The organism is Falsiroseomonas sp. E2-1-a4, assembly GCF_051433165.1.
Taxonomy (GTDB): Bacteria; Pseudomonadota; Alphaproteobacteria; order Acetobacterales; family Acetobacteraceae; genus Falsiroseomonas.
The window spans coordinates 53851-108123 of the sequence record NZ_JBHMFS010000017.1 but is presented as its reverse complement, the minus strand read 5'-3'; the positions used below and the strand labels follow the sequence as shown (position 1 = coordinate 108123).

Below are 54273 nucleotides of genomic sequence, written 5' to 3'. Positions count from 1 at the left end.
CCGGCCGATCTGGATGGGCAGTTCGATTTCTGCTGGTCGGCCTCCGCCGTGGACCGGCTGGGCTCGCTCGCCGCCGCCAGCGCCTTCCTGGAGGAAAGCCTGCGGGTGCTGAAGCCGGGCGGCATTGCGGCGCATACCTTCACGATCAACATCACCTCCGACATCGCGACGGTGGACCACCCGACCCTGGCCGTGCTGCGCCGGCGGGACCTGGAGGCGCTGGCGGCGCAGATCCAGGCGCAGGGGCATGAGATGCTGCCGGTGAACCTGCACCCCGGGCTGGAGCCGCAGGATGCGGAGGTCGCCACCAAGCCGGATGGCCCGCCGCGGCCGAAGCAGCGGCATGGTGCGCTGGTTGTCACCTCCTTCGGCCTCGCGTTGCGAAAGGCGGCGTGAAACCCCGCCAACTTCTTTTTTGCCGGGGCGTCGGCTAAACGGCAGGACCCGGCAGTATGCCGGGCCTCGGGCGCGACTGGCCCGATTTGTCATCCTGCCATGCCCATCCATTGCTTCCGGGGCGGAAGCCGGGCCTGCCGCGCCCGCCGCCCTGCTGTTGCGCCCGATCGGAGGCTGTCTGCCGCATGTTGCGTGATCTGCTGTCGTTGCCCAGCCGGGTCCTGCAAGTGCAGCGCCGGCTGGAAGCTGCCATCGCCTATTTCGCCGCCCGCACGCATCCGGTGCGCTACACGCCCACCGCCTATCTGGGCGACCACACGGCGCTGACGGTGCTGCAGGGCCGGCTCAAGATGTTCGTCGATACCCGCGGCAACGACCTCGCCCCGCATCTGCTGATCGAGGGCACGTGGGAGACCAACTACACCAGCCTGTTCGAGAAGCTGATCCGGCCGGGTGATACCGTGCTCGATCTCGGCGCCCATCTCGGCGTCTATGCGCTGCTCGGCGCGCTCGCCACCGGGCCGACCGGGCGGGTCGAGGCGTTCGAGCCCAATCCGCGCTATGCGGCCCTGCTGCGACGGTCGCTCGCGGTGAATGGCCTGTCCGGGTACGCCACGGTGAACACCATGGCGGTGGGGGCGGAGGAAGGTATCGCGGAGCTGCTGTTTTCCTGGGAATGGGGCGGCGGCGGGCATCTTTCCGTCCATCCCGGCCATGTGCCGGAAGATGGTGTGACCCATGCCTGCCGCGTCGTCGCGCTGGATGCGCTGTTCCCCGACCCGGCCTTCCAGGTTGATATGGTGAAGATGGATGTGGAGGGCACCGAATCGCGCGCGGTGCATGGCATGTGGAACCTGCTGGCCCGCTCGCCTCGGGCCAAGGTGATGTTCGAATTCGCCCCCGGCATGCTGGCGGCGCAGGGCAGCAGCGCGGCGGAACTGGTTCAGCTTTTCGATCGGCTGGGCTTTCGTTTCTGGAACATCGGCGAGCGCTCCGAACTGGAAGCCGTGGATGCGGCGACGCTGGGCGCCATGACCGATGGCGTACGGAACATCCTGGCGGCGCGGGAACTGCCCGCGCTGGCCTGAGACTTGAGGGAGGCTGGCCGCATGACATCCCGCCCCGCTGTCACTGCCGCCGTGCTGATCACCTGCGGGGTGCTGTGCGCCGCGCTCGCCATGGGACTGCGGAATTCCTTCGGCCTGTTCCTGGCGCCGATGACGGAGGCCAATGTCTGGACCGCCTCCGGCTTCTCCTTCGCCATCGCGCTGCAGGTACTGCTGAACGGCATCAGCCAGCCGATTTGCGGCCAGGTGGCGGATCGCTATGGCGGGCGGGCGGTGGTGATGGGCGGCGCGGTGCTCTACGCAATCGGCATCCTCGGCATGCTGATGGCGGTGCATCTCGGCTTGTTCACCTTCTTCGCCGGTGTGGTGATGGGCATTGCGGTCTCCGCCGCCGGCATGCCGGTGATCATCGCGACGCTGACGCGGCTGCTGCCGGAAAGCCAGCGCGGGCGCGCGGTGGGGCTGGGCACGGCCGGATCCTCCTTCGGGCAGTTCCTGGTGGTGCCGCTGGCCGGGATCGGCATCAGCACGCTGGGGTGGGAGACGACGCTGGCGCTGATGGCGGCCGCCGCCCTGCTGATCATCCCCCTCGCCTTGCCGCTGGGCGAGCCGCCGCGCGCCAAGGTGGCGCCGAAGGATGAGGAAACCGCGCGCCAGGCGCTGGGCCGCGCGCTGCGCACGCCGACCTTCTGGTTCCTGTTCTTCGGCTTCTTCGTCTGCGGCCTGCATATCTCCTTCCTGACCACGCATCTGCCCGGCTTCGTGCATTACTGCGGGCTGCCGGTGGCGGTGGGCGCGGGCGCGATCGGGCTGATCGGGTTGTTCAACATCGGCGGGTCGCTGGTGTCCGGGGAGCTGACGCAGCGCTGGAAGCGGCGGGAGCTGCTGGTGATCATCTATGCCGCGCGTGGCGTGCTGATCACCGGCTTCATGCTGCTGCCGAAGACCACGACCACGGTGATGATTTTTTCCGCGCTGATGGGGCTGCTGTACCTGTCCACCGTGCCGCCAACGGTGGCGCTGGTGGCGCGCAATTTCGGCACGCGGTGGCTGGCGACCATCTTCGGCCTGGTATTCCTGGGGCACCAGTTGGGCGGCTTCACCGGCGCCTATATGGGGGGCGTGGTGCTGGATAGGACGGGGTCCTACGATCTGATGTGGTGGATTGGCGTTGGTGCCTCTGCCTTCGCGGCGCTGGTGCATCTGCCGGTGAAGGACCCACCGGTGGGGCGCCCGGCGGGGGCGGCGGCTTAGAGGTCAGCAGGGGCGGCGGCTTTGGAGCGATCCCTCGAAGCGCGCAGAACGTCTGCTATGGCCAGTTAGCGGCCGCTCGTCAGAACACGGTGAAGCCGATTTCGGGGGCGTAGATGTGGCCGCTTTCGTAAGGTCCGAGCTCCGACATCACCGCCAAAGTGGAGCCGTTTCCAAATCGGAAAGTGAGGCGGAGCTCTTCTCGCTCAATGGCCACGATGCGCAGATTGAGCAACCGCTGGAGGACGACCGGCGCACGTTCCGTAGCCTGACAATCATAGGCCCATATGGTCCCGTCTGGATCAGCGTGCTCGATACGATGCTCGACAACTAATCGCCGCATGCCCTCAAAGCTGAACTGGAGCGAAAAAGGGTCCAGTCGTACCTGCGCGATGGCGTCACCGACGAAGAACTGGAGCGCGTCACTCGGAGGAAACTGGTGCACCGGCGGAGGCTAACACGGCCACCACGCATTTCAGCTATGGGTCGAGGGAGACACCTCCGCCCCTCCCCTGGAACAGCCCTCCTCCCCCGCCCGAACAACACCACGCCAGACCGCGGTGGGCAGCGATAGCCGCACCCCCCCTGCCCGCGCTATGCTGCCCCCAATGATGAAGGAGCGCGGGATGCGACGGTGGATGCTGGTGGCGGCAGCGGCGGCAATGGCCCTTGGCAGCAGCGCCGGGGCGCAGCAGCAGGTGGAGCTGCCGCATGCCTGGGTGTTCGGGTCCTGGACCGGGGGCATCTTCCCGCCCGGCTCGACCAGCGGGCCGAGCTGCACCGGCCAGCCCTCGGTGATCTTCACCAAGGATGTGGTGCTGCGCGCCTCCGTCTTCGATGTGGCCTATCGCCAGCGGATCATCGAGACGGTCCAGGCCAGCCCGGATGTGCTGGAGTTCCGCTTCGTCCCCGCAGCCGCGCCGGGCGGGCCGCTTGCCTCTCGCCTGCCGGCCGATCTCGGCTTCGGCTGCCCCACCGGGCCCAATACGCTGCGGGTGGAACGGCGCGGGCCGGATGAGATCGCCTTCCCGAACTGCACCGACTTCCCCTCCCCCTTGCAGCGCTGCGTCGGCAACTGAAGCCGTGCGTATCGCGCTGATCCACGCCCTGCGGCATTCCCCGCCGCCGATCGAGGCTGCCTTCGCCGAAGCCTGGCCCGAGGCCCGGCTGATGAACCTGCTGGATGACAGCCTCTCGGCCGACCTGGCGCGGGATGGCGCGCTGACGCCGGCGATGACGGAGCGGTTCCTGACCCTCGGCCGCTACGCGCGCGGCACCGGGGCGGATGGGGTGCTGTTCTCCTGCTCCGCCTTCGGCCCCTGTATCGAGGCGGTGGCGGCGGACCTCGCGCCGATTCCGGTCCTGAAGCCGAATGCGGCGGCGATCGAGGAAGCGGTCGCGATCGGCAAGCGCATCGGCCTGCTGGCGACCTTCCCCGGCACGCTTGCCTCCATGCCACCGGAATTCCCCGCGGGCGTGCAGGTGGTGCCCTGCCTGGCGGAAGGCGCGCTGGCGGCGCTGGATGCGGGCGATGTGGAGACGCATGACCGGCTGGCGGCAGAGGCGGCGCGGCGGCTTGCGGGCTGCAACGTGATCCTGCTCGGCCAGTTCAGCCTGGCCCGGGCGGCCCGGGCCGTATCCGCCACCACGGGATTGCCGGTGGTGACGACGCCGGGGAGTGCGGTGCGCCAGTTGAGGGCGCTACTGGGCGGGTGACCAGGGTGGCATCCGGGTCGGGTGCCACGATCTCTGGCATTCCACTCTCCGGCGGGTCGCGCGCACCGGCATAGCGTTGCAGCACCTCGATCCGCTTCTCGATCGGCGGATGGGTGGCGAACCAGGCGGGGCCGAGGCTGTTGGCGCCATCATGCAGCAGCAGGGCGCGCATCTGGCTGGGCATGCCCTCCATCGCCTCCTGCCCCACCAGTTTCCGCAGCGCGCTGGCCATGGCATCCGGGTCCGCCGTCATCTCCACCGCGCCGGCGTCCGCCAGGTATTCCCGGTTGCGCGACAGCGCCATGCGCAGCGCGATGGACAGCACCCAGGCCAGCGCCGCGATGGCCAATGCCAGCAGCACCAGCAACATGGCGCCACCCTTGCCTTTGCCGTTGCCGCTGCCACCGGTGCGCGGCAGGCGGCGCATCCGGCCGAAGCGCAGGCCGCGCCACATCACCTCCCCCACCATGGTGATCACGCCGGCAAACACCGCGGCAACCACGCCCAACCGCGCGTCGCCGTTGCGGATATGCGTCAGTTCATGCGCCACCACGGCGCGCAATTCGCGCGGACCCAGCGCCTGCATCAGCCCGCGCGTCACCGTCACCGCGCCCTTGTCGCGCGTCAGGCCGGAGGCGAAGGCGTTGCGCGCCTCGGTCTCGATCACCGCAAGGCGCGGCATCCGCATGCCGCGGCTGATCGCCAATTCCTCCGTCATGTTCCAGAGCGCCGGTTCCTGGTCCCGCGTCACCGGCCGGGCGCCGGAGATCATGTCGATTATCCACTGGTTGGAGAACCAGGCGATGGCGAACCAGATGGCGGAAATCAGCAGCGCCACGGGAATCGCGGCCGGCAGCAGGGCCACCGAATCCCGCAGCCCCTGCTGGAAATCAACCGCCTCGGTGGCGGCGAACAGCAGCGCGACGGCCCAGGTGATCATCGCCAGCAGCACCGGGAAGCCGGCCAGCAGCAGCACGGACCGCAGGCCGGTGTTCCAGATATGCGTCCGCAGCCCATGGGTCGGCAGCATTGCGCTGGCCCCGGTTCAGAACTTCACCTGCGGCGCGTTCTTCGTCGCCGCCCGTTCCCCCTCATCCAGCTCGAAGAAGCCGCGCGGGCCGAAGCCGAGGGAGCCGGCGAAGAACACCGCCGGGATGGATTGGATGGAGGCGTTGTATTCCGCGACGCTGTTGTTGAAGAAGCGCCGCGCGGCGGCCAGCGTGTTCTCCACGTTGGACAGCTCACTTTGCAGCGCCAGGAAGTTGGTGTTGGCCTTGAGGTCTGGATAGGCCTCGGACAGGGCGAACAACCGGCCAAGCACGGCGCCAAGCTGGCCCTCGGCGGCGGAGGCCTGTTCCGGCCCCTTGGCCTGCACTGCGGCATTACGCGCGGCGATCACCGCCTCCAGCGTGCTGCTTTCATGCGCGGCGTAGCCCTTCACCGTCTCCACCAGATTGGGGATCAGATCGTGGCGCTGCTTGAGCTGCACCTCGATATCCGCCCAGGCCTGCGACACCATTTGCCGCAGCGAGACCAGGCGGTTGTAGATGACGACCAGCCACAGCAGCAGCAGGACGACGAGACCAAGCAGCACCCATTCCACGGGCAGAATCCCCTACGCCAAGGTCAGTGTTAGTGTTATGCGGCCGAAGCGCGCTCCGACAGAATCGTGTTCGCGTGACGGAAGGCATCCGCCATGCGGGTGGCTGGCATGGCGCCGCTGAACAGAAGGTGGCGGTCCATGAGGAAGGACGGCACGCCGTTGATGCCGCCCTGGCGCGCCGCGCCATCCTCGGCCAGCACTTCCGCCCTGTGGTCCTCGCCGGCCAGCATGGCGGCAACCGCATCGGCCGCCAGCCCGGCGGTGCCGGCCAGCTCCGCCAGCGCGACGGGGTCGCCGATATCGCGGCCGTCCCGGAAGTAGCCCTGGAACAGCGCCTCCACCACCGCATGCTGCACCCCCTCGGCTTCCGCCATGCGGATCACGCGATGGGCGGCGACGGTGTTGGGGGTGCGCAGCATCAGATCGTGCCGGAAGCCGAGGCCGACGCCGCGGCCGGCCTCGGCGACATTCGCATCCAGCTCCCGCCCCCGCGCCTCGGAGCCGAATTTCTGGGCGCGATAGGCCGCCCGCGCCACGCCTTCCGCCGGCATGTCCGGGTTGAGCTGGAAGGGGCGCCAGCGGAGGGCGAAATGCAGCCCCTCCTCCGCCAATGTCTCCAGCGCCGTATCCAGGTTGCGCTTGCCGATCCAGCACCAGGGGCAGATGGCGTCGGAGATGATGTCGAGCGTTCGCATGGCGGCCTCCGAACTTGAGGCCTGACCTCGCACCCTGCGCGTCGAACGGTCAAGCCGGCGGGCAACCTCGGAAACACTTAGGTGTTCAGTCCCGGCATTTGGTGGATCGGGTCGATGGTGAATCGCTCTGGCGCTGAGGTTCAGGCTTTGCCGATGTATTCGTAGGGAGTGAGACCGCCGAGCGTCTTGAGCCTGCGGGAAAAATTGTAGGCTGCCATCAAGTCTGCGATATGCGTGCACAGTTGATTGTGGCTGTTGCAGTGGAAGCGCTTGACGGTTGTGTCTTTGCTTGTGGCGGTTCATCCGCTCAACCTGGCCGTTGGTCCAGGGGTAGTTGGGCTTGTTTAGCCGGTGATCTACCTGATGGGGTTGATGCTCAGTTGGCGGCTCAGCTGCGAGAGCGAAGCCTGCGATCGCTGTATTGCTGCTCTGACGGCGTGCGTGGTCGTGGCGCTGCCGTGACGAACCTGGCCCATAGTGCCTCCTTCCACTCGTTCGAAAGGATCGCACCATCAAACCGTGGGACCAAACACCCTAGGTCGGGACGATGCAGCGCTGCTACTTTGCCTGTGAGGCTCCCCAATGACCAAACACTGGGAGCTTGCTGGCTGGCCGCCGCACGCCTATTTTCACTCCTAGTTGATCCTTGCGAAGGTCGTACCGGCCGCAATCCTGAAAGCTCTGCCAGTGACGCTCGATGAGGATGAACGCAAGCCGCTCACCGAAATGCTGGGAGACCCGGACCTCGCCGTGTCGCTCGACAGCGACAGGTTTAAGCAGTTCCTCGACCAGATGCCCTTCGCCATCGCCGTGGCGGAGTTGCAGCCGCGCGAACGCATCACCTACGCCAATTCTGAGTTCGAACGATTATCCTGCCAGCCGGCGGCAGGGTTGCTGGGTCGCCCCTGGAGCGATCTAAAGGCCATTGCCACCGCTAAAGGTGATGACCGCCACCTCAGTGACGCCATTCCGGCAGGCGAGGACTATATCGGTAGCTTTCGCATGGCGCCTAATGGATGCAACGACGGGACCATTGTCGACGTACGGGCAAACGTCATTCAAGACGAGGATGGCACCGCCCTTTTTCGGCTGGTGGCGCTTGTCGAGATTGACCCAGGAAGCCGATCCGAACTGGAGGAAACCGAAAAACGGGTCCAGGAAAAGGATACGCTGCTGCGCGAATTGCAGCACCGCGTGAAAAATAACCTCCAGATGATCACCGCACTGATTCGGCTGGAAAGTCGAAACGTACCGAATGGCGAGGCGGGCGAGTCCTTCAGCCGCCTGGCGGGACGTGTTGGCGCGCTGGCCCTGCTCTATCGCTCGCTTACAGACCAGGAGCCTGGCGAAAGCGTCGATTTGGGAGTTTATCTCAGCGAAATCGCCTCAGCTGTCATGCGGGCTCACGCGGTAGAGGGTATCCGACTTGACCTCAAGGTCGACACCTGGCCGGTCTCCATCAACGTTGCCATGCCCACGGGACTGGTTGTGAACGAGGTTCTGACCAACGCGCTGAAGCACGCCTTCGTCGGCCGCGCCGGAGGCACCATAACGCTCCATAGCCTTGTTGATTTCACTGGCTGTCAGGTCTCCATCGCCGATGATGGCGTCGGCCTGCCACCAGGCGTCAAGTGGCCCACTTCCGGCCGCTTGGGAGCGCTGATTGTGAAATCGCTGCTGCAGAATGCAGGGGCGACCCTGGATGTTACCTCCACACCCGAGAACGGCTTGCGGATCCTGATACGCTTCGCGCGCGAGAATGCGGTGCCCGAACTGCACAGTGAGCGGTCTGCGCTGGCAGGAGCCCTGTGAAGCTGGCAGCGATAGACCACGCCAGCATTTTGATGCTGCGGTGTCCTAACCAAGCGACGCGGATGCCGCAACATTGACAATTTGGGTGCATTGACCACGGTCAGGCCTTGGATGTTACTGAAGGATACCGGCGAGGGGTTCATTTCAGATGACGCGCTGACACGTGGTGCAGACATCGCCTATTTCATGCTGTTCGCGAGGCGCCGCCGTTGGTAGCGGCTCTCCAGTGGGTCTCGTAACCGCCACGATACCAGCGTTGCGCCAGTGGTATTCACCGGTTCAGGATCAGAAGTGGTGAAGCAGCGGGACATCCCAGGGCCAGAAGCGCCCAAGGCAAGCCAGCGCGGCAGACGCAGATGAGCCGCAAGTGCAGCAACGAGGCCGCTGGCGCGATGGCTTGACGGTTCGGGACAAGCGATTACTGGGTCCTGAGTCTAGCCAGGATGGCTCGCCCATCGCTCCAGCCGCCCCGGCACCTGCGCCAGCACCTCCGCCCCCGCATTGGCGAAGGCGAGCCGCAAATGACGCTGCTGGCCGGGGCCGAAGAAGGGGCCGGGCAGCGTCATCAGCCCCTGCTCGGCGGCGAGCGACGCCGCCGCTTCCTCGGCATCCGGTGCACCTTCCGGCAGGCGCAGATAGGCGAAGTAGGTGCCGATGGCGTCCAGCCGCCAGCCGGGCAACTGCCCGACCTCCGCGCGGAACAGCCGGGCGCGGTCGGCCATCAGCGCGCGATTGCCGGCGCGCCAGGCGGCCAGCGCCGGGATGGCCCAGGTCAGCGCCGACTGGGCCGGGCGGGCGGGGCAGATCTGCCAGGTGTCCAGCGCCTTCGCCAATTGCGCCCGGAACGCCGGCCCGGCCGCCACCGCGCCGACCCGGTGGCCGGGCACGCAATAGGCCTTGGAGAAGGAGTACAGATGCACCAGCCCATCCCGCCAGGCCGGGTCATCGAACAGGGCGTGCGGCGGGGATTGCGCGTCGGTCAGGAAATCCCGGTAGGTCTCGTCCAGGACCAGCCAGACGCCGCGCGCGCGGCACAGTTCGGCGAAGGCCTGGATGACCCCGGGCGGATAGACCGCGCCGGTCGGGTTGTTGGGCGTGACCAGAACCAGGGCGCGCACCGGGTTGGCATCCATCAGCGCGGCGGCCTCGGCCGGGTCGGGCACGAATCCGGCTTCCGCGCGGGCGGGCAACGGCACGGCGCGCACGCCGCGCATGGTCAGCGCCATCTGGTGGTTGAAGTACCAGGGCGCGGGCAGCATCACCGCCTCTCCCGGCGCGGCCAGCACCGCCATGGTCATGGCGAAGGCCAGGTTGCAGCCGGCGGTGATGGCGATGTCCGCGGCCGAGACCTCCGCCCCGTAGAAGCCGCTGATGTCGGCGGCGAGCGCTTCCCGCAGCGGCGCGTCGCCGTCGATCGGGCCATAGCCGGCGCAGGCGATGCTGCCCGCGGCCTCCGCCAGTCGGGCGAGCAGTTCGGGCGGTGGCGGGTAGCCCGGCACCGCCTGGGTCAGGTCCAGCGCCGGGCCGGCGCCGCCGGCATAGCGGGCGGCCCAGGTGCGGGCGGCGGGAATCGGTGGCTCGGCGGTGGCGCGCAGCGGGGCGGAGAGAATCATCCCGCCAAAGTGGCGCCAGGAGCGTCCGGCGTCCATGCATCCTCGATCAGCGGACGCCCCGTGATGTGCCGCCAATGATGCCAGAACAGCCGCGCCGCCAGGCCGCGCCAGGGCTGCCAGGCGCGGGCGATTTCCGCCAATTGCTTCGGCGTCGGCCGGGCTGGCAGCCGCTTCAGATGCGCGACGCTGGCGGCGAGCGCGATATCGCCACTCGGGAAGATATCCGGCCGGTCATGCGCGAACAGCATGTGCACCTCCGCCGTCCAGCGGCCGAGGCCGCGAATGGTGCACAAATGCGCCACGGCGTCCTCATCCAGCATGGCGTCCAGCGCCTCCAGCCGCAGCGTGCCGTCCAGGCAGGCGGCGGCCAGCGCGCGGGCATGCGCGGCCTTGGGGCGGGACAGGCCGCCGATGCCGCACAGCACCGCATCCTCCAGCCCCACCAGCACTGTGGGGTCCAGCGCGCCCGGAATCGCCGAAAGCCGCCGCCAGATGGCGCCCGCCGCCTGGTTCGAGATCTGTTGGCCGCAGATGGTCCGCAGCAATCCAGGCAGGCCGGCCGGGCGACTGCGCCAGGGCAAGGGGCCGGCCGCCACCTCGATGCCGGCGAGGTCCGGATCGGCCTGCGCCAGCGCTGCCACCGCAGCCGGCACCCAGGGCGGCGGTTCCGGGAAATATGGCGGCGGGGACGCAGGAGAGGGGGTCATCCCCGCCGCCAGTACAACACGCCACCTCGGACCGGGAGGGGGGGAATCCCGCGGCGAAGTCAGGGCCGAAGCCGGGATGACGCCTTGTCCTTCGTTACATGCGCCCTGCGGGTTACCATGGAAGGGCCGAAAGCATGAGAAAGTGCAACACCCGGTAACCGGGACCCCCGGAGTCACATGCCGCAACACTGGGTGGGGTTTCGCCCTAGGGGTGCGCGCGCGGCGCGCTATGTTGCAGCCATGGACGCAACAGCCCCGCATATCCTCGTGGTCGATGATGACCGCGAGATCCGTGAACTCCTCGGCAAGTTCCTGGAGAAGCAGTCCTTCCGCGTAACCGCCGCCCGCGATGCGCGGGAGGCCCGCAAGCTCTGGCCGCTCGGCCGCTATCATCTGGTGGTGCTGGACCTGATGATGCCGGGCGAATCCGGCCTGGACCTGGCACGCTGGCTGCGCACCCAATCAGAGGTGCCGATCGTGATGCTGACGGCGATGGGGGAGGAGACGGACCGCATCGTCGGCCTGGAACTCGGCGCCGATGATTATGTGGCCAAACCCTTCAACCCGCGCGAATTGCTGGCGCGCATCCGCGCCGTGCTGCGCCGCGCAACGGCGGACAGCAGCACCGGCCCGTCCCAGGAACCGCCGGCCAAGGTTCTCCGTTTTGCCGGCTGGGTGCTGGAGCCGACGCGGCGCCGCCTGCTGAACCCGCAGGGTGCCGAAGTGCCGCTGACCGGTGGCGAGTACGAGCTGCTGATGGTGCTGGTGGAGCGGCCGAACCGGGTGCTGACGCGGGACATGCTGATGGATCTGCTGCGCGGCCGCCAGGCCGGGCCGTTCGATCGCGCCATCGATGTCGCCGTCTCCCGCCTCCGCCGCAAGCTGGAGGATGACGGCCGCAATCCGCAGGTCATCAAGACCGTGCGCGGTGGCGGCTATGTACTGTCCGCGACCGTCGAGCGCGCCTGATGCGGCGCTTGCTGGCCTGGCTGTGGCCGCGCAGCCTGGCCGGGCGCACCGCGCTGGTGCTGATCGGCGGGCTGATCCTGGTGCAGGTGGCCGGGCTGACCATCCATGCGCTGGATCGGGTGGATCTGCAGCGCTACCAGCATGCGCGGGAGATTTCCCAGCGTTCCTTCGGCGCCTGGCGCAGCCTGCTGCCCCTGCCGCCCGACCGCCGCAAATCGGTGCTGGAGGATCTGGACATGCCGCCCGGCATGCGGATCACGCTGGATGAGGTGGCGCTGGCCCAGCCCAACTCTCCACCGCCGCCGCCCGGCCTGATCCGCCTGCTGCGCCTCGATGGGCTGCACCGCGCGCCGCCGCGCCTGCGACCGCGGGAGGTGCTGATCGGCACGCATGGGAATCCGGGCCGGCTGATGGTCAGCCTGCGCTTTCCGGATCAGGGCTGGCTGAACCTGCGGCTGGAGATTCCGCCGCCGCGGCCGTGGCATTCCATGACCTTCCTCATCGCCTTCGCCCTGATGACGCTGGCTGCCGTGGCGCTGACCTTGTGGGCGGTGCGGCGGCTGACCCGGCCGGTGACGGCACTGGCGCAGGCGGCGGACCGGCTCGGCCGCGATGTGAACGCGCCGCCACTGCCCGAGACCGGCCCCGCCGAGGTCGCTACCGCGGCGCGCGCCTTCAACACCATGGCCGAGCGCATCCGCCGCTTCGTCGGCGACCGCACCCAGATGCTGGCGGCCATCGGCCACGACCTGAAGACGCCGATCACCCGCCTGAAGCTGCGCGCCGAATTCCTCGATGATGACGAGCAGCGGCGGAAGATGCTGGCCGACCTGGATGAGATGGAGGCGATGATCGCCGCCACCCTGGCCTTCGCGCGCGATGATTCGACGCGCGAGCCCTCCGTGGCGGTGGACCTCGCCTCGCTCTGCCGCACGGTGATGGACGAGGCGGCGGATGCCAGCCCGGACTACGCCGAGCTGATTACCTATATGGGGCCGGAGCATCTGACCGTGGCGGCGCGGCCCGGATCGCTGAAGCGGGCGCTGGCCAATCTGGTCAGCAATGCGGTGGCCTATGGCGGCTCCGCCACGCTGCGGCTGCAACCCCCCTTGGGCGGGGTGGTGCGGATTGCGGTGGAGGATGACGGGCCGGGCGTGCCGGAGCACGACCTGGAGACCGTGTTCCAGCCCTTCCACCGGCTGGAGGAAAGCCGCAACCGGGAAACCGGCGGCACCGGCCTCGGCCTGCCGATCGCGCGCAACATCTTCCGGGCGCATGGCGGCGATGTGGTGCTGCGGAACCGGGCGGGCGGCGGGCTTTCCGCCATGGCGACCCTGCCCGTTTGAGGCGGCCTATGGCCCGAACAGGGCCAGCGCGACCTCCCCGGCCGCCAGGCTGGCGGTGAGGGCCAGCAGTGACCAGCGCATCGCCTCCCGCCACGCCGGTTCCCGCGTCACGGAAGCGGGCCAGGCGTGCCGCGGGCGCGGGCGCGGTGGGATGCTAAGGTGGACGGGAATTTCGGCCGCGATATCGGCCTGGAGGGTCGTGCCAAGGGCGATGGTGCTCATGGGATGATAGGAACATATCAGGAACATAAATGCAAGCGGCTTCGTTTCACTCCGCCCGCATCGTGCCGCTTGTGAAAAACCCGCCGCATCGCGAACATGAACCGAGCAAAGGAGGACCGCATGTCCACATCTGACGGGTCGGCGCCTGGCCGGCGCCTGCTGATCCTGCGGGTCAGCACGCTGGGCCTCACGGCAGTGCCGCTGGCGTCCCAGGCGCAGGAGCCGAAATCCGGTGGGGGCGGCAGCGCGCCACGCGCCAAGGGCGGCGGTGCGCCCCGGCGCAGCGGCCTGACCGATAGCGATCCCTCCGACGAGCCCGGCAATGGCCGCGGCGGCAGTCGCCCGCAGGCCGGCGCGTCGGACAGCGACCCGAATGACCCGCCCGGCCGCGGCCGTGGCGGCAACAGGGCGCCGGCGGGGCCGAGCGACAGCGACCCCTCCGACCCACCTGGCCGGGGCCGTGGCGCCAGCGGGCCGGCGGGCACGACCGACAGCGACCCGAGCGACGCGCCCGGCCGCGGGCGCGGCGGCAACCGCGCACCGGCGGGGCCGAGCGACAGCGATCCTTCCGACCCGCCCGGCCGGGGCCGCGGCGCGGCGGCGCCGACCAAGCGGACCTGACGCCGCTACCCGATGCGGATGCCGCGCCCGGCAAAGAAGCGATCGAAGTCGCCGGGCGCCAGCCGCACATCCTCCTGCGTCGCTGGCGTGTCGCCGGAGGGGTTGTGGAAGCGTAGCGCGCCCGCCGCATCCTGGCCGAAGACCAGCACCAGATGCCCGCCGCGCCCGGGCGGCGGCAGATCCGGCCGGCGGATGCCGGGATGGACGGAGGCAAGGAACAGGCCCTGCGCCGGGATATCCTGCGCCGTCAGATCCAACAGGATGCCGGCGGCAATCCCCTGCCCCGCCAGCCAGGCCACCGCACCGGCATAGATCAGGCCGCGAATGTCGCCCTCCGGCGTCTCCAGATAGCCACCTGCGGCCTGCACGCCGCGGCGGATATCATGAATCGGGGGCACCGGGCGGCCAAGCGCCGCCAGCGCCATCTGGAGGCAGGCGCAGCCGCAGAGATGCTCGGCCCAGCGCGCATATTCCGCCGCAGTTGTGGCCCCGCTGGCGGACCAGAGCGGGTCCGCCGCTGCGTCGCGCCCGGTCAGGAAATCCGCGACCAGGTCGCGGCTTTCCCACTGGGCGCGATACGAGGTCAGGCGGCGTCGTTCAGGTGGCAGGCGCTGCGCTGCCCGGGGGCGATCTCTCGCAGCTTCGGCACCTCCACCCGGCAGCGATCGAAGGCGTGCGGGCAGCGCGGGTGGAAGTGGCAGCCGGGCGGCGGGTTCAGCGGCGAGGGGATTTCCCCCTTCACCGTGGCGAAGGCCCGCTTGCGGTTGCCAATGCGCGGCACGCTGGCCAGCAGCGACTGGGTGTAGGGGTGGTTGGCGCCGGCGAAGACACGCTCCGTCGGCGCTTCCTCGACCACGCGGCCGAGATACATGATCACGACGCGGTCGCTGAGATGTTCCACCACGCCAAGGTCGTGGCTGATGAACAGGTAGGTGAGGTCGAGATCCTTCCGAAGCTGCATGAACAGGTTCAGGATCTGCGCCTGGATCGAGACGTCCAGCGCCGCCACCGCCTCATCACAGACGATGAATTCCGGCGCCACGGCCAGCGCGCGGGCAATGCCGATGCGCTGGCGCTGGCCGCCGGAAAACTGGTGCGGGTAACGGCGCTTGAAGGCGGGGTCGAGGCCGGCGCGGCGCATCTGCTCATCGACATAGGCGTCGAAATTGCCGCGCGTGGTCAGGCCATGCACCAGCGGCGCCTCCCCCACGATATCGGCCACCCGCATGCGCGGGTTCAGGCTGGCATAGGGGTCCTGGAAGATCATCTGCCGGCGCAGCTTGCCGATCTTCGCGGCCTCGCCCTGCATGATCGCCACATCCTGGCCGTTCCAGAAGACCTGGCCCTCGGATTGCGGCAGGATGCCCGCGACGATGCGGCCGAGGGTGGATTTGCCACAGCCGGATTCCCCGACCAGCCCCACCACCTCGCCCTTGCGGACGCGGAGATCGACATGGTCCACGGCGTGGACGATCTCCTCCTTCACCGCGGCGCCGAGGCGACGCGCCAGCTTTGCGGCGATGTCGAGCTTCTTGGAGAAGCGGCGCGAAACCTGCCGCAGCTCGACCATCGGGATCTCGCTGTCGGCGAAGGTGCGCGGCGCGTCCGGGACCTGCTCCTGCATCTGGGACTGGCTCATGCCGTCGCCACCTCCTCGAGGTGCGGGTGGTGGCAGCGCGCCAGGCGATCCGGCAGCCAGGGGTGCAGGGTGGGCATGACGATGCAATCCTCCGCCGCGCGCGGGCAGCGGGCGCGGAAGGAACAGCCCTCCGGCAGGTTGAGCAGCGACGGCGTCATGCCTGGGATCTGCCGCAGAGGAACGCCCCGCTTGTTGCGCGACGGCACGCTGCCGATCAGGCCATGGGTGTAGGGGTGCAGCGGCGTGTCCAGCACCTCTCCAACATCGCCATATTCGACGACGCGGCCGGCATACATGACGGCGATATCGTCCGCGAGGCCGGCGACCACGGACAGGTCATGGGTGATCCACAGCATCGCCGTGCCGGTGGTGGCGCAAAGTTTCTGGACCTCCGCGAGGATCTGGCCCTGGATGGTCACGTCGAGCGCCGTGGTCGGCTCATCCGCCACGATCAGGTCCGGGCGGTGCAGCAGGGCGATGGCGATCGCCACGCGCTGGCGCATGCCGCCGGAGAATTGGTGCGGGTAGGATTTCAGCCGTTCATCCGGGGATGGAATGCCGACCATGCCGAGCGCATCGCGCGCGCGGGCGCGGGCATCCTCATCCGAGACCTTCTCATGCGCCTGCACCGTCTCGATCATCTGCGTGTCGATGCGCAGGACCGGGTTCAGCGTCATCATCGGGTCCTGGAAGATCATGGCGATGCGGTTGCCCCGCAGGTGCCGCATCTCCTCTTCGGACAGTGTCGCCAGGTCCCGCCCCTGAAACAGGATGGAGCCGCTGACGATGCGGCCGGGCGGATCGACCAGCTTCATGATGGAGAAGCCGGTGACCGTCTTGCCGGAGCCGCTTTCGCCGACCAGCCCCAGCACCTTGCCGCGGCCGATGGTGAAGGACACGTCGTTCACGGCGCGCACGACGCCGCCGCGGGTGAAGAAGTGGGTCTGGAGGTTGCGCACCTCCAGAGTTGGCGTCGCCGCGTTCACTACGTCAGCCATGGGCACCCTTACTTCTGCAGCCGCGGGTTCAGGACGTCACGCAACTGGTCGCCGACCAGGTTGATGGCGACGATGGTCACCAGCAGCGCGATGCCGGGGTAGAAGGAAATCCAGTATTTTCCCGACAGCATGTATTCATAGCCATTGGCGATCAGCAGGCCGAGCGAGGGCTCCGTGATCGGCACGCCAAGGCCGAGGAAGGACAGCGTCGCCTCCAGCGCGATCGCGCGCGCCACCTGCATGGTGCCGATGACGATCAGCGGTGGCAGGCAGTTCGGCAGCAGGTGCCGGAACAGGATGCGGTAGCGCGGCAGCGCCAGGCATTCCGCCGCCTCGATGTATTCGCGCCGCCGTTCCACCAGCGCCGTGCCGCGCACGGTTCGGGCGTAGTAGGCCCATTCCACCACGACGATGGCGATGATGACGTTGGTTACCGACTTGCCGAGGAACGCCAGGATCATCAGCGCGACGAGGATCGACGGGAAGGACAGCTGCAGGTCGACGATGCGCATGATGATGCTGTCGGTCCTGCCACCGGCATAGGCCGCGGCGAGGCCGAGGGAGGCACCGACCATGCAGGCGATGAAGGCGGAGCCGGCGCCGACGGTCAGCGAAATTCGCAGCCCGTACATGATGCCGGACAGCATGTCCCGCCCCTGGTCATCCGTGCCGAGCCAGTAGGTGATGGCGCCGTCACCGGACTTAGCGCCGGGTTCCAGCCGCCCATCCATGATGTCCAGCACCGCCAGATCATAGGGGTCCTGCGGCGAGATGAAGGGCGCCAGGATCGCCACCAGGATGATGATGGAGATCACCACCAGCCCGCCCATTGCGAGCTTCGACTCCGCGAATTCGGAGCAGAAGCGCCGGAACGGCGTTTCCACCTTGATCTTGGCGGGGTCCTCGATGGGTGCCCCCTGGCCGACAACCGCGCTCATGCCGTGCGCCCCTTCACTTGCTATCCAGCCGCACGCGCGGATCGAGCACCGAATACATCAGGTCCACGATCAGGTTGATGGTGATGAACATCAGCACGACGATCATTAGGTAGGCGACGATGACTGGCCGATCGAGCACGTTGATGCTGTCGATGATCAGCTTGCCCATGCCCGGCCAGGCGAAGATGCTTTCCGTCACGACCGAGAAGGCGATGGTGCTGCCGAACTCCAGCCCGGTGACGGTGACGACCGGGATCAGGATGTTCTTGAAGACGTGCACGAAGGTCACGCGGAACGGGCTCAGCCCCTTCGCGCGGGCGAATTTCACGTAGTCCATCAGCATCGTCTCCCGCACCCCCGCACGGGTCAGGCGGATGACGAGGCTGATCTTGAACAACGCGAGGTTCAGCGCCGGCATCGCCAGATGCGTCAGCCCGTTCCAGGTCAGGAAGGACCAATGCGTGCCGAGGATCTCCACCGTCTGCCCACGCCCGGTGGAGGGCAGCCAGCCAAGCTGCACGGCGAAGACCATGATCAGCATCAGCCCGACCCAGAAGGTGGGCAGCGAGAAGCCGAGGATCGAACCGGCCATGATGGCCTTGGAGCCAATGCTGTTCGGCCGCAGCCCGGCATACAGGCCGAGCGGCAGGCCGATGAGGATGGCACCGAAGGTGGCCGCGAAAGCCAGCTCCAGCGTCGCCGGCATGCGCTGGAGGATCAGCTCAAGCGCCGGTTCGTTGAACACGAAGGACCGCCCGAGGTCACCCTGGAGCGCCTTGCCCAGGAAGATCAGGTATTGGTGCCAGAGCGGCTTGTCGAGGCCGAGCGCGATCACCGCGCGCTCACGCTCCATCTGGTCGGCATCGGGGCTGATCAGGATCTCCACCGGGTCGCCGATGGCGAAGACGCCGATGAAGACGATGAGCGACATCGCCAGCACGACGCCGGCGGCCTGAATCAGTCGCCGCAACAGATAGACGCTCATCCCGGTCCCCTTGCCCCGTCAGGTCTCGTTCAGCGGGCGGCAGCCGGGCGCGTATCCTGCGCCCGGGTCAGTTCATCGACGCGCGCCTGGTGCGTCAGCCCGCGACGCATCGCCCAGATGTTGGTCTGGATGTGCATCGGGATCACCGCAACCTGATCCGCGGCGATGCGCTGCGCCTGGATCATCAGCTGCTCACGCTTCTGCTCGTCCAGTTCCGACAGGGACTGGGTCAGCAGGGCATCGACCTCGGCGTTGGAGAAGCGACCACGGTTGGACGAGCCCCAGCCCCTCTCTCGGCTGAAGGTGCCGAGGATGTTGCGCAGCGGGTGGCTGGCATCGGGGTTGGAGCCCCAGCCGATCAGGAAGGAGGAGAATTCCTGCCGCCCGGCGCGACCGACGAAGGTGGACCAGGTCTGCGCCTCGACCGCGGTGCGGACGCCGATGCGGGTCCACATCTGGCCAACTGCCTGGATGATGCGGGCGTCGTTGACGTAGCGGTCATTCGGGCCGGAGAGGGTGATGCGGAAGCCGTTCGGATAGCCGGCTTCCGTCAGCAGGCGGCGTGCCGCATCCGGATTGTATTCCGGCGCCTCAAGGCCCGGCACATGGCTGTAGGTGCCGGGCGGAAGGAACTGGCCCGACGGCGTCGCGGCCCCTTCCATCACGCGCTCCGCGATCGCCTTGCGGTCGATCGCCATGGACAGCGCGCGGCGCACGCGGACATCGCGCAGCGGGTTGCGGCCCAGCGGGCGACCTTCATGGTCGGTGATCTGCGGCGAATTCTCATCCGCGCCACGCAGATGGTCCAGGCCGAGGAAGATCAGGCGCAGGCCGACAGTCTCGGACACGTTGAAGTTTGGGTCGCGGCGCAGGCGCGCCAGGTCGCTGGTCGGTACCTGGTCGATGATGTCGAGGTCGCCGGACAACAGGGACGCGGTGCGCGTCGCGTTGTTGGTGACCATGCGGTAGTTCACCCGCGCGAAGGCCGGCTTGTCACCCCAGTAGGTGTCGTTGCGGGCGAATTCGATCCGGTCGCCGTTGCGGTGGTTCACCACGCGCCAGGGGCCGCTGCCGATCGCGGCGCTGCCGTTGTTGAACGCATCCGTCGTCACATTCGCATGCGTCTCGGAATCGAGAATGCGGACATTCGTCATGTCCAGCGGCATCAGCGGGTAGGGCGCTGCGGTGTGGAAGCGGATGGTCAGCGGGTCGACGATCTCCATCCGCACGATCGGCCGCGCATAGGCGCCGAAGGAGGATGGGCTGTTCGGCACATTCGGCAGGCGCTGGATGGTGAAGACCACGTCTTCGGCCGTGAACGCATTGCCGTTATGGAAGGTCACGTTCGGACGCAGCTTGAATTCCCAGGTGGTCGGGCCTGTGGCGCGCCATTCGGTCGCAAGGCCAGGGATGTTGCGTGCTGCGGAATCGGTGTTGACCAGCTTGTCGAAGATCATGTCGGCGACCGCGTTGTTCGGCGACAACTGGTGATAGTGCGGATCGAGCGAAGTGACGGGCGAGCCCACGCCCATATTCAACGTCTGGGCCTGCTGCGCCTGCGCCGCGGGAAGTCCCACGATCATGGCAGACACTGCCGCCGCAGCGGTATTGCGGATGCTGTTTCGCATCACTCTCTCCTCAACAAAGCTTCCCCGAAGCGATCGGTATAGCAGCCTGCTACGCGAGCGCCTAGGCTGGCGGTTCGTTCCTGTCGTTCAGATGAGGTTTTGTATGAGTTTCGTTCGTTTGCCCGGCCGGGCCATCCTGTCCGCCGCCCTGCTCGCCATCGCGGGGCCGGCCCTGGCCCAGGACCGCAACCTGACCATCGGCATCGGCGGTTCGCCCACCTCGCTCGATCCGCATTTCTACAATGCCTCGCCCAACATCAGCCAGACCATGCATCTGTTCGACCGGCTGGTGGAGCAGGATGCGACGGCCCGCATCCAGCCGGCGCTGGCGGAAAGCTGGCGCGCCGTCAGCCCGACCACCTGGGAATTCAAGCTGCGTGCCGGCGTGAAGTGGCATGACGGGCGCGACTTCACCGCCGACGACGTCGCCTTCACCATCGGTCGCGCACCCAATGTGCCGAACAGCCCGGGTGGCTTCGGCGGCTTTGTCCGCGCCATCACTCGCGTCGAGGTGGTGGACCCGCTGACCATCCGCTTCCACACCGCCACGGCGCATCCGCTGCTGCCGACGGAGCTCGCTTCGATCCAGATCATCTCCCGCCATGTGGGTGAGGGTGCGGCGACCGAGGACTACAATGCCGGTCGCGCCGCCATCGGCACGGGCCCCTATCGCCTGGTCTCCTACCGCCCCGGCGACCGCACGGAATTCGCCCGCAATGACGCCTATTGGCGCGGCGCGCAGCCCTGGGCGCGCGTGTCCTACCGCTTCGTCGCCAATGACGCGGCGCGCACCGCGGGCATCCTGGCTGGCGATCTCGACGTCATCGACCAAGTGCCGTCCACGGACATCGCCCGGCTGCGCCGCGACAACCGCATCAGCATCTCCGAGATCCAGGGCCTGCGCCTGATCTACCTGATGACCGACTTCTCCCGCACCGACACCGCACCAGTGCTGGTCAGCGACAATGAGGGGCGCCCGCTGGAGCGCAACCCGATGCTCGATCCCCGCGTGCGCCGCGCATTGTCCATCGCCATCGACCGGGAGGCGCTGGCCGATCGCGTCATGGAAGGCACGGCGAAGCCCACGGGCCAGTGGTTGCCGCCGGGCTCCTATTCCTACAACCCAGCGGTCGAAGCGCCGCGGCATGATCCGGATGGCGCCCGCCGCCTGCTCACCGAGGCCGGCTTTCCGCAAGGCTTCCGCCTGACACTGACGACGCCGAACGACCGCTACCCGAATGACGCGCGCACGGCGCAGGCAGTGGCGCAGATGTGGAGCCGAATCGGCGTGCGCACCGCGATCGACGCGCTGCCCTGGACCAGCTACGCGGCGCGCAATGCCCGCCAGGAATTCAACGCCCGCCTGGCCGGCTGGGGCAGCGTGACCGGTGAGGCGAGCTACATGCTGGTCAACGTGCTCGGCACCAACAACCGCGAACGCCGCACCGGCGCCTCCAACAATTCCCGCTACTCGAATCCGGAACTGGATGCGCTGACGGCCCGCGCCGCCGGCACGCTGGACGATGCGGAGCGGGAGAAGCTGCTGCAGGAAGCCGTGGCGATGGTGGACCGCGAGACGGCGATGATCCCGCTGTTCCAGCTGGTGAACTTCTGGGCCACGCGCCGCGGCATCACCTATGAGCCGCGGATGGATGAGCGCACCGTCGCCATGGGCGCGCGCCCGGCGAACTGAGGCGCCCCCCTCACCCAACCCTCTCCCCCGAAAGCGGGGGAGAGGGCCTTATTCTTCTTCCGCCTCGGCCACCGGCAGGATGGCGGTTTCCTTGGGCGAGGCGAGGGCCAGGATGGTCTCGGTCCGCGCCACGCCGGCCTGGCCGCGCACCACATCGGACACGAAGGCCTCCAGCCGGGCGATGTCCGGCAGGCGCAGCTTCAGCAGGTAGCACCAGGCGCCCGTCACGGTGTGGCATTCCAGCACCGCCTCATGCTGCCGCATCGCCGCCATGAAGCCGGCATCGCCATCCCCGGGATGCATCGCGACGAAGACGAAGGCGAGCAGTGGGCAGCCGGCGGCGACGGGGTCGAGGTCGATCCGCCAACCGCGGATCACCTCCCGCTCCTCCAGCCGCTTCACCCGCTCCGCGGTGGCGGAGACGGAGAGGCCGGCAACCTTGGACAGCTCCGCGAGGCCGGCCGCCCCGTTTTCCTGAAGGGCGACGACGAGGTTGCGGTCAATTTCATCCATGACGGCAACCTAGCCCAGCCACGCCAAAAAAAGAAACGGCGGGCTCGCGCCCGCCGCATAATTTCCGGCCGATCCCGCGGGATGGCTTTAGATGTAGTGTTCGGCCAGCGGGCGGAAGCCGTTGAAGGCCTGGCTCGCATAGGTCGTCACATAGGCGCCGGTGGACAGCAGCTGCACTTGGTCGCCGGCGTCGAGCGCCATCGGCAGGCGGTAGTTGGACTTCTCATACAGCGTGTCCGTGCTGTCGCAGGTCGGGCCGGCGATGGTCACGGGGCCTTCCGCATCGCCATCATGCGGCGTGCGGAATTCGTAGCGGATGGACTCGCCCTCCGTCTCGGCCAGGCCACCGAAGCGGCCGATGTCGAGATAGACCCAGCGGACGGGATCATCCTCCGCCTTGCGTGAGACCAGCACGACCTCGGAGGACACCACGCCGGCATCGCCCACCATGAAGCGGCCCGGCTCGATCACCATCTCCGGAAGTGCATTGCCGAAATGCTCGGTCATCGCGCCCATGATGGCATCGCCGAACGCGTCGATCTCCGGCACTTCCGCCCGGTAGCGGACCGGGTAGCCGCCACCGAGATTGACCATGCGCAGGTTGATGCCGGCGTCGCGCAGATCGGTGAAGATCGTCGCCACGCGCGCGATCGCCGCCTCATAGGCGCCCGTCTGGGTCTGCTGGCTGCCGACATGGAAGGAGATGCCATAGGGGTCGAGACCCCATGCGGCCGCCTTCACCATCAGCTCCTTCGCCATCTCGGCCTCGCAGCCGAACTTGCGGGAGAGCGGCCACTCGGCGCCCTTGTTCTCCACCAGGATGCGGCAATAGACGCGCGCACCGGGGGCGGAGCGGGCGAGCTTCTTCAGCTCCGGCTCGCTGTCGAAGGCGAACATGGTCACGCCGGCGGCGAAGGCGGCCTTGATGGCGGATTCCTTCTTCACCGTGTTGCCGAAGGAGATGTCGGCCGGACGAGCGCCGGCTTCCAGGCAGGCCTGGATCTCTTCCCACGACGCGGCGTCGAAGGAGGAGCCGAGCGCGGACAGCCGGTCCAGGATCGGCGCGGCCGGGTTGGCCTTCACGGCGTAATACACGCGCGCCAGCGGCAGCGCGGCCTTCAGCCGGGTATAGTTCTGCTCGACGCGGTCCACATCCAGCACCAGGCATGGCGTGGCGGGCGCGTGGTCGCGCAGATACGAAGCGATTTTCGGGTTCATCGCGCCCGTACTCCCCTGAAAACAGTGGAGACAGCCCCGGTTGGGGACAGCCCCTAGATTGACGAAACGGTCGAACGAACCAGCGACCAAATGAGGCCGGCGGGGTGAGCCGCCGGGGTTGCCAGAACGCTGACGTCGTTGCGTTAACCTTGCGCCGCGGTGACCCTTGTCATGAGCTGATCATGAGCGGGTTCCGTGGGCCTGGGGCCTTCGGCACGTGCGTACTGCGTCTGCGGCGCATATAGGCGTCGCTTGCCCGGGGGGAAAGCGGAAAATCGCCCCCCCAGCCGTTTTTTTTCCGCGGCCAGCCCTGAATGGCCGGAAACCGCCATGGTGCCCCCGGGGGGCTGGCCGGGAAGCCTCCGGCAAATCGCGCGGTTGTCGCGCGAATCCGCCGGACAAGCTTTGGCTCAGTTGGCGCGCAGCCCGCTATTGGTCACGGTGATGCGGCTGGCGGCGCAGACATTGATCCGGCGCAGCTCCGCCGCCTGGCCATTGTTCCAGATCACGCGGAAATCGTAGTTGCCGGTATTGGCGGCCCGGTAGCTCACCTGCCGCCCGGGCTGCAGCACCGAGCTGCCGAGCTGGTCATTGCCCCAGCCATTTATGCTCGAATGGCTGAAATAAAGCCGCTCCACGGTGCGGGAGGAGGCGTTGACCACCCGAAAGGCCGTGTTGCAGCTCTGCGAGGGTACCACGACCACCGTGCGCTGAGGTTCCTGAACGCAGGCGCTCAGCGCCAGGGCCATGGCACCCAGCATTCCGATCTGGCGGCGCTTCATAATTAACTCCCATCCTGCCGTTGATTGGACCGGGAGCAAAATTAGAACGCTGGGCGCAAAGTTCACAAGACGGCGCACAACCGCGGGTCGCGCCGCCCATTTCAGACTGTTTCGCGGCGCCCGATCAGCGGATGAGGCCGGAGGTGGGGGAGGATGGATCGGCCGCCGTGCTGCGCGGCATGCGCCCGGCCAGGAAGGCGTCCCTGCCCGCCTCCACCGCTGCCTTCATCGCGCGCGCCATCCGCACCGGGTCCCGTGCATGGGCGATGGCGGAATTCAACAGCACCGCGTCGCAGCCCAGCTCCATGGCCAGTGCGGCATCGGAGGCCGTGCCGATGCCCGCATCAACCAGCACCGGCACCTTCGCCTGCGCGATGATCGCCTTGATCATGAAGGGGTTGGCGACGCCGAGGCCCGAGCCGATCGGCGCGCCGAGCGGCATGATGGCGACGCAGCCCATCTCCTCCAGCCGCTTCGCCGCCACCGGGTCATCGGCGCAGTAGACCATCACCTCGAAGCCATCGGCCAGCAGGGCAGCGGCAGCCTCGAAGGTGGCCTGCATGTCGGGGTACAGGAAGGGCGGCGGGCCGAGCACTTCCAGCTTCACCAGGTTCCAGCCCCCGGCCTCCCGCGCCAGGCGCAGGGTGCGGACGGCGTCCTGCGCGGTGAAGCAGCCCGCGGTGTTGGGGAGATAGGTGTAGCGGTCGGGCGGCACGAAATCCTGCAGCATGGGCTGCGAGGCGTCCGACAGATTCACCCGCCGCACCGCAACGGTGACCATCTCGGCGCCCGAGGCCTCGATCGCCGCCTGGGTCTCGGGGAGGTCCTTGTAGCGGCCCGTACCGACGATCAGGCGGGAGCGGAAGCGGCGCCCGGCGACGGTCCAACCTTCATCGGCCCCACCTTCCTTGGCACATGCAAGTCCGTCCATCTCAGCCACCCCCGATGAAATGCACGATCTCGAGCCGGTCGCCCTCGACGAGGGGGGTCGTGGCCCAGGCGGAACGCGGCACGATCTCCAGGTTGCGTTCCACTGCCACCTTGGGCGCGGCCAGGCCGATCAGCGCCAGCAGCTCGGCCACGGAAGCGCCCTGCGGCACCTCCCGGCGCTCGCCGTTCACCTCGACCCCGATCCGCGTCGTCGTTGTGCTTTCCGTCATGGGGCGAAGATGGCGGGGGTGGCGATGCCGGACAAGACGCAGCGGTTGCAAGGCTGGCATCGGCCTGGGTCTGGGGCACAGCTGGGGGTTTTGCAACCAGTGGTTGCGCTGACCCAGCATGCCAGTTACTTGCGTTAGAGTTTCGACACGAGGAACGCCATGACCGATGCCAAGCCGACCGGCACTGCCGAGCCCCTGTCCCAGGCGCCATCGGCAGGCATCCCGCGGCGACAGGCCGCTGCGGGCCTCACGCTCGGTGCCCTGGCGCTGGCCGCCACGGCGAAGCCCGCTGCCGCCCAAGGCGCGACCCAGGGCGTGACCCAGGGCGCGGATGCCGTTCAGCACGTGCCAGGCGGCATCAGCTACCGGTTGATCGGCCGCTGGGACACGGCGCGGCTGAACCGGAACCTCACCACGGACACGCCCGCCTTTTCAGGCTTCCAGGTGACCTACACCCCGGCCAGCACCGGGGTTCGGCTGTACCGGATCAGCTACCCGACCGTATCGCCGGAACGCGGCAACCGCCCTGTGGTGCTCACCGGCCTGCTGGCGGTGCCGGAGGATGCGCCGCCGCGGCTGCCGCTGGTGTCCTACCAGCACGGCACAGTCTACGGGAAACAGGAGGTGCCCTCCTTCCCCGAGACCTCGCCCGAGACGCAGTTGATGATCGCGCAATTTGCCGGCCAGGGCTACGCGCTGATCGGTGCCGACTACATCGGCATGGGCGAATCGACCGAGCCGCAGGGCTTCATGGTCAAGGGCAGCCACCAGCAGGCGACCGCCGACCTCATCCCCGCCGCGCGCGCGGTGATGCAGGCGCTCGGGCTGACCGATACCGGGCTTTTCCTGTCCGGCTGGTCGCAGGGCGGCTGGGTGACCATGGCGCTGCTGGAGCGGCTGGAGGCGATCGGCATGCCGGTGCAGGCAGCCGCCACCGCCAGCGCGCCGATCGATCTGTGGCTGTCGCTGAACGGCTTCCTGAACTTCCCGCGGCCGATCGACGCGCCCTGGACCACGACGCTGTTCATCCTGGCGTCCTTCTCCTTCGAGAATTACTACGGGGTGCCCGGGCTGGCGCGATCGATCCTGAAGCCGGCGCATTACGACTTGTCGCTGCGCGCCTATCAGGGCCTGCCCTTCGACCCGGCGCAGGTGCCGACGAAGCTGCGGGACCTGGTGGAGGATGCCTATTTCGACACGCGATTCTTCGCCGAATCCGCCTTCGGGCGGCAAATGGCGGCGAATCACGGCTATCGCTGGGTGATCCGCACGCCGGTCCGCAACCATTACGGCGAGATGGATGAGGCGATCACAACCGGTGTCGGCCGGCTGGCCATGAATTTCCAGGCGGCGATGGGGAATGACAAGGTCGAGGCGATCTCCGCCGGCCCCGACGCCACCCATCGCGGCACCTTTGCGCGCTCCGTCCCGGCCTGGAAAAGCTGGTTCGACCAAATGGCGGCGCGCTGATCGCGGGCGAGCCAGGGGGCGGGCCAAGGGGCGGGCCAGGGGGCGGGGCCCACCTCGGCTTGCCCCTGCGGATCGTGACGTGCTAGCCGGGGCGTCCCTGAAAACCTGGGACTCCCCCGTGAACCCGCCGCTGATCGTCGTCCTGAACGGCCCGAACCTGAATCTGCTCGGCACGCGCCAGCCCGAGATCTACGGCGCCGCGACGCTGGATGATGTGGAGGCGCTCTGCGCCGAGACGGCGGAACAGCTCGGCCTGGCGATCGATTTCCGCCAGACCAATGGCGAGGGCGAGTTGATCACCTGGGTGCAGGAATGCCGCGGCCGCGCCGCCGGCATCATCATCAACCCGGCCGGCTACAGCCATACCTCCATCGCCCTGATGGATGCGCTGAAGGCGACCGACCTGCCGATCATCGAGGTCCATATTTCCAACATTCACCGCCGGGAGGAATTCCGGCATCTGAGCTACGTGTCCAAGGCGGCGACCGGCGTCATCGCGGGGCTCGGCATCGGCGGCTATGCGCTGGCGCTGCAGGCCATCGCGGACCTCGTGGCCGAAGAAGGAGAGCCCTGATGTCGGGCGTGCAATTCGACGCGGCGGCGATTCGCGAACTCGCCAAGATCCTGCGGGAGACCGATCTCACCGAGATCGAGCTGGTGGAGAAGGACAGCCGTATCCGCGTGGCGCGGCAGATCACCGTGACGCAGGTGGCGCATCTGCCGGCCGGCGCCGCGCCGATGGTCGCCGCGCCGGTTGCCGCTGCCGTGGTGGCGGAGCCCGTTTCGGACGCCGCGCATCCGGGGCTGATCGCCTCCCCCATGGTGGGCGTGGCCTATCTTGCGCCGGAGCCGGGGGCGGCCGCCTTCGTGACGGTAGGCGCCAAGGTCAGCCAGGGCCAGACCCTGATGCTGATCGAGGCGATGAAGACCTTCAACCAGATCCGCGCGCCGCGTGCCGGCACCGTCACCCGCATCCTGGTTGAGGGCGGGTCGCCGGTGGAATACGGCGAGCCGTTGATGATCATCGAGTGATGTTCAAGAAGGTCTTGATTGCCAACCGCGGCGAGATCGCGCTGCGGGTGCATCGCGCCTGCCAGGAAATGGGCATCCGAACCGTCGCCGTGCACTCCACCGCGGACAACACCGCGATGCATGTGCGCCTGGCGGATGAGAGCGTCTGCATCGGCCCGCCCTCGGCCCGCGACAGCTACCTGAACATGGCGGCGATCCTGTCGGCGGCGGCGATCACCGGGGCGGAAGCGATCCATCCGGGCTACGGCTTCCTGTCCGAGAACGCCAACTTCGCCGAGATGGTCGAAGCGCATGGCCTGGCCTTCATCGGCCCGACGGCGGCGCATATCCGGATGATGGGCGACAAGATCGCGGCCAAGGACGCCATGCGTGGCCTCGGCGTGCCGCTGGTTCCCGGCTCGCTCGGCGCGTTGGACAGCTTCGAGGAAGCCCGCGCGGTGGCCGAGGAGATCATGTACCCGGTGCTGATCAAGGCCGCCGCAGGTGGTGGCGGGCGCGGCATGAAGGTGGCGCGTTCGGCGGATGAGCTGGAGGAAGCTTGGCGCGTCGCGCGCACGGAATCCAAGGCCGCCTTCGGCGATGACAGCGTCTATATGGAAAAATACCTGGACCGTCCGCGACATATCGAGCTGCAGGTCATGGCCGACATGCACGGCAACGTGGTGCATTTCGGCGAGCGTGACTGTTCCCTCCAGCGCCGCCACCAGAAGCTGGTGGAGGAGGCCGGCAGCCCGGTACTGACGGCCGATGAGCGGGATGCGCTCGGCGCCCAGGTCACCAAGGGTCTGCGCCAGCTCGGCTACCGCAATGCCGGCACGCTGGAATTCCTGTGGCAGGACGGCCAGTTCGCCTTCATCGAGATGAACACCCGGCTTCAGGTGGAACATCCGGTGACGGAGATGGTCTGCAATGTGGACCTGGTGAAGGAACAGCTGCGCGTCGCCGCCGGCGAACCGCTCGGCTACACGCAGGACGACATTCGCTTCTCCGGCCACGCCATCGAATGCCGCATCACGGCGGAAGACCCCGAGACCTTCGTGCCGAACCCCGGCCGGGTCGACATGTACCACGCGCCAGGTGGCCTCGGCGTGCGGGTCGATAGCGCGCTGTATTCCGGCTACACGGTGCCGCCGAACTACGACAGCCTGGTGGCCAAGCTGGTGGTACATGGCCAGACGCGGGCGGAGGCGATCGCCCGGCTGAAGCGGGCGCTGGCGGAAATGGTGATCTCCGGCATCAAGACCACGCTGCCGCTGCACCAGCGCATCGTGGCGGACCCGGAATTCCAGGCTGGCGACTACACCATCCATTGGCTGGAGAAGTTCGTGGCCCGCCAGGGGTAGCCGCAGCCTGAACCTTTCCTGACATGGCTTGAAACAGGCTGCCCTCGTGATGCCGCAGTGAATACCCCATACTTGGCGGGTGAGCAGACGCCAGTTCGAGATCACCCCTGACCTGATGCTCCGCGCCTACCGGGCGGGGCTTTTCCCCATGGCCGAGACGCGACGCGGGGACCGGCTGTACTGGCTGGACCCGGAACTGCGCGGCGTGTTGCCGCTGGACCGTTTCCACCTGCCGCGCCGGCTGCGCCGCACCGTGCTGTCCGGCGCCTACACCATCACCACCAACCGGGACTTCCACGGCGTCATCTCCGCCTGCGCCGCCCCGGATGAGGGGCGGGAGGACACCTGGATCAACCCGGAGATCGAGCGCCTGTTCGGCGCCCTGCACCGCATGGGCCACGCCCATTCGGTGGAGGCCTGGCTGCCGGGCGAAGGCGGGCCACAACTGGCCGGCGGGCTGTACGGCGTGGCACTCGGCGGCGCCTTCTTCGGAGAGAGCATGTTCAGCCGGGCGCGCGATGCCTCGAAGGTCGCGCTGGTGCATCTGGTGGCGCGGCTGCGGCTGTTCGGCTTCACCCTGCTGGACGCGCAATTCCAGACCGCCCACCTGGCGCAGTTCGGCTGCCGGGAAGTGCCGCGCCAGGCCTATAAGCGCCTGCTGTCTGAGGCGGTGGAGGAACAGGGCGTCTGGCGGGATACGGTGGCGCCGGAGGCGGTGATGGTGGAAATCCACCGGCTGTAAAGCTGCGCTACTGCGAAGCCGGGCTACTGGGCGCGGCATTCCAGGATGCGAATGTCATAGACCGGGTGCAGCAGCATGTTCACGCCCGGCGCCTCGGCGAACATCCAGCCGCGGAAGACCGGGTTCTGTTCCGCCGGCAGACGGCTGTCGCTGATCTCCATCCAGGCGGCGGCATCCGGCACCTCATCCGGCGGGCGGCCATGGCAGGCACGGACGGTGATTGTCAGGCTGCCGAAACGCTCCGGCTGGTTCAGCGCGGCCCGCAGCACGGTGATGCGCGCGGTCACCTTGTCCAGCGCCTGCAGCACGGCCAGCCGCCGCGGCTGCCATTCCTGGGCGAGGGCCGGCGTCGCGACCAGCAGGAAAGCCAGAACTAGCCTGATCATGGCCGCTTGGGGCTCGGCAGCGCGGCGACCAGATCGGCCAGCACCTTGCGCATCGCGGTCTCATCAACCCCCATCAGCACGGCATCCTCGAAGGCGTCGCGCAGCACCTGGGCGGCTTCGCGGTGGTTCTCGGCCAGCACCTTCAGCTTCTCCCGGCAGGACAGGGGCGCGCCATCCGGGCCGGGCCAGTTGGCCGGCGGCTCCAGGCTCATGGCTGCGCTGGGGTGCCGAGGCTCGGCGCGGCGGGCCCCGCCTCATTGCGGTTGGCCGCGGCGGGTGCTTCCGTCATCGAGAAGATGAACCGGCCCAGCAGGCTTTCCAGGCTGATGGCGGATTGGGTGATGGTGATTTCCCCGCCATCGGCCAGGATCCGGTCCGACCCGCCGGGCACGAGCGAGACGAAGCGCCCGCCGAGCAGTCCCTCACTGGCAATTTCGGCGGAGCTGTCGGAGGGCATCTGCAGGCTGGCATCGATCCGCATGGTCAGCACGGCGAGGAAGGTCTGCGGGTCGATCCGCTGGTCTACCACGCTACCGACCTTCACGCCCGCCACGCGCACATCGGCCCCGGGCGCCAGCCCGTCGATCCGGTCGAACTTGGCCGATAGGGTCAGGCCAGGGCCGGAGAAGCCGCCGCGGCCGCTGTTGTTCAGCGCGTAGAACAGGAAGCCGCCGGCCACCAGCAGCACCAGGGCGCCGGCCATGATCTCGGCGAAGGAACGAGCCTTCATGGATGCGAAGTCCGTTTCAGTCGATTCATTACGATCCCGGCCATCAGGATCCGGGGGTCCAGGCTTCGTAGTCGCCGGTCGTCACCTGGCGGCGGCCGCCGGAATAGTCATGGCCGGCGGGGTGCCAGGCCAGCGCGGTGCCGGTCGGGTTCGGGCGGTGCTCGGCGATCCAGGGATAGCGCTTTTCCTCCGTCATCGGGATGGCGGTGGTGTGGTGCAGCCAGCCATGCCACTCCGGGGGCACGGAGGTCGGGTCCGGGGCGCCGGCAAACATTACCCAGCGGCGCTTGCGGCCGTATTGCAGATAGTCCCGCCGGGACTCGTGATAGGTGTTGCCGAAGCGGTCCGTCCCGATCTTGCGACCGGACAGGGCAGTGGTCAGGCGCATCATCAGCGACATGTGCGGTCCTTGGTCACGGCCCGGGAGAAGGCCGCCCCAGCATCTGAGGGAGCCTCCAGTTTCGCACAACCGGCCCGGCCACGCAAAACCCCGTGTTGTCCACAGGATGTTGCGTGTTGCCGCGCATTCGACCACCAGATACGGCTTCCGCCGCGTCGCCGGGGCCTCTAGGCTCCCGCCATGACAATATGCGCTGGAACGCTGTGGGATCAGGTCGGATTGTGGCGTGTGCGCGCCGCGCCGGACCCTGATTCCGCGCCTCGCCCGATTGCCCTGCCCGTCGCCTGGGATGAACAGGCGGCGGAGGCGTTGGCGGCGCTGGCCCCCGGCAGCGGCCCGGTGCTGTTCCCGAAGCTGGCGGAGGGCTGGATCAGCCGGCTGGCGTTGCGGGGGCGGGAACTCAACGTGCTGGCCGATGCGGCAGAACAGGACGGCTTCGCCCATGCGCTGCGCGCCCTGCTGCTGTCCCGCCGCGGCGCGCCCGGTGCCTCGATCTGGCGCGGGGAGGCGCGCGGCGGCGCCCGCTTCGTGCTGAACCTGCCCGCCTTCCTGGATGCGGAGGGTGGCTTCGACGCGCAGGGCTATGCCGCCGCGGTGGCGCTGGCGGTGCGGGCGCTGGATATCTGGACCGGCGCCAAGGCACCGCGGCTTTGCGTGGGCTTCGCCGATCTCGCCGGGCTGCTGGCCAGCCTGGGCCTGCGCTATGGCAGCGCGGAGGCGCGCGCCGTGGGGGCTGCCGTCGCGGCGTTGACGCGCGGCGCGGCGGAGGCCGAGTCGGGCCGCTTGGCGGAACTGCTCGGCGCCCGCGAACCGCTGGCGCTGTTCGCCCCGTCACCGCCCGGCGCCACGGTGGTGCCTGGCCTCGCCGAGGCCGCCCGCGCCGCGCTGGATGCCGCCGCCAGCAGCCTGGGGCTGCGGCACCAGGCGCTGGTGGCGCTCAGCGCGCCGGATGCGGTCGAGGGCTTGCTGGGGGCGGAGACAGGCGGCCTCGCCCCGGCCCCTGGCGCAACCCGCCTGGCGCTGGACCAGCATGGCTGGGTGGCGGAGGTTCCGAGCCGTGCCGCGCTGCGCATCGGCCGCGCGGCGGCGGAGGCGCTGCTGGCCCCGGTGCCGGATGCCGACTGGCGCGCCATGGCGCAGGCCGCGGCCCCCTTCCTGCATCTGCCCCCGCCGATGCCGGTGGCAGACGCCGCACCCGCCCGCGCCGCGCCGCCGCTGCCGGACCGCGTGGCGAGCCAGCCGCTGCGCCCCTCCGGCTCCGTCTGGCGGGTCTCGGTGGGCGGGCACAAGGTAGTTCTGCGGACGGCGGAGGACCAGCAGGGCCGGCTCTCCGAGGTCACCATCGCGCTGACCAAGGAATCCGCCGCCTATCGCAGCCTGATGGATGCGATGCTGCAGGCGGTCTCGATCGGGCTGGCTTCCGGCGTGAAGCTCGACAGTTTCATCGAGGCCTATGCCTATACCCGCTTCGGCCCGGCCGGCGCAGTGGAGGGCGATCCGGCCATTCGGCGTGCGACATCGGTGCTGGATTGGGCGTTCCGGCGGCTGGCGCTGGATTACCTCGGGCGGCGCGACCTCGGCGATCCGTCCGAGGAGGATTGCGCGCCGGATGCGACGGGGCATGCGGCGGAACAGCTTCCCCTGTTGCCGATGGATCTGCCCTCCGCCCCCGCGCCACGGGTGCGGCGGCGGCAGTTGAAGCTGGTGGGGTAGAAGGGGCGCCTAGGCCTCCCTCTCGACCCTCCCCCACCAGTGTGGGGGAGGGAGATCGGGCACTTCCCTCCCCTGCGCAGCGGCGATCAGCCCGAGCCTCCCGTTTCAGAACAAGGACCCCACCATGCCCGGCACCGTCGACGCCACCCTCCAGAAGCTCGGCATCACCTTGCCGCAGGCGCCCGCGCCAGTGGCGAACTACATCGGCTTCAACCTGGTAGGGAACCTGCTGGTCGTCTCCGGCCAGATCCCGCTGGTGGATGGCAAGATCAGCACCACCGGCAAGCTCGGCGCCGGCGTGTCCATCGAGGAGGGGCAGGCCGCGGCGCGGACCTGCTTCATCAATCTGGTAGCGCAGGTGAAGGCGGCGGTGGGAAATCTGGACCGGGTGAAGCGCGTCGTGCGCCTCGGCGGCTTCATCGCCTGCGGGCCGGATTTTCATCAGCATGCGCTGGTGATGAATGGCGCCTCCGATATGGCGGTGGCGGTGTTCGGGGAGGCGGGGCGGCATGCGCGCAGCACCATCGGCGTGCCCTCCCTGCCCGGCGATGCCGCGGTGGAAGTCGAAGGCATGTTCGAGATCAGCTGAGGCATTGCGGCCGGCCGGGCGCGCCCAATTTTGACCGCCATGCCCGAACTCAGCCTATCCCTGCACCGCGCCATCGCGGACATCCCGCCGCTGGAGTGGGATGCCTGCGCGGGTGAGGGAAACCCCTTCGTCAGCCACGCCTTCCTGCTGGCGCTGGAGGAATCCGGCAGCACTGGCGGGCGCAGCGGCTGGCTGCCGCAGCATGCGGCGCTGCGGGATGAGGCCGGGCGACTGCTGGCCTGCGCCCCCTGCTATGCCAAATCACATTCCCAGGGCGAATACGTCTTCGACCATGGCTGGGCCGATGCCTATGAGCGTGCCGGCGGCCGCTACTACCCGAAGCTTCAGGTCGCCGCCCCCTTCAGCCCGGTGCCCGGCCCTCGGCTGCTGGTGCGGCCGGATGCGGGCATTGGGGTGGAGGCGCTGGCGCAGGGGCTGGTGCAGGCCTGCGGGCAGCTCGATCTGTCGTCGGTTCACTGCACCTTCTGCACGCCGGAGGAATGGGAGGCGCTGGGCGCAGCCGGCTGGCTGCAACGCATCGGCACGCAGTTCCATTGGTCCAATGGGGGCTATGCCAGTTTCGACGATTTCCTCGCTGCACTGGCCAGCCGGAAGCGCAAGCAGATCAAGCGCGAACGGCGCGATGCCGAGCAATCCGGCTTCGTGCTCAAGACGCTGCGCGGGCATGAGATCACGCCAAGGCATTGGGAGGCGTTTCACCGCTTCTACGTCTCGACCTCGGACAAGAAATGGGGCCGCAGCGCCTACCTGAAAAAGTCCTTCTGGCCATTGCTGGGTGATCGGCTGGGCGACCGCGTTGTGCTGATGATGGCGGAGCAGGATGGGGAGCCGGTAGCCGGCGCGCTGAACCTGCTGGGCGCGGATGCGCTGTATGGCCGCAACTGGGGCTGTCTGGTGGACGCGCCCTTCCTGCATTTCGAGCTGTGCTACTACCGCGCCATCGACTTCGCCATCGAGCACAAGCTGTCTCGCGTTGAGGCCGGCGCGCAGGGCGAACACAAGATCCAGCGCGGCTATATGCCGGTGCCGACCTACTCCGCGCATTGGATCCAGCACCCGGGCCTGCGCGCCGCGGTGGGGGATTTCCTCGACCGCGAAAGGCCGGCCATGCTGGCGGAGATCGAGGCGCTGGCCGAGATGTCGCCCTTCAAGCGCGAGGCCGAGGGGTAGCGTGCTGACGGCCTACGCGCAGCTTGCTGCCTCCATGGCGCTGGTTGGCGCCAATGTCGGCGTGGCGAAGCTGCTCGCGGCCTCCCTGCCCATCCCGATGATCGCCGGGCTGCGCTGCCTGTTGGCGGTGGCGGTGTTGTGGCCCCTGGCGCGGGCGATGGAAGGCCATGTGCGGCTGGACCGGCGCAGCCTGTGGAACTTGGCCTGGCAGGCGGCCTTCGGCACGGTGATCTACAATGCCGGGCTGCTGGCCGGGCTGCGGCTGACCACGGCACTGGAGGCGGGGCTGGTGCTGGCCACCCTGCCCGCCGTCGTCGCCATCGGCAGCGCGCTGTGGCTGCGGGAAAAGCTGCCGCCGCGGCAGTGGGCGGCGGTGGCGCTGGCGGCTTTCGGCATGGCGGCGATCACCCTGGCCCGCACGGGGGCGGAGGGCGCCGGCAACATGCTCGGCAACCTGCTGGTCTTCGGCGGGGTGTGCGGAGAGGCGATGTATGTGCTGCTGGCCAAGCGCATCGCCGGCCGCGTGCCGGTGGTGACGGCGAGCCTGTGGATGCAGGGCTTCTCCGTGCTGCTGCTGCTGCCGTTCTGCCTGCCGGTGCTGGGCAGCGTGGTGGCGCTGTCAGCGCCGGAGGTGGCGCTGCTGCTGGTGTTCCACAGCCTGACCACCAGCGTGATCTGCCTGCTGCTGTGGTACGCGGGCATGAAGCGCGCGCCGGCCGGCATCGCGGGCATTTTCACGGCGTTCCTGCCGGCAACGGCGGCGCTGGTGGCGGTGGGCTTTCTGGGCGAGGAATTTTCCGCGGTGCATGGGGCGGGCTTCGTGCTGCTGACGGGGAGCATGCTGCTGGCCACCTGGCCAAGCCGGAGGCGGAACGTCTAGGTTGCACCGATGCGCGCCTGGTTCGCCTGTACCGGTTCGGAACTGCTGGCACTAACGCCAGAGGCGGTGGCCAATTCCCTGGCCGCCAGCCAGATGTCCCGCCGCCTGTCCAGTGAACCGGCGCAGCTTCGCGCCTGGCAGGATCAGGTGCGGCTGTTGCAGGATTGCGTGCAGCACTGCGGCGGCCAGGCCTGGACCGTAGGGCTGGAATTCGACCTGCTGAGGCTGGAAAAGCGCATCGACACGGTGCTGCTGACCGAAAGCGCCATCCTTGTGCTGGAGTTCAAGATCGGCGCCCAGGCAATCAGCAATGCCGATCGCGCCCAGGTCTCCGACTACGCCGAGGATCTGCGGGACTTCCACGCCGGCAGCCGGCACCACCCGATTCAGCCCATCCTGGTCGCCACCGCCTGCGCCAGCCCCGCCACGCCGCAAATCCCGCTACCCATCCCCGGCGTGCTGCCAGTGGCGGAGGCCAATGCCGCGACGCTTCCCGGACTGCTCGCCACGCTGCGCGACGCCCTGCCCGGCCCGACGCTGGATGGCCGCGCCTGGCTCGCCGCGCCCTATCAGCCGGTGCCGAGCATCATCGAGGCGGCAGCCACCCTGTTCGCTCGCAACAGCGTGGCGGAGATCGCCGCCGCGCGCGCCGACACTGCGAACCTGACGCGCACCACCGCGGCGATCGAGGCGGCGCTGGACGCGGCGGCGGCGGAGGGTGCGCGGGTCGTGGTCTTCGTCACGGGAATTCCGGGCGCCGGCAAGACGCTGTGCGGCCTCAACGTGGTGTTCGGCGACCGGCGCCGCGTCGGCAGCGCCTTCCTCACCGGCAACAGCCCCCTCGTCGCCGTGCTGCGGGAGGCGCTGGCCTGCAATCGCGCGGGGATCGACCTGGCGCGTGGCCCCAGCGCGGATCCGGAGCGCCGGCGCCTCGCCCCGCGACTGCACAAGGCGCGGCATGAGGCCGAGGCGGCGCTGCAGAATGTGCATCGCTTCCTGGCCGACAATGCCGGCCGCGACGCGCCACCGGCGGAACGCGTGATTGTCTTCGACGAGGCGCAGCGCGCCTGGGACGCGGCGCAGGCAACGCGCGACACGCAGCGCCGCGTCAGCACCCTGCGGATGAGCGAGCCGGCCCATGCGCTGGAGATCATGGGACGGCATGATGGCTTCGCCGCCATCGTCGCACTGATCGGCAATGGGCAGGAGATCAACACTGGCGAGGCGGGTTTGCGCGAATGGGGCGCGGTGATCGCCGCCGCTCCCGGCTGGCGGGCCGTTGCCGCCCCACGGGTGCTGGAAGGCAACGAGCCGGCACAGCGCCTGGCGGAAGCCCAGGCCGATTGGCTGCGGCTGGACCCGGCGCTCGATCTCACCGTTTCGCTCCGCAGCGTGCGGTCGGAGGCCGCGGCGGGCTGGGTCGATGCCGTGCTGCGCGGCGCGGTGGCGGAAGCGCGGGCGGCCGCGGCCAGCGCGCCGGAGGGGCTGCCCTTCCTGCTGACCCGGTCTCTGGAGGACGCGCGCCAAGCCCTGCGCAGCCTCACGCCCGGGCTGCGGCGGGCCGGCTTCGTGCGATCCTCCGGCGCGCGTCGCCTGCGGGCGGAGGGGTTCGACGCGCAGTTGGTCGGTACGGAGGAGCCGGTCGCCTGGTTCCTGGAGCGCTGGCCGGATATCCGCGCCTCGGACGCGCTGGAAGTCGCCGCCACCGAATATGCCTGCCAGGGGCTGGAGCTGGACACGGTCGGTCTCGCCTGGGGCGGCGATTTCCGGCGCGTGGCGGGGCAATGGCAGGCGCGGCGCTTCGCGGGGGCTGGTTGGCAGGTGGTGCGCAGCCCGGCAGAGGCCGAATTCACCCGCAACACTTACCGCGTGCTGCTGACCCGCGCGCGCTATGAAACCGTGATCTGGGTGCCGCGCGGCAGCCAGCGCGAGGACCCCTTCCACGACCCGACCCGCGATGCGGCGGAGATGGATGCCATCGCCGATTTCCTCACCGACTGCGGCGCCCGCACGCTGCCCGCGCCCGCCCCAGCCGCGCGCGACACCGCCCCTGCCCTGCTGCTATAGCGCCCGCCATGCGCCGTATCCTGTTCGCCCTGTTCCTGCTGCTCGCCGCCCCAGCCAGCGCGCAGGAGATCAAGCTCGCCACCTGGAACATCGCCTGGCTGACGCTGAAACCCTCCGGCGACCCCAGCCTGCCGCGCAATGTCGAGGGCCGGACGGCGGAGGATTTTCGGCTGTTGCGCGACTACGCCAACCGCCTCGCGGCCGATGTGGTGGCCTTGCAGGAGATCGACGGGGAAGACGCCGCCGCGCGCATCTTCGACCCGGCCCGCTGGAGCATCCATCTGACGGATGAGGCCGACATCCAGCGCCCCGGCTTCGCCATCCGCCGCACCCTGCGCGTCACGCCGCAGCCCGATCTGCGGGCGCTGGACCTGCACCCGCGCGCCCGTTTCAGCCTGCGCCGCGGCGCCGACATCCTGGTGGAAGCGCCCGGCGGCGCCCGGATGCGCTTGCTGTCCGTGCATCTGGATGCCGGCTGCCGGGAGGATCCCTTCGGCCGCGACTCGAGCCGGGACTGCCAGCAACTCGAACGCCAGGCGCGCATCCTGGCCCAATGGGCCGCGGCGCGGGCGCGGGAGGGGGTGGGCTTCGCCATCCTCGGCGATTTCAACCGCCGCATGAGCGAGCAGGACGATTTCCTCTCGATCCTGGAGGAAGCGGCCCCGCTGGCGCGCCCGACCCAGGGCCTGTCCTCCCCCTGCTGGGCGGATAGCCGCGGCGGGCGGCCCTTCATCAGCCACGTCCTGCTCGGCGGCCCGGCGCGGGACTGGCTGGTGCCGCGCAGCCTGGCGGTGATGGTCTATGCCGAGCGGGCGCGGCGCTACCGGCAATCCCTGTCGGACCATTGCCCGGTGAGTGTTCGCCTGAACCTCCCCTGATCCGCGGCGCCGTGGCAGGATGGCGTCCATGCGCCAATTCGCCCGGATCACGCTTCCCCTCGCCGGGCTGAACTTCGTCAACCAGGCGTCCCGCACCATGATCGCGACCCTCGGGCCGCTGCTGGCGCTGGAATTCGCGCTGTCGGCCAGTGAGCTCGGGCTGCTCGCCGCGATGTTCTTCGCGGCCTATGCGGCAGCGCAATTGCCGGTGGGGCTGGCGATCGACCTATGGGGGTCGCGCCGGGTGCAGACGGTGCTGGGGCTGGTCGCGGCGCTTGGCTTTGCCATCTGCGCGCTGGCCAGCGGCCCCTATGGCTTGGCCTTCGGGCGGGTGGTGACGGGGGTGGGCATCTCCGCCGGGCTGATCGCCATGCTGAAGGTCAACACGCAATGGTACCCGCGCGACCGGGTGGCGGGGATGACGGGGCTTGGCGTGCTGGTCGGCTCGCTCGGCAGCATCGCGGCGACGGTGCCGGTGGCGCTGCTGGTGCCGGAGATCGGCTGGCGCGGCGTGTTCTGGGTGCTGGCGCTGATGTCGGTGGCGGTTGCCGCCTGGATCTGGGCCTCGGTGCCCGAACGGGGCCCGGGTGCCGCGCCGCCGCCACGCCGGGCGCTGGGCGCGGAGGTGGCGGAGTTCGGCCGGATCTTCCGCCACCCCACCTTCCGGCGCTTTGCACCTTCCGTCGCGCTGCTCTCGGCGATGAACTTCACCTATCAGGGCCTCTGGGCCGGGCCATGGCTGCGCGACGTGGCGGGGCTGGAGGACGCACCGCGCGCCATGCTCCTGCTGTGCTATGCGGCCGGGCTGATGGCCGGCAGCGTCGGCACCGGCCAAGCGGCGTCCCTGCTGCAACAGCGTGGCGGCCACCCGATGCTGGTGCCCTGGGCCGCCATGGCCGGGATCGCGGCGATGCAATTGGTGCTGATCGCGCAGCCGGTCGGCAACCTGGTGGTGCTCGGCGCGATCTGGTTCCTGTTCGCCCTGTTCAGCGCCGCGGGTCCGGCCGGCTATGCCGCGATCGGCCAGCGTTTCAGCGCGGAACTGGCCGGGCGGGTGGCCACCGCCATCAACGTCACCATGTTGGCGCTGGTGTTCTTGCTGCAGAACGCCATCGGCTGGATCCTGGATCTGTGGCCACGCACGGAAGCCGGCGGTTGGAATGCGGCGGGCTATGGCTGGGCGCTGGGGCTAACCCTGGCCTTGCAGGCGGCGGCGGCACTGCGGATGCTAAGGCCGGAAAAGGGATAGGGGTATCGATGGAAGATCGGATCGAGTCGGTGCTGTCCCGCTATCGGGTGGAGAAGGGCCAGGGCTTCCGCCTCAAGGACCACAAGCCGGATGACACAGCCGGCCTCGACATCAAGAAATCCGAATCCGCCGCCCTGCTGAAGCGCGGCGTGGAACTCCTGGCCACGCAGCAGGACATGCTCTACGCGCAGGATCGCTGGTCCGTGCTGTGCATCTTCCAGGCGATGGATGCGGCCGGCAAGGACGGCGCCATCAAGCATGTCTTCTCCGGCGTGAACCCGCAGGGCTGCCATGTGGTGTCCTTCAAGGCGCCCAATTCGATCGAGCTGGACCACGATTTTCTGTGGCGTCACGCCAAGTCGCTGCCGGCCCGGGGCCAGATCGGCATCCACAACCGGTCCTGGTACGAGGAAGTACTGATTGCGCGCGTCCACCCAGCCATCCTGGAAGCCCAGAAGCTGCCGCCCCGCCTGCGGACGGAGCGCATCTGGCAGGACCGGCTGGAGGATATCGCCGCCTATGAACGCTATCTCGGCCGGCAGGGCGTGGTGGTGCTGAAGTTCTTCCTGAACATCAGCCCCGAGGAACAGCGCCTGCGCTTCCTCAAGCGGATCAAGGAGCCGGAGAAGAACTGGAAGTTCAGCGCCAATGACGTGGCCGAGCGCCGGCACTGGGGCGACTACCAGGCCGCCTATGAAGCGGCGATTCGCGCCACCGCCACGCCGGACGCGCCCTGGTATGTGGTGCCGGCGGATCGCAAATGGTTCACCCGCCTGGTCGTCGCCGCGGCCATTGCCCGGGCGCTGGAATCGCTCGACCTGCACTACCCGGTGGTGACGGAGGCGCAGAAGCTGGCCCTGATCCAGGCGGGCGAGGAGCTGAAAGCCTGATCCGCCGCCGTGTGGCGCTGGCACTTCTGGCCGGCGCCTGTTCCCCGAACGACGTCGCCAACCTGGCCACGCCAGCGGGCGGGACCATGCTGCGGGAGGGGCTGCGCTACGGCCCGCTGCCCCGGCACCGGCTGGACCTGACGCTGCCGCCGATGCCCGTGGCCGGTACGCCGCTGGTGGTCTTCATCCATGGTGGTGGGTGGGAGGAAGGCAGTCGCGGCCAATACGCCTTCGTCGCCCGGCGGCTGGCCGCGCTGGGCATGGCGGTGGCCGTGCCGGATTACCGGCTGTGGCCGGAGGCGCGCTGGCCGGATTTCATCGAGGATGCCGCACGCGCCGTGGCCTGGTTGCGAAGCGCGCCGGACATGCCGCGCGGGCCACTTTTCGTCATGGGCCATTCCGCCGGGGGCTTCATCGCGGCCGCGCTGGCGCTGAACCCGCGCTGGCTGGAAGCGGCCGGGTTGCCGGGAGGGCGCGGGGCGCTCGCTGGCGGCATGCTGCTGGCCGCGCCGGTATCCTGGCAGCCAACGGATGAGCCGGTGGTGAGCATCTTTGCCAGCGCCCCCGGCGGGCGGATCGAGGCGGCGCCGGACCCCACGACCCTGACCGGCGCACCGCCCATGCTGCTGCTGCATGGGGAAGCGGATACCATTGTCGGCGCGCTGCATTCCCGCAACCTGGCCGCCGCGCTGCGCGCCAACCAGCGGCCGGTGCGGCTGCGGCTTTACGATGGCGTCGGCCATATCAGCATCATGACCGGCTTCGTCCCCGGCGCCGGGCTGCTGGGGCTGACAACGGCGCCGGTGGTGGCGGAGGTGCGGGATTTTGTCGCCGCGCCCGGGTAGCGCTACCCCTCGCCCGCCCCGTCCATCGCATCCAGCACATGCAGCGAATAGGTCAGCGCCGCGCCGGCATTCAGCGCGATGGCGACGCCGAGTGCCTCCGCGATCTCCGCCTTGGTCGCGCCGGCCGCCTTCGCCTTCCGCGCATGGGCGTCGATGCAGCCCTGGCAACGGGTCGTGACGGCGACGGCCAGGGCGATGAATTCGCGGGTCTTGGCATCGATGTGGGTCGTGGTGGAGGCGCCGCGGTTCAGGGCTATGAAGCCCTTCATCACCTCCGGATGCAGCGCGCCCAACTCCTTGCCGCGCTCCCGCAGCCCGGCGCTGTAGCCATCCCAATCCTCAATGCGCGTATCCGTCGTCACTGGTCTATCTCCCATTTAAACGCAGAAAGGTGTCCCCCCTTTCGGAGAGACACCTTCCCAACTTCGAACGCGGCAGCGTCCCGAAACTACTCGGCGGTTTCGGGTTCCTTTTCGGACTCGCCGTCGCCGCTATCCTCGGGCTTCGGCAGGGCCGGGGGGGCGGCTTCGAAATAGTCGAAGACCAACGCGCCGTCCTTGAGGCCGACCTTCACCGAGCCACCCTTCACCAGCTTGCCGAACAGCAGTTCTTCCGCCAGCGGCTTCTTCACCACTTCCTGGATCACCCGGCCCAGCGGGCGGGCGCCATACAGCGGGTCGTAGCCGCGCTCGGAGAGCCATTCGCGGGCCGCGGAGGACAGCTCGATTGTCACGTTGCGGTCGGCGAGCTGCGCCTCCAGCTGCATGATGAACTTGTCCACCACCCGGGCCACGATCTCGGGCGTCAGGCCGCCGAAGCCGATCACCGCATCCAGCCGGTTGCGGAATTCCGGCGTGAACAGCCGCTTGATCGCGTCCTCATCCTCCCCGGTGCGCTTGTCGCGCCCGAAGCCGATGCTGTTCTTCGCCATGTCGGAGGCGCCGGCATTGGTCGTCATGATCAGGATCACGTTACGGAAATCGACGGTCTTGCCGTTGTGGTCCGTCAGTTTCCCGTGGTCCATCACCTGCAACAGGATGTTGTACAGGTCCTGGTGCGCCTTCTCGATCTCATCGAGCAGCAGCACGCAATGCGGGTGCTGGTCGATGCCATCGGTCAGCAGCCCGCCCTGGTCGAAGCCGACATAGCCGGGCGGTGCGCCGATGAGGCGGGAGACGCTGTGACGCTCCATGTATTCCGACATGTCGAAGCGAATCAGCTCGATGCCGAGGGTTTTTGCCAATTGCTTGGCCACCTCGGTCTTGCCGACGCCGGTCGGGCCGCTGAACAAATAATTGCCGATCGGCTTCTCCGCATCCCGCAGCCCTGCGCGGGACAGCTTGATGGCGGCCGACAGCGCATCGATCGCCCTGTCCTGGCCGAACACCATCGCCTTCAGGTCACGCTCCAGGTTCCGCAGCGTTTCCTTGTCGTCCGAGCTGACGGATTTCGGCGGAATGCGGGCAATCTTGGCCACGATCTCCTCGACATCCTTCAGCGTCACCGTCTTCCGGCGCTTGCCCTCCGGCTGCAGCATGCGGGAGGCGCCGACCTCGTCGATCACGTCGATCGCCTTGTCCGGTAGCTTCCGGTCGTGGATGTACTTGGCCGAGAGCTCCACCGCGGCGCGGATGGCTTCCGGCGTGTAACGCACCTTGTGGTGCTTCTCGTAGTTGGTCTTGAGACCCTGGAGAATCTTGATCGCGTCTTCCAGGTTCGGCTCGTTCACGTCGATCTTCTGGAAGCGCCGGACCAGGGCGCGGTCCTTCTCGAAATGCTGCCGGTATTCCTTGTAGGTGGTGGAGCCGACGCAGCGCAGCGTGCCCTGGGCGAGCGCGGGCTTCAGCAGGTTGGAGGCATCCATCGCCCCGCCGCTGGTGGCGCCGGCGCCGATCACGGTGTGGATTTCGTCGATGAACAGGATGGAGCCGGGCTGTTGCTCCAGCTCATTCACCACGGCCTTCAGCCGTTCCTCGAAATCGCCGCGGTAGCGGGTGCCGGCGAGCAGGCTGCCCATGTCCAGCGCATAGATTGTGGACTTGGCCAGGACCTCGGGCACGTCACCCTCGATGATCCGCTTGGCCAGGCCCTCCGCGATCGCGGTCTTGCCGACGCCCGGATCACCCACATATAGCGGGTTGTTCTTGGTGCGGCGGCACAGGATCTGGATGGTGCGCTCGATCTCCGAGTCGCGGCCGATCAGCGGGTCGATCTTCCCGGCCTGGGCCTTCTTGTTCAGGTTGACGCAGTAGTTCGACAGCGCATCCTGGCCGCGCGGGGCGTTGCCGCGGGAGGGCTTCTCCTCCTTCTCGGAGGGCTCCTCCGGCGTTTGGGCACTGCCCTGCACGGGGCGGGAGGTGCTGCGGCCAGGCGCCTTGGCGATGCCGTGGCTGATGAAGTTCACCGCATCCAGCCGAGTCATGTCCTGCAACTGCAGGAAATACACCGCATGGCTTTCGCGTTCGGAGAACAACGCCACCAGCACATTTGCGCCCGAGACCTCGTCCCGGCCGGAGGATTGCACATGGATGGCGGCGCGCTGCACCACACGCTGGAAGCCGGCGGTAGGCTTGGCGTCCCCGGCGCGGTCGGAAACCAGGCCGGCGAGATCCTTGTCGAGGAATTCGGCCAGGTCGCGCTTCAGTTTCTCACTATCGACCCCGCAGGCGCGCAGCACGGTGGCGGCGTCCACGTCATCGGCAAGGGCAAGCAGCAAATGTTCGAGCGTTGCGTATTCGTGCCGGCGGTCATTGGCGAGGCCGAGGGCGCGGTGGAGCGTCTGCTCGAGGTTGCGGGACAGCATGGTCTGACGCTCCCTATCGGGTGGCCGGGATGCCTGAATCGGCATCCTGACACGGGTTGCCCTCAATGTGGTCGCTACCTACCCCTTGGGCCAGCCCCTCGAGGTAGGAACCCGTCCCTCTCAAAGTGTAACCGAGGAGCGGCGGGCGCGTTGGCTCATTCTTTTTCAATGGTGCACTGCAGAGGGTGCTGGTTCTGACGGGCAAGGTCCATCACCTGGGTCACCTTCGTCTCAGCCACCTCATAGGTATAGACGCCGCAGACGCCGACGCCGCGCCGGTGGACATGCAGCATGATGCGGGTCGCTTCCTCCCGGTTCTTCTGGAAAAAACGCTCCAACACATGCACGACGAACTCCATCGGCGTGTAGTCGTCGTTCAGCATCAAGACCTTGTACATGGCCGGCTTGCGGGTGCGCGGGCGAGCCTTCACCACGACGCCGGTGTTGGGGCCTTCCGTTCCGTTGCTGCCCTGCCCCGAATTGCCTTGTCCGGGGCGCTTGTCGCTGTCGCTCATGCCTGCCTTGGTTGCTGTCCGGGATAAGGGCCGATCGGTTGGCCGGGTGCCGGCGCCTGTTCGCATCACGATATCGGAGCGCGGGGGCGCACGGGAAGGGCTTGCCGCATTTCTCCGCGCAGAACACCCGATTTGGGTAACCGCACCGCCAAGACCAAGCCCCTTCGGTTGGCCCGGCGCGGATTTCCCCTGAAACGCCGAAGGCCCGCCCGGTGCGCCGCGCCGGCCCTTTCGGGCGGCACGGCGACCCGGACGGGCCTCGGTCAGCTCACTTGCCCGGCCCTTGTGGGCCGGAACAGGCTCAGGCGGCGAGCGGCTTGGAGAACTTCTCCACCGCCAGCGTCATGCGAGCGGCCAGCGGCGCGCCGGCCTGCTCGGCCAGGCGGTACGCAGCTTCCTGCAGCTTCGTCGTCTCGGCCATCGTCCGCTCCATGGACGCCTTGGCGAAGGCGGTCTGGATGTCGGCGGCTTCCTTCAGGCTCTTCACGCCGGACAGCGCCTTGGCGCTCTCCATGGCGTGCTCACCCATCGCCTGGGACATGGCGAAGTACTGCTTGCTGAGGTCCTGCATGCCCGTGGTCAGGGTCTGGGTGGCGCGCGTCATCGCCTCCAGGTTGCCACGACCGAACTCAGCGGCCTCCTCGGCGGCCTTGTAGAAGCCTTCGGTGGTCTTCGTCATCTGCTGCATGCCCTGCTCCATCTTCACACGCGCCTGGCTGGCGCCGTCTTCCATCATCTTCTTCGCGGCTGCTGCGCCGGCCTCGGCGCCCTTCGCGGCCTGCGTTGCCGTCTTCGCCGAAGTGTCGGCCGCGGCCTGCGCCGCGTTCTCGACCAGCGCGATGCCGCGCTTCGCTTCGGTCTTCTGTTCTGCCGCCATGTGTCCAGTTCCTTCAGGGTTGCTCGCCGGCGCATGCGCCAGTGCGGGAGCCTGTGACCCGGCCCCGGGGCTTTTTGCTGCGGTGCAGCACGACCGCCTTTTAGCGACCTTCGCGCCCATTCCGCAAGAATTTTTTGCAGTGCAGCATGCGTTTTCGGCAGTCCCATGCGGGTGGAACCGGCTCATGCCACAGCGCGCGCATCGCCGGATGGTGCAGCTTTGCCGTCCAAGTGCTTGCATTAACTTGATGTTCTGCATTCGTCCTTATGGACAGCAGGCACCCGACCTCACTAGCCTGTCTTCAGGTGGCGCACGGGGGGTGGGCCACCCAGGGGGTTCCGTATCCATGTTCATTCGGCTCAGGCCTCTGGTCGTCCTTGCGGCCAGCCTGTTCGCCGCCATCGCCCCGGCCGCCTTCGCGCCGGCACAGGCGCAGATCGGCAGCGAACGCTACGCCGCCCTCGTGGTGGACCATCGCAGCGGCAACATCCTGGTTGCCGCCAACGCGGATGAGACGCGCCATCCAGCGTCCCTCACCAAGATGATGACGCTTTACATGGTGTTCGAGGCGCTGCGAGCCGGCCGGATTTCGCTCGGCTCGGCGCTTCCGATCTCGGAGGAGGCTGCCTCCCGCCCGCCATCAAAGCTCGGCATTCCGGCCGGCGGCAGCGTGACGGTGGAGCAGGGCATCCTGGCGCTGGTCACCAAATCCGCCAATGACATCGCCGCCGCCTTCGGCGAATTGCTCGCGGGGGATGAGGCGCGCTTCGGCCAGGTGATGACCCAGCGCGCGCGGGAGCTGGGCATGACGCGCACCACCTTCCGCAACGCCTCCGGCCTGCCGGACTGGAACCAGGTGACCACGGCGCGGGACATGGTGACGCTGGGCCGCCGCCTGATGCTCGATTTCCCGGATCGCTACCATTATTTTGGCCGCACCGAGGCCGCCTTCCGCGGCCTGCGCCTGCGCAGCCACAACCGCATGCTGACCAGCTATGAGGGCGTGGACGGCATCAAGACCGGCTATATCCGGGCCAGCGGCTTCAACATCGTCACCAGCGCCAGCCGCGACGGGCGCCGCGTGGTCGGCGCCGTCATGGGTGGCAGTTCCTGGGTGGAGCGTGACCAGCACATGACCGCGCTGCTGGACCAGAGCTTCGACCGCATCGGTGTCACCCCCCGCGCCATGGCGGAGGCCGCACCGCCCGTCATCCTTCGCCAGGCGCAGGCCGCAAGCCGCAGCCCGGGCGCCGCGGCGCGCGCCGTGCCGACCCGCACCGCCGCGCGCCCGGCCGCAACCACCCGGGCCGCAACTACCAGGGCCGCAACCCGCAATGCGCCCGCGCGCACGGCCGCCAGCCGTGCCGCCACCAATCGGCCCGCTGCGGCACGTCAGGCGACGCGCAGCGCCCCGCGCACCGCGGCCTCCAGGACCGCTCGCACCGCCACCGCGACCCGCCCGGCCGCGCGTCGCGCGCCGCCGGCGCAGACCCGCGCCGCCACCCGCGCACAGCCGCCGGCCGGTGCGGTTCGTACCGCCACCACCCGGACCGCCGTGACCAACCGCAATGCAGCGCGCACGCCGGTTGCCACGCGCAGCGCCATCGCCCCGCGCACCACCATCGCCCCGCCGCAGCCTCGGCGGCGCTGAGACAAGCGCTGCAGCCCCCCCGCTTCGGGACGGGCTGCAGCCGCCGGGTTCAGGCCGGCGCGAACATCGGCACCGGCGCGCCGGGCGCACCCTCCGCATCCTGGCTGGGCTTGAACACCACGCGCACCTTCATGCCGATGCGGATCTCGGCGAAATCGCAGTCGACGATGTTGGTGAAGATGCGCGGGCCTTCCTCCAGCTCGACATAGGCGCAGGCATAGGGCTGGGCGACGCGCATCACCGTGTAGCTGTAGATGGTGCCGCGCCCGCTGGCCTGGACGAGCTCCACATTCGCCGAAAGCGTGAAGGGCGAGGCACCGCGCGGGTAGTAGAAGTGCTTTCCCGTATCGCGGCACAGGCCGATCAGCAGGCGCCCTTCCGCCGCTGCATCCCAGACTGGCTGGGTTGAGGGATCGATAACCGGGGCGGCGATGATTCGTTCGGACATGGCGGTCACTCCCTTTCCATGACGAGCGTGGCGCTGCCGTGCCGGTGGCCGAGCAGGCCGCCGGTGCCATGCGCCAGTGCCAGGCCGCAATCCTTCACCTGCACAGCCGGGTGAGCTTCGCCGCGCAACTGCCGCACCGCCTCGATCACCTTGGTCATGCCGCCGCGATTGGCCGGGTGGTTGTTGCAGAGCCCGCCGCCATCCGTGTTGAAGGGCAGCTTGCCGACACCGCTGATCAAGTTGCCGTCGCGCACGAAGCGCCCACCCTCCCCCTTCGCGCAGAAGCCGAGGTCTTCGAGCTGGATCAGCACGGTGATGGTGAAGCTGTCATAGATGCTGGCGTAGCGGATGTCGGCCGGCGTCACGCCGGCTTCCTCAAAGGCGCGGGCACCGGAGAAGCGGGCGCCGGAGAAGGTGAGGTCCGGGTAGCCGCCGAACTGGCCTTTTACCGCCTCCCCGGTCCCACGGATGCTGACCACGGGGCGCTTCAGGCTGCGCGCGATCTCGGGGCGGGCCACGATCAGCGCGCCGCCGCCGTCACTGATGACGCAGCAGTCCAGGCGATGTAGCGGGTCCGCCACCATGGGCGAATTTACCACCTCCTCCACCGTCACCGGCTTCTTCAGCATGGCGTGCGGGTTGTGCTGGGCGTGTTCGCTGGCGGCGACCTTGATCCAGGCCAGGTCCTCACTGGTCGTGCCGAATTCGTGCATGTGGCGCATGGCGCACAGCGCGTAGCTGCCGGCGACGGTGCGGCCCATCGGGATCTCGAAGGGATCATCCGGCACGGTCGCGTTCTGGGCGCGGGCGCCGGTGCCGGTGGCCATCCCCTCGCTGCGCGGGCGGCCGGCGAGCGTGATCAGCGCGATGTTGCAGCGGCCGAGCGCGATGGCCGCCGCCGCATGGGCGACATGGGCCAGGTAGGAGCTGCCGCCGATATCGGTGGAATCGACATGGCTCAGCCGGTCCAGGCCCATGTAGTCCGCCATGGCCAGCGGGCCCATCCCGGGGGCGTCGCCGGCGCAGAAATAGCCATCGACATCCGCCTTGGTCAGCCCGGCATCTTGCAGTGCGCCGAAGGCGACCTCCGCATGCAGCTGCGCCACGGATTTGTCCGGCGCCTTGCGGGTGGGGTGTTCATAGGCGCCGACGATACAGGCGCGGCCGCGAAGGCTCATCTGGGGGGCGTTCCTGGCGTTGTTCGGCGGCCAACCTGCCGCCACCGGGCCCGCGCGTCCAGCATCCCCACCGGCCACGGATGCGCTATGCTGCGATGATCGAGGGGAGGCGAGCATGGATATCGCGCCGCAACAGACCATCATCAGCACGGCCAATGCCGGCTACATGTCCGGCTTCGGCAATGGCTTCGAGACGGAGGCCCTGCCCGGCGCCCTGCCGGTCGGCCGCAATTCGCCGCAGCGCTGCGCCTATGGGCTGTATGCCGAGCAACTATCCGGCTCGCCCTTCACCGCGCCGCGGGCGAGCAATGCGCGGTCCTGGCTGTACCGTATCCGCCCAACCGTGGCGCATATCGGCCGTTTCGCGCCGCGCGATGCCGGGCTGTGGCGCAGCGCGCCCTGCGCCGAGGAAAGCGGCCTGCCGATCCAGCCGCTGCGCTGGGACCCGCTGCCCATCCCCGAAGACGGCGAGACCTTCCTGACCGGCATGCGGACCATCACCACCTGTGGCGATGTGTCCGCCCAGACCGGCATGGCGGCCAGCATCGCGCTGGTCACCCGCAGCATGGTGGACGAGACCTTCTGGAACTCGGATGCCGAAATGCTGGTGATCCCGCAGCAGGGAAGGCTACGGTTCCGCACGGAATTCGGCGTGATCGACGTGGCACCGGGCGAAGTCGCGGTAATGCCGCGTGGCGTGAAATTCCGCGTCGAGCTGTTCAACGAGGAACCGGCGCGGGCTTATGTCTGCGAGAATTACGGCGGCGCCTTCACCCTGCCGGAGCGCGGCCCGATCGGCGCCAACTGCTTGGCGAACCAGCGCGACTTCCTCAGCCCAGTCGCGGCCTATGAGGATGTGGAGCGGCCGCAGCTTGTGGTGGTGAAGTGGGGCGGGCAGCTCTGGCAGGCCGAGATCGGGCACTCGCCGCTGGATGTGGTGGCCTGGCACGGCAACTACGCGCCGTACAAATACGACCTTTCGCGGTTTTCCCCGGTCGGGCCGCTGCTGTTCGACCATGCGGACCCTTCGATATTCACGGTGATGACGGCGCCATCGGAGACTCCGGGCACCGCCAACATCGATTTCGTACTGTTCCCGGAGCGCTGGATGGTGGCAGAAAACACCTTCCGGCCGCCCTGGTACCACATGAACCTGATGAGCGAGTTCATGGGCCTGATCCTCGGCCAGTACGACGCCAAGCCGCAGGGCTTCGTCCCGGGCGGGTTTTCGCTGCACAACTGCATGCTGCCGCATGGGCCGGATGCGGAGGCCTTCGAGAAGGCCAGCACGGTGGAACTCGCGCCACACAAGCTGGCGAACACCATGGCCTTCATGCTGGAGACGCGACTGCCGCAGCGGGTGACAGCCTTTGCCGCCGGCGTGGCGCAGCGGCAGCCGGATTACGAGGCCTGCTGGTCCGGACTGGTCAAGACATTCGATCCGACGCGGCGGTGACCTTGACGCTCGATGAGACTCACGATGCGGCGCGGCGCAGCTTTGTTGCCACCGCCAACGGCCATGCGGATTTCCCGATCCAGAACCTGCCCTTCGGCATCTTCGCGCCGCCTGGCGAGACGAAGCGGGCGGGGGTCGCGATCGGTGACAGAATTTTGGAGCTTGCCAGCGCGCCTTTGACGGGTGTGGCCGCCGAGGCGGTGGCGACGATGGCCGATGACACGCTGAACGTTTTTTTCGCCATGGGCGCGGCCCCACGCCAAGCGCTGCGGGCGCAGCTTTCGGCGCTGCTGGCGGAGGGCAGCACGGCGGCGCTGGTGCTGCATGACGCGAAGGACTGCACCCTGCATCTGCCAGCGCGGATCGGTGACTACACGGATTTCTACGCCGGCATCCAGCACGCCACGAATGTCGGCGCGCTGTTCCGCCCGGACCAGCCGCTGATGCCGAACTACAAGCATGTGCCGATCGGCTATCACGGCCGCGCCAGCTCCATCGTGCCCTCCGGCACCGCGCTGCGGCGGCCGAACGGGCAGCGCAAGCCGGCCGCCGAGACAACGCCGAGCTTCGGGCCAAGCCGCAACCTGGATTACGAGTTGGAGCTCGGCATCTGGATCGGGCCAGGCAATGCGCTGGGGGAGCCGATCTCGATTGTGCAGGCGGCGGGGCATATCGCGGGCTTCTGCCTGCTGAACGACTGGTCGGCGCGCGACATACAGGGTTGGGAATACCAGCCGCTCGGGCCGTTCCTGGCGAAGAATTTCGGCTCGACCATCAGCCCCTGGGTGGTGACGCCGGAGGCGCTGGCACCGTTCCGCGTGGCCCAGCCGGCGCGGGAGCCGAGGCCGATGGACTATCTCTGGGACCAGGCTGACCAGGCCGAGGGCGCGCTGGCGCTGGAGTTGGAGGTCTGGCTGACCGTGCCGGGCGAGGCGCCCTACCGGCTTTCGACCAGCGATGCGCGCGGGCTGTATTGGACGCCGGCGCAGATGGTGGCGCACCACACCTGCGGCGGCTGCAATCTGCAGCCGGGCGATCTGTTCGGCACGGGCACGATTTCCACCGAAACCGGCTACGGCTCGCTGCTGGAAATCACGCAGGGCGGCCGCAAGCCGCTGACCTTGCCATCCGGTGTCACGCGCCGTTTCCTGGAAGATGGTGACAGCATCACCCTGCGCGCCCGCGCCCGCCGCGACGGTTTTGCCAGCATCGGCTTCGGCGATTGCACCGGCACCATTCTCGCCGCGCCCTGAACGGAGGAAACCAAGAATGTCCGACCGGCCGAAACGGGTCGAGTTCCGCGAGGAAGGCCCGCGCGAGGGTTTTCAGATCGAGAAAACCATCTTCCCGCTGGCGGAGCGTGTGAAGCTGGTGGAGGCGCTGGCGGAGACCGGGCTGCACCACATCCAGGTCGCCAGCTTCGTCAGCCCGAAGCATGTGCCGCAGATGGTCGACAGCACCGAGTTCTTCGCCGCCATCCGCAAAAAGCCGGGCGTGCAGTATGCCGGGCTGTGGCTCAACGAGCAGGGGTTCGAACGCGCCCGTGCGACGGGGCATGTCGATCTGTCGGGCAAGATTTCGCTCTATGCCTCGGATGTCTTCGCCCAGCGCAACAACCGCTGCTCGGCGGATGAGATGGCGGAGCGGCAGAAGGGGTGGCTCGACCGCTACGCGGAAGCCGGCGTGAAGCCGGAATACGCGATCATCATGGCCGCCTTCGGCTGCAACTATGAAGGCGATATCCCGCCCGAACGCGTGGTGGCACTCGCACGCTACGCACACGACATCTGCGCGGAGCGTGGCGAAAAGCTGCCTCAGGTGTTCCTCGCGGACACCATGGGCTGGGGCAATCCGGAGCAGACGCGGCGCCTTGTGGGCATGGTGCGGGATGCGCTGCCGGAGGTGCGGATCGGCCTGCATCTGCACGACACGCGCGGCCTCGGCACCGCGAATGTGCTGGCGGCGCTGGAGATGGGCGTCGATCTGTTCGACAGCAGCGTCGCGGGCCTCGGCGGCTGTCCCTTCGCGGCGCATGGCGATGCGGGCGCGGCGGGGAATGTCTGCACGGAGGACCTGGTGTTCCTGTGCCACGAACTCGGCATCGAGACCGGCATCGACCTGGAGGCGCTGGTGGAATGCGCGCGCATGGCGGAACGCCTGATCGGCCGGCGCCTGAATGGCCGCGTCATGCATGCGGGGACACTCGCAAAATACCGGGCGAAGCAGGGCATTGCGGCATGAAGCCCCTGGATGGCGTGAAGGTTGTGGAGATCGGCCAGGTCTTTGCAGGCCCCTATGCGGGCGCGATCCTGGCTGATCTCGGCGCCGATGTGATCAAGGTGGAGAAGCCGCAGGGCGGTGATGACGCGCGGCAGATGGGCCGCGAATTCCGACGCGGCGATGCGCTGGTCTTTCATGAATTCAACCGCGGAAAGCGCAGCGTGGCGCTGGACCTGAAATCCGCCGAGGGCCTGGCGGCGCTGCATGCGCTGCTCGAACAGGCCGATATCCTGCTGCACAACATGCGCCCATGCGTGCCGGAATCGCTCGGCCTGGGCGGGGCGGAGGCCACGGCGCGGCACCCTCGCCTGATCTATTGCGAGATGGGCGCCTTCGGCCATCGCGGCCCGATGCGCGGCCACCCCGGCTACGAGCCGCTGCTGCAGGCTTTCGGCGGCCTGTCCTCCATCACCGGTGAGCCTGGCGGCAAGCCGATGCGGATGGGCGCGAGCGTCGTGGACCAGGGCACCGGCATGTGGACGGTGATCGGCGCACTCGCCGCGCTGCGGCAGCGGGAGGCGACGGGGCGCGGCTGCGTCATCAACACCTCCCTGTTCGAGACCGCCTTCGCCTGGGCCAACCAGAAGGTGTCCGCATTTGTGAACCAGGGCGAACAGCCGTTGCGGCATGCCTCGGGCCATCCCGGCTTCGTGCCGTATGAGGCCTTCGACGCATCGGATTCACCGCTGCTGGTGTGCTGCGGCAATGACCGGCTGTTCGGGAAGTTTGCCCGGGTCCTCGGCCATGCGGAGTGGATCGCGGACGGGCGCTTCATCACCAATCGCGACCGCCTGGCGCACCAGCACGAATTGCTGCCGATGATCCGCGACATCATGCGCACTCGGCGCCGCGTGGAATGGCTCGGGCTGCTGGTGGAGGCCGGCGTGCCCTGCGCGCCGATCAACACGATCGAGGAAATGCTGGCGGAACCGCAGGCGGTGGCGATGCAGATGCTGGCGACGCCCCCGGGCGAGGATTTTGCCGTAGTAGCCACGCCGATCAGCTTCGATGGTGTGCGCCCGCTGCCGCCGCGTGGCGCACCGCGGCTAGATGAGCACCAGGGCGCAGCGTTCAGCCCAGTGCCTTCG

At 68.4% G+C, this 54273-nt stretch carries 58 protein-coding genes and 2 pseudogenes (3 of these 60 running past the window's edge); 29 read left to right on the top strand and 31 right to left on the bottom strand.

Annotation, left to right across the window (positions count from 1 at the left end; genetic code table 11):
* The 3 genes from ACFHNC_RS18320 to ACFHNC_RS18310 form a co-directional block, all read left to right on the top strand.
* A protein-coding gene (locus ACFHNC_RS18320; RefSeq protein WP_437170679.1) for a methyltransferase domain-containing protein crosses the window boundary here: on the top strand, positions 1-396 show its 3' portion. 681 nt of this gene lie to the left of the window's left edge; the window shows 396 of its 1077 coding nt (coding positions 682-1077); the start codon falls outside the window, past its left edge; the stop codon is at positions 394-396.
* Between the two features lie 185 nt (positions 397-581).
* A complete protein-coding gene (locus ACFHNC_RS18315; protein ID WP_437170678.1) occupies positions 582-1484 on the top strand; it encodes an FkbM family methyltransferase in 903 nt (300 codons plus the stop codon).
* Between the two features lie 21 nt (positions 1485-1505).
* The gene (locus ACFHNC_RS18310) at positions 1506-2717 is read left to right on the top strand and encodes an MFS transporter (RefSeq protein WP_437170677.1); all 1212 of its coding nucleotides are present in this window, start codon (positions 1506-1508) and stop codon (positions 2715-2717) included.
* 79 nt (positions 2718-2796) lie between these two features.
* Here ACFHNC_RS18310 and ACFHNC_RS18305 read toward each other — a convergent pair whose 3' ends face one another.
* Complete coding sequence (locus ACFHNC_RS18305) at positions 2797-3159, bottom strand: hypothetical protein (RefSeq protein ID WP_437170676.1); 363 nt, start codon at positions 3157-3159, stop codon at positions 2797-2799.
* Positions 3160-3340: 181 nt separating this feature from the next.
* Here ACFHNC_RS18305 and ACFHNC_RS18300 point away from each other — a divergent pair, with 181 nt between their 5' ends.
* Both ACFHNC_RS18300 and ACFHNC_RS18295 read left to right on the top strand, forming a co-directional pair.
* Positions 3341-3793 carry a hypothetical protein gene (locus tag ACFHNC_RS18300; protein WP_437170675.1) on the top strand — a complete coding sequence of 151 codons (453 nt, stop codon included), beginning with the start codon at positions 3341-3343 and terminating at the stop codon, positions 3791-3793.
* Positions 3794-3797: 4 nt separating this feature from the next.
* On the top strand, positions 3798-4430 hold the full coding sequence (locus tag ACFHNC_RS18295; protein ID WP_437170674.1) for an aspartate/glutamate racemase family protein: 633 nt from the start codon (positions 3798-3800) through the stop codon (positions 4428-4430).
* Here ACFHNC_RS18295 and ACFHNC_RS18290 read toward each other — a convergent pair.
* The 5 genes and pseudogenes from ACFHNC_RS18290 to ACFHNC_RS18270 form a co-directional block, all read right to left on the bottom strand.
* The gene (locus tag ACFHNC_RS18290; protein WP_437170673.1) at positions 4324-5460 is read right to left on the bottom strand and encodes a M48 family metallopeptidase; all 1137 of its coding nucleotides are present in this window, start codon (positions 5458-5460) and stop codon (positions 4324-4326) included. The genes ACFHNC_RS18295 and ACFHNC_RS18290 overlap by 107 nt on opposite strands.
* A gap of 15 nt (positions 5461-5475) precedes the next feature.
* On the bottom strand, positions 5476-6033 hold the full coding sequence (locus ACFHNC_RS18285) for a LemA family protein (RefSeq protein WP_437170672.1): 558 nt from the start codon (positions 6031-6033) through the stop codon (positions 5476-5478).
* A gap of 35 nt (positions 6034-6068) precedes the next feature.
* The gene (locus tag ACFHNC_RS18280) at positions 6069-6728 is read right to left on the bottom strand and encodes a DsbA family oxidoreductase (protein WP_437170671.1); all 660 of its coding nucleotides are present in this window, start codon (positions 6726-6728) and stop codon (positions 6069-6071) included.
* 77 nt (positions 6729-6805) lie between these two features.
* Positions 6806-7088, bottom strand: a pseudogene (locus tag ACFHNC_RS18275) (integrase core domain-containing protein); the annotation flags it as partial.
* A gap of 8 nt (positions 7089-7096) precedes the next feature.
* Positions 7097-7204: pseudogene (locus tag ACFHNC_RS18270) on the bottom strand (IS481 family transposase); the annotation flags it as partial.
* 211 nt (positions 7205-7415) lie between these two features.
* Here ACFHNC_RS18270 and ACFHNC_RS18265 point away from each other — a divergent pair.
* Positions 7416-8540 (top strand): sensor histidine kinase, encoded by a 1125-nt coding sequence (locus ACFHNC_RS18265; protein WP_437170670.1) that lies wholly within the window; start codon positions 7416-7418, stop codon positions 8538-8540.
* A 434-nt stretch (positions 8541-8974) separates the two neighbouring features.
* On the opposite strand, the gene ACFHNC_RS18260 is transcribed toward ACFHNC_RS18265, so the two are convergent.
* Together ACFHNC_RS18260 and ACFHNC_RS18255 are read right to left on the bottom strand one after the other, a co-directional pair.
* Positions 8975-10189, bottom strand: a complete 1215-nt coding sequence (locus ACFHNC_RS18260) for an aminotransferase (RefSeq protein WP_437170669.1) — start codon at positions 10187-10189, stop codon at positions 8975-8977.
* Complete coding sequence (locus tag ACFHNC_RS18255; protein WP_437170668.1) at positions 10150-10860, bottom strand: DNA-3-methyladenine glycosylase family protein; 711 nt, start codon at positions 10858-10860, stop codon at positions 10150-10152. The genes ACFHNC_RS18260 and ACFHNC_RS18255 overlap by 40 nt, the downstream gene beginning before the upstream one ends.
* 240 nt (positions 10861-11100) lie before the next feature.
* Between ACFHNC_RS18255 and ACFHNC_RS18250 the strand changes: the two genes are divergently transcribed.
* Positions 11101-11829, top strand: coding sequence for a response regulator (locus tag ACFHNC_RS18250; protein ID WP_437170667.1), 729 nt, complete (start codon positions 11101-11103; stop codon positions 11827-11829).
* Entirely contained in the window at positions 11829-13175 is a 1347-nt protein-coding gene (locus tag ACFHNC_RS18245) for an ATP-binding protein (protein ID WP_437170666.1), read from the top strand. Before ACFHNC_RS18250 ends, ACFHNC_RS18245 begins: the two co-directional genes overlap by 1 nt.
* A 6-nt stretch (positions 13176-13181) precedes the next feature.
* On the opposite strand, the gene ACFHNC_RS18240 is transcribed toward ACFHNC_RS18245, so the two are convergent.
* On the bottom strand, positions 13182-13397 hold the full coding sequence (locus tag ACFHNC_RS18240; RefSeq protein ID WP_437170665.1) for a hypothetical protein: 216 nt from the start codon (positions 13395-13397) through the stop codon (positions 13182-13184).
* A 120-nt stretch (positions 13398-13517) separates the two neighbouring features.
* Here ACFHNC_RS18240 and ACFHNC_RS18235 point away from each other — a divergent pair, with 120 nt between their 5' ends.
* On the top strand, positions 13518-14018 hold the full coding sequence (locus tag ACFHNC_RS18235) for a hypothetical protein (protein ID WP_437170664.1): 501 nt from the start codon (positions 13518-13520) through the stop codon (positions 14016-14018).
* Positions 14019-14023: 5 nt separating this feature from the next.
* Here ACFHNC_RS18235 and ACFHNC_RS18230 read toward each other — a convergent pair whose 3' ends face one another.
* The 6 genes from ACFHNC_RS18230 to ACFHNC_RS18205 all read right to left on the bottom strand — a co-directional run bounded on the left by ACFHNC_RS18230 (position 14024) and on the right by ACFHNC_RS18205 (position 20206).
* On the bottom strand, positions 14024-14416 hold the full coding sequence (locus ACFHNC_RS18230) for a hypothetical protein (RefSeq protein WP_437170663.1): 393 nt from the start codon (positions 14414-14416) through the stop codon (positions 14024-14026).
* 185 nt (positions 14417-14601) lie between these two features.
* Positions 14602-15642, bottom strand: coding sequence for an ABC transporter ATP-binding protein (locus ACFHNC_RS18225; protein WP_437170701.1), 1041 nt, complete (start codon positions 15640-15642; stop codon positions 14602-14604).
* A gap of 11 nt (positions 15643-15653) precedes the next feature.
* The gene (locus ACFHNC_RS18220) at positions 15654-16655 is read right to left on the bottom strand and encodes an ABC transporter ATP-binding protein (RefSeq protein WP_437170662.1); all 1002 of its coding nucleotides are present in this window, start codon (positions 16653-16655) and stop codon (positions 15654-15656) included.
* A gap of 8 nt (positions 16656-16663) precedes the next feature.
* The gene (locus tag ACFHNC_RS18215; protein ID WP_437170661.1) at positions 16664-17593 is read right to left on the bottom strand and encodes an ABC transporter permease; all 930 of its coding nucleotides are present in this window, start codon (positions 17591-17593) and stop codon (positions 16664-16666) included.
* Between the two features lie 13 nt (positions 17594-17606).
* Positions 17607-18578 (bottom strand): ABC transporter permease, encoded by a 972-nt coding sequence (locus ACFHNC_RS18210; protein ID WP_437170660.1) that lies wholly within the window; start codon positions 18576-18578, stop codon positions 17607-17609.
* 29 nt (positions 18579-18607) lie between these two features.
* A complete protein-coding gene (locus ACFHNC_RS18205) occupies positions 18608-20206 on the bottom strand; it encodes an ABC transporter substrate-binding protein (RefSeq protein WP_437170659.1) in 1599 nt (532 codons plus the stop codon).
* Between the two features lie 103 nt (positions 20207-20309).
* On the opposite strand from ACFHNC_RS18205, the gene ACFHNC_RS18200 reads away from it, so the two are divergent.
* The gene (locus ACFHNC_RS18200) at positions 20310-21899 is read left to right on the top strand and encodes an ABC transporter substrate-binding protein (protein ID WP_437170658.1); all 1590 of its coding nucleotides are present in this window, start codon (positions 20310-20312) and stop codon (positions 21897-21899) included.
* Positions 21900-21947: 48 nt separating this feature from the next.
* On the opposite strand, the gene ACFHNC_RS18195 is transcribed toward ACFHNC_RS18200, so the two are convergent.
* The 5 genes from ACFHNC_RS18195 to thiS form a co-directional block, all read right to left on the bottom strand.
* The gene (locus tag ACFHNC_RS18195) at positions 21948-22412 is read right to left on the bottom strand and encodes an Lrp/AsnC family transcriptional regulator (RefSeq protein ID WP_437170657.1); all 465 of its coding nucleotides are present in this window, start codon (positions 22410-22412) and stop codon (positions 21948-21950) included.
* A gap of 87 nt (positions 22413-22499) precedes the next feature.
* Positions 22500-23630 carry a type III PLP-dependent enzyme gene (locus ACFHNC_RS18190; RefSeq protein WP_437170656.1) on the bottom strand — a complete coding sequence of 377 codons (1131 nt, stop codon included), beginning with the start codon at positions 23628-23630 and terminating at the stop codon, positions 22500-22502.
* A 410-nt stretch (positions 23631-24040) separates the two neighbouring features.
* A complete protein-coding gene (locus ACFHNC_RS18185) occupies positions 24041-24412 on the bottom strand; it encodes a hypothetical protein (RefSeq protein WP_437170655.1) in 372 nt (123 codons plus the stop codon).
* A 124-nt stretch (positions 24413-24536) separates the two neighbouring features.
* Positions 24537-25343, bottom strand: a complete 807-nt coding sequence (locus ACFHNC_RS18180) for a thiazole synthase (protein ID WP_437170654.1) — start codon at positions 25341-25343, stop codon at positions 24537-24539.
* 1 nt (position 25344) lies between these two features.
* Entirely contained in the window at positions 25345-25572 is a 228-nt protein-coding gene (gene thiS, locus ACFHNC_RS18175; RefSeq protein ID WP_437170653.1) for a sulfur carrier protein ThiS, read from the bottom strand.
* A gap of 159 nt (positions 25573-25731) precedes the next feature.
* Here thiS and ACFHNC_RS18170 point away from each other — a divergent pair, with 159 nt between their 5' ends.
* The 5 genes from ACFHNC_RS18170 (at position 25732) to aat (ending at position 30159) form a co-directional block, all read left to right on the top strand.
* Entirely contained in the window at positions 25732-27042 is a 1311-nt protein-coding gene (locus ACFHNC_RS18170) for an alpha/beta hydrolase family protein (protein WP_437170652.1), read from the top strand.
* Positions 27043-27160: 118 nt separating this feature from the next.
* Entirely contained in the window at positions 27161-27616 is a 456-nt protein-coding gene (aroQ, locus tag ACFHNC_RS18165) for a type II 3-dehydroquinate dehydratase (RefSeq protein ID WP_437170651.1), read from the top strand.
* Positions 27616-28074: an acetyl-CoA carboxylase biotin carboxyl carrier protein gene (gene accB / locus ACFHNC_RS18160; RefSeq protein WP_437170650.1), complete on the top strand. Its 459-nt coding sequence runs from the start codon at positions 27616-27618 to the stop codon at positions 28072-28074. Before aroQ ends, accB begins: the two co-directional genes overlap by 1 nt.
* On the top strand, positions 28074-29417 hold the full coding sequence (gene accC / locus ACFHNC_RS18155; protein WP_437170649.1) for an acetyl-CoA carboxylase biotin carboxylase subunit: 1344 nt from the start codon (positions 28074-28076) through the stop codon (positions 29415-29417). The genes accB and accC overlap by 1 nt, the downstream gene beginning before the upstream one ends.
* 115 nt (positions 29418-29532) lie before the next feature.
* Complete coding sequence (aat, locus tag ACFHNC_RS18150; RefSeq protein ID WP_437170700.1) at positions 29533-30159, top strand: leucyl/phenylalanyl-tRNA--protein transferase; 627 nt, start codon at positions 29533-29535, stop codon at positions 30157-30159.
* Between the two features lie 23 nt (positions 30160-30182).
* Here the strand turns inward: aat and ACFHNC_RS18145 are convergent, their stop codons facing one another.
* From ACFHNC_RS18145 to ACFHNC_RS18130, 4 genes are read right to left on the bottom strand one after another with little or no spacing between them, the layout of a single operon-like run.
* A complete protein-coding gene (locus ACFHNC_RS18145) occupies positions 30183-30545 on the bottom strand; it encodes a DUF2155 domain-containing protein (protein ID WP_437170648.1) in 363 nt (120 codons plus the stop codon).
* Complete coding sequence (locus tag ACFHNC_RS18140) at positions 30542-30757, bottom strand: hypothetical protein (RefSeq protein WP_437170647.1); 216 nt, start codon at positions 30755-30757, stop codon at positions 30542-30544. Before ACFHNC_RS18140 ends, ACFHNC_RS18145 begins: the two co-directional genes overlap by 4 nt.
* Positions 30754-31275, bottom strand: a complete 522-nt coding sequence (mlaD, locus tag ACFHNC_RS18135) for an outer membrane lipid asymmetry maintenance protein MlaD (protein ID WP_437170646.1) — start codon at positions 31273-31275, stop codon at positions 30754-30756. Before mlaD ends, ACFHNC_RS18140 begins: the two co-directional genes overlap by 4 nt.
* Positions 31276-31318: 43 nt before the next feature.
* Complete coding sequence (locus tag ACFHNC_RS18130; RefSeq protein WP_437170645.1) at positions 31319-31675, bottom strand: NADH-ubiquinone oxidoreductase subunit NDUFA12 family protein; 357 nt, start codon at positions 31673-31675, stop codon at positions 31319-31321.
* 180 nt (positions 31676-31855) lie between these two features.
* Here ACFHNC_RS18130 and ACFHNC_RS18125 point away from each other — a divergent pair, with 180 nt between their 5' ends.
* From ACFHNC_RS18125 to ACFHNC_RS18085, 9 genes are all read left to right on the top strand, one after another.
* Positions 31856-33388, top strand: a complete 1533-nt coding sequence (locus ACFHNC_RS18125) for a TSCPD domain-containing protein (protein WP_437170644.1) — start codon at positions 31856-31858, stop codon at positions 33386-33388.
* A gap of 124 nt (positions 33389-33512) precedes the next feature.
* Complete coding sequence (locus ACFHNC_RS18120; protein WP_437170643.1) at positions 33513-33977, top strand: RidA family protein; 465 nt, start codon at positions 33513-33515, stop codon at positions 33975-33977.
* 39 nt (positions 33978-34016) lie between these two features.
* The gene (locus ACFHNC_RS18115; protein WP_437170699.1) at positions 34017-35168 is read left to right on the top strand and encodes a GNAT family N-acetyltransferase; all 1152 of its coding nucleotides are present in this window, start codon (positions 34017-34019) and stop codon (positions 35166-35168) included.
* Position 35169: 1 nt separating this feature from the next.
* Complete coding sequence (locus ACFHNC_RS18110; RefSeq protein ID WP_437170642.1) at positions 35170-36048, top strand: DMT family transporter; 879 nt, start codon at positions 35170-35172, stop codon at positions 36046-36048.
* 9 nt (positions 36049-36057) lie between these two features.
* Positions 36058-38115 (top strand): DNA/RNA helicase domain-containing protein, encoded by a 2058-nt coding sequence (locus tag ACFHNC_RS18105; protein ID WP_437170641.1) that lies wholly within the window; start codon positions 36058-36060, stop codon positions 38113-38115.
* An 8-nt stretch (positions 38116-38123) separates the two neighbouring features.
* Positions 38124-38993, top strand: a complete 870-nt coding sequence (locus ACFHNC_RS18100; protein WP_437170640.1) for an endonuclease/exonuclease/phosphatase family protein — start codon at positions 38124-38126, stop codon at positions 38991-38993.
* Positions 38994-39021: 28 nt separating this feature from the next.
* The gene (locus ACFHNC_RS18095) at positions 39022-40242 is read left to right on the top strand and encodes an MFS transporter (RefSeq protein WP_437170639.1); all 1221 of its coding nucleotides are present in this window, start codon (positions 39022-39024) and stop codon (positions 40240-40242) included.
* Between the two features lie 8 nt (positions 40243-40250).
* A complete protein-coding gene (locus ACFHNC_RS18090) occupies positions 40251-41132 on the top strand; it encodes a polyphosphate kinase 2 family protein (RefSeq protein WP_437170638.1) in 882 nt (293 codons plus the stop codon).
* A gap of 11 nt (positions 41133-41143) precedes the next feature.
* Positions 41144-41977: an alpha/beta hydrolase gene (locus ACFHNC_RS18085; protein ID WP_437170637.1), complete on the top strand. Its 834-nt coding sequence runs from the start codon at positions 41144-41146 to the stop codon at positions 41975-41977.
* A 2-nt stretch (positions 41978-41979) separates the two neighbouring features.
* Here the strand turns inward: ACFHNC_RS18085 and ACFHNC_RS18080 are convergent, their stop codons facing one another.
* The 4 genes from ACFHNC_RS18080 to ACFHNC_RS18065 form a co-directional block, all read right to left on the bottom strand.
* A complete protein-coding gene (locus ACFHNC_RS18080; RefSeq protein WP_437170698.1) occupies positions 41980-42321 on the bottom strand; it encodes a carboxymuconolactone decarboxylase family protein in 342 nt (113 codons plus the stop codon).
* 104 nt (positions 42322-42425) lie between these two features.
* Positions 42426-44780: an ATP-dependent Clp protease ATP-binding subunit ClpA gene (gene clpA, locus ACFHNC_RS18075; RefSeq protein ID WP_437170636.1), complete on the bottom strand. Its 2355-nt coding sequence runs from the start codon at positions 44778-44780 to the stop codon at positions 42426-42428.
* A gap of 155 nt (positions 44781-44935) precedes the next feature.
* Positions 44936-45295, bottom strand: a complete 360-nt coding sequence (gene clpS, locus ACFHNC_RS18070; RefSeq protein WP_437170635.1) for an ATP-dependent Clp protease adapter ClpS — start codon at positions 45293-45295, stop codon at positions 44936-44938.
* Positions 45296-45596: 301 nt separating this feature from the next.
* Positions 45597-46292, bottom strand: coding sequence for a phasin family protein (locus ACFHNC_RS18065; protein ID WP_437170634.1), 696 nt, complete (start codon positions 46290-46292; stop codon positions 45597-45599).
* 226 nt (positions 46293-46518) lie between these two features.
* On the opposite strand from ACFHNC_RS18065, the gene ACFHNC_RS18060 reads away from it, so the two are divergent.
* Entirely contained in the window at positions 46519-47823 is a 1305-nt protein-coding gene (locus ACFHNC_RS18060; protein ID WP_437170633.1) for a D-alanyl-D-alanine carboxypeptidase family protein, read from the top strand.
* Between the two features lie 49 nt (positions 47824-47872).
* Here the strand turns inward: ACFHNC_RS18060 and ACFHNC_RS18055 are convergent, their stop codons facing one another.
* A complete protein-coding gene (locus tag ACFHNC_RS18055) occupies positions 47873-48271 on the bottom strand; it encodes a Zn-ribbon domain-containing OB-fold protein (protein ID WP_437170632.1) in 399 nt (132 codons plus the stop codon).
* Between the two features lie 5 nt (positions 48272-48276).
* Positions 48277-49449 (bottom strand): thiolase domain-containing protein, encoded by a 1173-nt coding sequence (locus ACFHNC_RS18050; RefSeq protein WP_437170631.1) that lies wholly within the window; start codon positions 49447-49449, stop codon positions 48277-48279.
* Positions 49450-49564: 115 nt separating this feature from the next.
* On the opposite strand from ACFHNC_RS18050, the gene hmgA reads away from it, so the two are divergent.
* The 4 genes in view from hmgA to ACFHNC_RS18030 are tightly spaced (at most 16 nt apart) and all read left to right on the top strand, a layout consistent with a single transcriptional unit that may run on beyond the window.
* Positions 49565-50905 carry a homogentisate 1,2-dioxygenase gene (hmgA, locus tag ACFHNC_RS18045; protein WP_437170630.1) on the top strand — a complete coding sequence of 447 codons (1341 nt, stop codon included), beginning with the start codon at positions 49565-49567 and terminating at the stop codon, positions 50903-50905.
* 2 nt (positions 50906-50907) lie between these two features.
* Positions 50908-52158, top strand: a complete 1251-nt coding sequence (fahA, locus tag ACFHNC_RS18040; RefSeq protein WP_437170629.1) for a fumarylacetoacetase — start codon at positions 50908-50910, stop codon at positions 52156-52158.
* Between the two features lie 16 nt (positions 52159-52174).
* Positions 52175-53146, top strand: a complete 972-nt coding sequence (locus ACFHNC_RS18035; RefSeq protein WP_437170628.1) for a hydroxymethylglutaryl-CoA lyase — start codon at positions 52175-52177, stop codon at positions 53144-53146.
* Positions 53143-54273 carry the 5' portion of a CaiB/BaiF CoA transferase family protein gene (locus ACFHNC_RS18030; RefSeq protein ID WP_437170627.1) on the top strand. It continues 9 nt past the right edge of the window, so 1131 of the gene's 1140 nt are visible here — the first part of the coding sequence; its start codon is at positions 53143-53145; its stop codon lies off the right edge, out of view. Before ACFHNC_RS18035 ends, ACFHNC_RS18030 begins: the two co-directional genes overlap by 4 nt.
* Positions 54257-54273 carry the 3' portion of a hypothetical protein gene (locus ACFHNC_RS18025; RefSeq protein ID WP_437170626.1) on the bottom strand. 292 nt of this gene lie beyond the right edge of the window, so the window shows 17 of its 309 coding nt (coding positions 293-309); its start codon lies beyond the right edge, outside the window; its stop codon occupies positions 54257-54259. The two genes, ACFHNC_RS18030 and ACFHNC_RS18025, sit on opposite strands and share 26 nt — an antisense overlap.

Excerpts from the sequence above, each read along its gene's own strand:
- ACFHNC_RS18055 (WP_437170632.1), bottom strand. The coding sequence starts at position 48,271 with ATGTCCGAACGAATCATCGCCGCCCCGGTTATCGATCCCTCAACCCAG.
- ACFHNC_RS18205 (WP_437170659.1), bottom strand. The coding sequence starts at position 20,206 with ATGCGAAACAGCATCCGCAATACCGCTGCGGCGGCAGTGTCTGCCATG.
- accB (WP_437170650.1), top strand. The coding sequence starts at position 27,616 with ATGTCGGGCGTGCAATTCGACGCGGCGGCGATTCGCGAACTCGCCAAG.
- aat (WP_437170700.1), top strand. The coding sequence starts at position 29,533 with ATGCTCCGCGCCTACCGGGCGGGGCTTTTCCCCATGGCCGAGACGCGA.
- ACFHNC_RS18120 (WP_437170643.1), top strand. The coding sequence starts at position 33,513 with ATGCCCGGCACCGTCGACGCCACCCTCCAGAAGCTCGGCATCACCTTG.
- ACFHNC_RS18170 (WP_437170652.1), top strand. The coding sequence starts at position 25,732 with ATGACCGATGCCAAGCCGACCGGCACTGCCGAGCCCCTGTCCCAGGCG.
- ACFHNC_RS18095 (WP_437170639.1), top strand. The coding sequence starts at position 39,022 with ATGCGCCAATTCGCCCGGATCACGCTTCCCCTCGCCGGGCTGAACTTC.
- ACFHNC_RS18145 (WP_437170648.1), bottom strand. The coding sequence starts at position 30,545 with ATGATCAGGCTAGTTCTGGCTTTCCTGCTGGTCGCGACGCCGGCCCTC.
- ACFHNC_RS18310 (WP_437170677.1), top strand. The coding sequence starts at position 1,506 with ATGACATCCCGCCCCGCTGTCACTGCCGCCGTGCTGATCACCTGCGGG.
- ACFHNC_RS18115 (WP_437170699.1), top strand. The coding sequence starts at position 34,017 with ATGCCCGAACTCAGCCTATCCCTGCACCGCGCCATCGCGGACATCCCG.
- ACFHNC_RS18140 (WP_437170647.1), bottom strand. The coding sequence starts at position 30,757 with ATGAGCCTGGAGCCGCCGGCCAACTGGCCCGGCCCGGATGGCGCGCCC.
- ACFHNC_RS18050 (WP_437170631.1), bottom strand. The coding sequence starts at position 49,449 with ATGAGCCTTCGCGGCCGCGCCTGTATCGTCGGCGCCTATGAACACCCC.
- ACFHNC_RS18035 (WP_437170628.1), top strand. The coding sequence starts at position 52,175 with ATGTCCGACCGGCCGAAACGGGTCGAGTTCCGCGAGGAAGGCCCGCGC.
- ACFHNC_RS18300 (WP_437170675.1), top strand. The coding sequence starts at position 3,341 with ATGCGACGGTGGATGCTGGTGGCGGCAGCGGCGGCAATGGCCCTTGGC.
- ACFHNC_RS18315 (WP_437170678.1), top strand. The coding sequence starts at position 582 with ATGTTGCGTGATCTGCTGTCGTTGCCCAGCCGGGTCCTGCAAGTGCAG.
- mlaD (WP_437170646.1), bottom strand. The coding sequence starts at position 31,275 with ATGAAGGCTCGTTCCTTCGCCGAGATCATGGCCGGCGCCCTGGTGCTG.
- ACFHNC_RS18060 (WP_437170633.1), top strand. The coding sequence starts at position 46,519 with ATGTTCATTCGGCTCAGGCCTCTGGTCGTCCTTGCGGCCAGCCTGTTC.
- clpS (WP_437170635.1), bottom strand. The coding sequence starts at position 45,295 with ATGAGCGACAGCGACAAGCGCCCCGGACAAGGCAATTCGGGGCAGGGC.
- ACFHNC_RS18225 (WP_437170701.1), bottom strand. The coding sequence starts at position 15,642 with ATGCAGGAGCAGGTCCCGGACGCGCCGCGCACCTTCGCCGACAGCGAG.
- ACFHNC_RS18190 (WP_437170656.1), bottom strand. The coding sequence starts at position 23,630 with ATGAACCCGAAAATCGCTTCGTATCTGCGCGACCACGCGCCCGCCACG.
- ACFHNC_RS18090 (WP_437170638.1), top strand. The coding sequence starts at position 40,251 with ATGGAAGATCGGATCGAGTCGGTGCTGTCCCGCTATCGGGTGGAGAAG.
- ACFHNC_RS18250 (WP_437170667.1), top strand. The coding sequence starts at position 11,101 with ATGGACGCAACAGCCCCGCATATCCTCGTGGTCGATGATGACCGCGAG.
- ACFHNC_RS18235 (WP_437170664.1), top strand. The coding sequence starts at position 13,518 with ATGTCCACATCTGACGGGTCGGCGCCTGGCCGGCGCCTGCTGATCCTG.
- ACFHNC_RS18240 (WP_437170665.1), bottom strand. The coding sequence starts at position 13,397 with ATGAGCACCATCGCCCTTGGCACGACCCTCCAGGCCGATATCGCGGCC.
- ACFHNC_RS18220 (WP_437170662.1), bottom strand. The coding sequence starts at position 16,655 with ATGGCTGACGTAGTGAACGCGGCGACGCCAACTCTGGAGGTGCGCAAC.
- ACFHNC_RS18065 (WP_437170634.1), bottom strand. The coding sequence starts at position 46,292 with ATGGGCGCGAAGGTCGCTAAAAGGCGGTCGTGCTGCACCGCAGCAAAA.
- ACFHNC_RS18125 (WP_437170644.1), top strand. The coding sequence starts at position 31,856 with ATGACAATATGCGCTGGAACGCTGTGGGATCAGGTCGGATTGTGGCGT.
- ACFHNC_RS18255 (WP_437170668.1), bottom strand. The coding sequence starts at position 10,860 with ATGACCCCCTCTCCTGCGTCCCCGCCGCCATATTTCCCGGAACCGCCG.
- ACFHNC_RS18215 (WP_437170661.1), bottom strand. The coding sequence starts at position 17,593 with ATGAGCGCGGTTGTCGGCCAGGGGGCACCCATCGAGGACCCCGCCAAG.
- clpA (WP_437170636.1), bottom strand. The coding sequence starts at position 44,780 with ATGCTGTCCCGCAACCTCGAGCAGACGCTCCACCGCGCCCTCGGCCTC.
- accC (WP_437170649.1), top strand. The coding sequence starts at position 28,074 with ATGTTCAAGAAGGTCTTGATTGCCAACCGCGGCGAGATCGCGCTGCGG.
- hmgA (WP_437170630.1), top strand. The coding sequence starts at position 49,565 with ATGGATATCGCGCCGCAACAGACCATCATCAGCACGGCCAATGCCGGC.
- ACFHNC_RS18245 (WP_437170666.1), top strand. The coding sequence starts at position 11,829 with ATGCGGCGCTTGCTGGCCTGGCTGTGGCCGCGCAGCCTGGCCGGGCGC.
- ACFHNC_RS18105 (WP_437170641.1), top strand. The coding sequence starts at position 36,058 with ATGCGCGCCTGGTTCGCCTGTACCGGTTCGGAACTGCTGGCACTAACG.
- ACFHNC_RS18185 (WP_437170655.1), bottom strand. The coding sequence starts at position 24,412 with ATGAAGCGCCGCCAGATCGGAATGCTGGGTGCCATGGCCCTGGCGCTG.
- ACFHNC_RS18200 (WP_437170658.1), top strand. The coding sequence starts at position 20,310 with ATGAGTTTCGTTCGTTTGCCCGGCCGGGCCATCCTGTCCGCCGCCCTG.
- ACFHNC_RS18180 (WP_437170654.1), bottom strand. The coding sequence starts at position 25,343 with ATGGACGGACTTGCATGTGCCAAGGAAGGTGGGGCCGATGAAGGTTGG.
- ACFHNC_RS18260 (WP_437170669.1), bottom strand. The coding sequence starts at position 10,189 with ATGGACGCCGGACGCTCCTGGCGCCACTTTGGCGGGATGATTCTCTCC.
- ACFHNC_RS18280 (WP_437170671.1), bottom strand. The coding sequence starts at position 6,728 with ATGCGAACGCTCGACATCATCTCCGACGCCATCTGCCCCTGGTGCTGG.
- ACFHNC_RS18100 (WP_437170640.1), top strand. The coding sequence starts at position 38,124 with ATGCGCCGTATCCTGTTCGCCCTGTTCCTGCTGCTCGCCGCCCCAGCC.
- ACFHNC_RS18130 (WP_437170645.1), bottom strand. The coding sequence starts at position 31,675 with ATGTCGCTGATGATGCGCCTGACCACTGCCCTGTCCGGTCGCAAGATC.
- ACFHNC_RS18195 (WP_437170657.1), bottom strand. The coding sequence starts at position 22,412 with ATGGATGAAATTGACCGCAACCTCGTCGTCGCCCTTCAGGAAAACGGG.
- ACFHNC_RS18290 (WP_437170673.1), bottom strand. The coding sequence starts at position 5,460 with ATGCTGCCGACCCATGGGCTGCGGACGCATATCTGGAACACCGGCCTG.
- thiS (WP_437170653.1), bottom strand. The coding sequence starts at position 25,572 with ATGACGGAAAGCACAACGACGACGCGGATCGGGGTCGAGGTGAACGGC.
- ACFHNC_RS18210 (WP_437170660.1), bottom strand. The coding sequence starts at position 18,578 with ATGAGCGTCTATCTGTTGCGGCGACTGATTCAGGCCGCCGGCGTCGTG.